The 57,305-nt window shown below is 69.1% G+C and carries 48 protein-coding genes (2 of these 48 only partly in view); 34 read left to right on the plus strand and 14 right to left on the minus strand.

The genetic code is table 11. The annotated features are described in order from the left end of the window. A protein-coding gene (locus tag AC07PR_RS11560) for a prolyl oligopeptidase family serine peptidase (RefSeq protein WP_495135384.1) crosses the window boundary here: on the minus strand, positions 1-443 show its 5' end (the start). Its footprint begins 1,759 nt before the window's first position; only the first 443 of its 2,202 coding nucleotides appear in the window; it begins with the start codon at positions 441-443; the stop codon falls past the left edge of the window. Positions 444-766: 323 nt separating this feature from the next. Between AC07PR_RS11560 and AC07PR_RS11565 the strand changes: the two genes are divergently transcribed. Together AC07PR_RS11565 and AC07PR_RS11570 are read left to right on the plus strand one after the other, a co-directional pair. Continuing rightward, complete coding sequence (locus AC07PR_RS11565) at positions 767-1,075, plus strand: hypothetical protein (protein ID WP_377161057.1); 309 nt, start codon at positions 767-769, stop codon at positions 1,073-1,075. 11 nt (positions 1,076-1,086) lie between these two features. Beyond that, the gene (locus AC07PR_RS11570) at positions 1,087-1,359 is read left to right on the plus strand and encodes a type II toxin-antitoxin system RelE/ParE family toxin (RefSeq protein WP_495135649.1); all 273 of its coding nucleotides are present in this window, start codon (positions 1,087-1,089) and stop codon (positions 1,357-1,359) included. Here the strand turns inward: AC07PR_RS11570 and AC07PR_RS11575 are convergent. From AC07PR_RS11575 to AC07PR_RS11600, 6 genes are all read right to left on the minus strand, one after another. After that, positions 1,356-3,680 (minus strand): TonB-dependent receptor, encoded by a 2,325-nt coding sequence (locus AC07PR_RS11575; protein WP_495135385.1) that lies wholly within the window; start codon positions 3,678-3,680, stop codon positions 1,356-1,358. The two genes, AC07PR_RS11570 and AC07PR_RS11575, sit on opposite strands and share 4 nt — an antisense overlap. A gap of 55 nt (positions 3,681-3,735) precedes the next feature. Continuing rightward, complete coding sequence (locus tag AC07PR_RS11580) at positions 3,736-4,134, minus strand: DUF2946 domain-containing protein (RefSeq protein ID WP_495135386.1); 399 nt, start codon at positions 4,132-4,134, stop codon at positions 3,736-3,738. A 197-nt stretch (positions 4,135-4,331) separates the two neighbouring features. Beyond that, entirely contained in the window at positions 4,332-5,606 is a 1,275-nt protein-coding gene (locus AC07PR_RS11585) for a M20 family metallopeptidase (protein WP_495135387.1), read from the minus strand. A 31-nt stretch (positions 5,607-5,637) separates the two neighbouring features. After that, positions 5,638-7,458 (minus strand): 2-oxo-4-hydroxy-4-carboxy-5-ureidoimidazoline decarboxylase, encoded by a 1,821-nt coding sequence (gene uraD / locus AC07PR_RS11590; protein ID WP_495135388.1) that lies wholly within the window; start codon positions 7,456-7,458, stop codon positions 5,638-5,640. A 15-nt stretch (positions 7,459-7,473) separates the two neighbouring features. Then, positions 7,474-8,430 (minus strand): allantoinase PuuE, encoded by a 957-nt coding sequence (gene puuE, locus AC07PR_RS11595; protein WP_377161067.1) that lies wholly within the window; start codon positions 8,428-8,430, stop codon positions 7,474-7,476. Positions 8,431-8,493: 63 nt separating this feature from the next. Beyond that, entirely contained in the window at positions 8,494-9,177 is a 684-nt protein-coding gene (locus tag AC07PR_RS11600; RefSeq protein ID WP_067276517.1) for a GntR family transcriptional regulator, read from the minus strand. A gap of 57 nt (positions 9,178-9,234) precedes the next feature. Between AC07PR_RS11600 and uraH the strand changes: the two genes are divergently transcribed. From uraH to AC07PR_RS11645, 9 genes are all read left to right on the plus strand, one after another. Continuing rightward, positions 9,235-9,588, plus strand: a complete 354-nt coding sequence (gene uraH / locus AC07PR_RS11605) for a hydroxyisourate hydrolase (protein WP_377161070.1) — start codon at positions 9,235-9,237, stop codon at positions 9,586-9,588. 9 nt (positions 9,589-9,597) lie between these two features. Then, positions 9,598-10,416 (plus strand): xanthine dehydrogenase accessory protein XdhC, encoded by an 819-nt coding sequence (gene xdhC / locus AC07PR_RS11610; RefSeq protein WP_495135389.1) that lies wholly within the window; start codon positions 9,598-9,600, stop codon positions 10,414-10,416. Between the two features lie 249 nt (positions 10,417-10,665). Further along, positions 10,666-11,910 carry a urate hydroxylase PuuD gene (locus AC07PR_RS11615; RefSeq protein ID WP_495135390.1) on the plus strand — a complete coding sequence of 415 codons (1,245 nt, stop codon included), beginning with the start codon at positions 10,666-10,668 and terminating at the stop codon, positions 11,908-11,910. Positions 11,911-12,043: 133 nt separating this feature from the next. Beyond that, the gene (locus AC07PR_RS11620; protein ID WP_495135391.1) at positions 12,044-12,394 is read left to right on the plus strand and encodes a hypothetical protein; all 351 of its coding nucleotides are present in this window, start codon (positions 12,044-12,046) and stop codon (positions 12,392-12,394) included. 329 nt (positions 12,395-12,723) lie between these two features. Further along, positions 12,724-13,869, plus strand: coding sequence for an AAA family ATPase (locus AC07PR_RS11625; RefSeq protein ID WP_495135392.1), 1,146 nt, complete (start codon positions 12,724-12,726; stop codon positions 13,867-13,869). Next, positions 13,866-14,363, plus strand: a complete 498-nt coding sequence (locus tag AC07PR_RS11630; RefSeq protein WP_495135393.1) for a bpX5 domain-containing protein — start codon at positions 13,866-13,868, stop codon at positions 14,361-14,363. Before AC07PR_RS11625 ends, AC07PR_RS11630 begins: the two co-directional genes overlap by 4 nt. Further along, a complete protein-coding gene (locus AC07PR_RS11635; RefSeq protein WP_495135394.1) occupies positions 14,360-16,318 on the plus strand; it encodes a hypothetical protein in 1,959 nt (652 codons plus the stop codon). Before AC07PR_RS11630 ends, AC07PR_RS11635 begins: the two co-directional genes overlap by 4 nt. Further along, positions 16,315-19,311 carry a bpX6 domain-containing protein gene (locus tag AC07PR_RS11640; protein ID WP_495135395.1) on the plus strand — a complete coding sequence of 999 codons (2,997 nt, stop codon included), beginning with the start codon at positions 16,315-16,317 and terminating at the stop codon, positions 19,309-19,311. Before AC07PR_RS11635 ends, AC07PR_RS11640 begins: the two co-directional genes overlap by 4 nt. A gap of 149 nt (positions 19,312-19,460) precedes the next feature. Continuing rightward, complete coding sequence (locus tag AC07PR_RS11645; protein ID WP_495135396.1) at positions 19,461-20,465, plus strand: sugar kinase; 1,005 nt, start codon at positions 19,461-19,463, stop codon at positions 20,463-20,465. Between the two features lie 73 nt (positions 20,466-20,538). Here AC07PR_RS11645 and AC07PR_RS11650 read toward each other — a convergent pair whose 3' ends face one another. From AC07PR_RS11650 to AC07PR_RS11660, 3 genes are all read right to left on the minus strand, one after another. Then, entirely contained in the window at positions 20,539-21,303 is a 765-nt protein-coding gene (locus tag AC07PR_RS11650; protein ID WP_495135397.1) for a rhamnogalacturonan acetylesterase, read from the minus strand. A 174-nt stretch (positions 21,304-21,477) separates the two neighbouring features. Then, on the minus strand, positions 21,478-24,564 hold the full coding sequence (locus tag AC07PR_RS11655) for a TonB-dependent receptor (protein ID WP_377161086.1): 3,087 nt from the start codon (positions 24,562-24,564) through the stop codon (positions 21,478-21,480). Between the two features lie 197 nt (positions 24,565-24,761). Then, on the minus strand, positions 24,762-25,097 hold the full coding sequence (locus AC07PR_RS11660) for a cupin domain-containing protein (protein WP_431099798.1): 336 nt from the start codon (positions 25,095-25,097) through the stop codon (positions 24,762-24,764). A 192-nt stretch (positions 25,098-25,289) separates the two neighbouring features. On the opposite strand from AC07PR_RS11660, the gene kduI reads away from it, so the two are divergent. The 10 genes from kduI (at position 25,290) to AC07PR_RS11710 (ending at position 36,927) form a co-directional block, all read left to right on the plus strand. Further along, on the plus strand, positions 25,290-26,126 hold the full coding sequence (kduI, locus tag AC07PR_RS11665) for a 5-dehydro-4-deoxy-D-glucuronate isomerase (RefSeq protein WP_495135398.1): 837 nt from the start codon (positions 25,290-25,292) through the stop codon (positions 26,124-26,126). A 41-nt stretch (positions 26,127-26,167) separates the two neighbouring features. Beyond that, positions 26,168-26,929 carry a 2-dehydro-3-deoxy-D-gluconate 5-dehydrogenase KduD gene (gene kduD, locus AC07PR_RS11670; protein ID WP_377161092.1) on the plus strand — a complete coding sequence of 254 codons (762 nt, stop codon included), beginning with the start codon at positions 26,168-26,170 and terminating at the stop codon, positions 26,927-26,929. A gap of 140 nt (positions 26,930-27,069) precedes the next feature. Beyond that, positions 27,070-27,957: a carbohydrate ABC transporter permease gene (locus tag AC07PR_RS11675; RefSeq protein WP_377161094.1), complete on the plus strand. Its 888-nt coding sequence runs from the start codon at positions 27,070-27,072 to the stop codon at positions 27,955-27,957. Next, positions 27,954-28,901 (plus strand): carbohydrate ABC transporter permease, encoded by a 948-nt coding sequence (locus AC07PR_RS11680; protein ID WP_495135399.1) that lies wholly within the window; start codon positions 27,954-27,956, stop codon positions 28,899-28,901. Before AC07PR_RS11675 ends, AC07PR_RS11680 begins: the two co-directional genes overlap by 4 nt. Before the next feature lie 157 nt (positions 28,902-29,058). Then, complete coding sequence (locus AC07PR_RS11685; protein WP_495135400.1) at positions 29,059-30,237, plus strand: ABC transporter ATP-binding protein; 1,179 nt, start codon at positions 29,059-29,061, stop codon at positions 30,235-30,237. Continuing rightward, the gene (locus AC07PR_RS11690) at positions 30,234-31,571 is read left to right on the plus strand and encodes an ABC transporter substrate-binding protein (protein WP_495135401.1); all 1,338 of its coding nucleotides are present in this window, start codon (positions 30,234-30,236) and stop codon (positions 31,569-31,571) included. The genes AC07PR_RS11685 and AC07PR_RS11690 overlap by 4 nt, the downstream gene beginning before the upstream one ends. 9 nt (positions 31,572-31,580) lie before the next feature. Continuing rightward, the gene (locus tag AC07PR_RS11695) at positions 31,581-32,732 is read left to right on the plus strand and encodes an oligogalacturonate lyase family protein (RefSeq protein WP_495135402.1); all 1,152 of its coding nucleotides are present in this window, start codon (positions 31,581-31,583) and stop codon (positions 32,730-32,732) included. After that, entirely contained in the window at positions 32,732-35,179 is a 2,448-nt protein-coding gene (locus AC07PR_RS11700) for a pectinesterase family protein (protein WP_495135403.1), read from the plus strand. Before AC07PR_RS11695 ends, AC07PR_RS11700 begins: the two co-directional genes overlap by 1 nt. 29 nt (positions 35,180-35,208) lie before the next feature. Next, positions 35,209-36,015 carry a DNA-binding transcriptional regulator KdgR gene (kdgR, locus tag AC07PR_RS11705; protein ID WP_377161106.1) on the plus strand — a complete coding sequence of 269 codons (807 nt, stop codon included), beginning with the start codon at positions 35,209-35,211 and terminating at the stop codon, positions 36,013-36,015. 165 nt (positions 36,016-36,180) lie between these two features. Next, complete coding sequence (locus AC07PR_RS11710) at positions 36,181-36,927, plus strand: FadR/GntR family transcriptional regulator (RefSeq protein ID WP_377161108.1); 747 nt, start codon at positions 36,181-36,183, stop codon at positions 36,925-36,927. A 23-nt stretch (positions 36,928-36,950) separates the two neighbouring features. Here AC07PR_RS11710 and AC07PR_RS11715 read toward each other — a convergent pair whose 3' ends face one another. Together AC07PR_RS11715 and AC07PR_RS11720 are read right to left on the minus strand one after the other, a co-directional pair. Next, on the minus strand, positions 36,951-37,337 hold the full coding sequence (locus AC07PR_RS11715) for a helix-turn-helix domain-containing protein (RefSeq protein ID WP_377161110.1): 387 nt from the start codon (positions 37,335-37,337) through the stop codon (positions 36,951-36,953). Between the two features lie 102 nt (positions 37,338-37,439). Next, complete coding sequence (locus AC07PR_RS11720) at positions 37,440-37,742, minus strand: DUF4258 domain-containing protein (protein ID WP_377161112.1); 303 nt, start codon at positions 37,740-37,742, stop codon at positions 37,440-37,442. A gap of 301 nt (positions 37,743-38,043) precedes the next feature. Here AC07PR_RS11720 and AC07PR_RS11725 point away from each other — a divergent pair, with 301 nt between their 5' ends. The 9 genes from AC07PR_RS11725 (at position 38,044) to AC07PR_RS11765 (ending at position 46,909) form a co-directional block, all read left to right on the plus strand. Further along, on the plus strand, positions 38,044-39,039 hold the full coding sequence (locus AC07PR_RS11725; RefSeq protein WP_495135404.1) for a Bug family tripartite tricarboxylate transporter substrate binding protein: 996 nt from the start codon (positions 38,044-38,046) through the stop codon (positions 39,037-39,039). 116 nt (positions 39,040-39,155) lie between these two features. After that, positions 39,156-40,442: an enolase C-terminal domain-like protein gene (locus tag AC07PR_RS11730; protein ID WP_483109284.1), complete on the plus strand. Its 1,287-nt coding sequence runs from the start codon at positions 39,156-39,158 to the stop codon at positions 40,440-40,442. Positions 40,443-40,474: 32 nt separating this feature from the next. Then, a complete protein-coding gene (locus AC07PR_RS11735; protein WP_495135405.1) occupies positions 40,475-41,470 on the plus strand; it encodes a Bug family tripartite tricarboxylate transporter substrate binding protein in 996 nt (331 codons plus the stop codon). A gap of 99 nt (positions 41,471-41,569) precedes the next feature. Further along, a complete protein-coding gene (gene garL / locus AC07PR_RS11740; protein ID WP_377161116.1) occupies positions 41,570-42,355 on the plus strand; it encodes a 2-dehydro-3-deoxyglucarate aldolase in 786 nt (261 codons plus the stop codon). A gap of 10 nt (positions 42,356-42,365) precedes the next feature. Continuing rightward, positions 42,366-43,286 carry a 2-hydroxy-3-oxopropionate reductase gene (gene glxR / locus AC07PR_RS11745; protein ID WP_495135406.1) on the plus strand — a complete coding sequence of 307 codons (921 nt, stop codon included), beginning with the start codon at positions 42,366-42,368 and terminating at the stop codon, positions 43,284-43,286. A gap of 27 nt (positions 43,287-43,313) precedes the next feature. Beyond that, entirely contained in the window at positions 43,314-44,726 is a 1,413-nt protein-coding gene (locus tag AC07PR_RS11750) for a glycerate kinase type-2 family protein (RefSeq protein WP_495135407.1), read from the plus strand. 240 nt (positions 44,727-44,966) lie between these two features. After that, positions 44,967-45,578 carry a Crp/Fnr family transcriptional regulator gene (locus AC07PR_RS11755; protein ID WP_495135408.1) on the plus strand — a complete coding sequence of 204 codons (612 nt, stop codon included), beginning with the start codon at positions 44,967-44,969 and terminating at the stop codon, positions 45,576-45,578. Positions 45,579-45,643: 65 nt separating this feature from the next. Further along, a complete protein-coding gene (locus tag AC07PR_RS11760) occupies positions 45,644-46,501 on the plus strand; it encodes an HDOD domain-containing protein (protein ID WP_483107513.1) in 858 nt (285 codons plus the stop codon). 57 nt (positions 46,502-46,558) lie between these two features. Further along, the gene (locus tag AC07PR_RS11765; RefSeq protein WP_495135409.1) at positions 46,559-46,909 is read left to right on the plus strand and encodes a GFA family protein; all 351 of its coding nucleotides are present in this window, start codon (positions 46,559-46,561) and stop codon (positions 46,907-46,909) included. 107 nt (positions 46,910-47,016) lie between these two features. Here AC07PR_RS11765 and AC07PR_RS11770 read toward each other — a convergent pair whose 3' ends face one another. Continuing rightward, complete coding sequence (locus tag AC07PR_RS11770; protein ID WP_495135410.1) at positions 47,017-48,423, minus strand: carbohydrate-binding protein; 1,407 nt, start codon at positions 48,421-48,423, stop codon at positions 47,017-47,019. A 311-nt stretch (positions 48,424-48,734) separates the two neighbouring features. Here AC07PR_RS11770 and AC07PR_RS11775 point away from each other — a divergent pair, with 311 nt between their 5' ends. Continuing rightward, positions 48,735-50,750 carry a peptidase inhibitor family I36 protein gene (locus AC07PR_RS11775; protein WP_495135411.1) on the plus strand — a complete coding sequence of 672 codons (2,016 nt, stop codon included), beginning with the start codon at positions 48,735-48,737 and terminating at the stop codon, positions 50,748-50,750. A gap of 211 nt (positions 50,751-50,961) precedes the next feature. Then, entirely contained in the window at positions 50,962-53,670 is a 2,709-nt protein-coding gene (locus AC07PR_RS11780) for a DUF2339 domain-containing protein (protein ID WP_495135412.1), read from the plus strand. Positions 53,671-53,693: 23 nt separating this feature from the next. On the opposite strand, the gene AC07PR_RS11785 is transcribed toward AC07PR_RS11780, so the two are convergent. Next, on the minus strand, positions 53,694-54,644 hold the full coding sequence (locus tag AC07PR_RS11785) for a GlxA family transcriptional regulator (protein WP_495135413.1): 951 nt from the start codon (positions 54,642-54,644) through the stop codon (positions 53,694-53,696). Positions 54,645-54,754: 110 nt separating this feature from the next. Between AC07PR_RS11785 and AC07PR_RS11790 the strand changes: the two genes are divergently transcribed. Both AC07PR_RS11790 and AC07PR_RS11795 read left to right on the plus strand, forming a co-directional pair. Further along, positions 54,755-55,780, plus strand: a complete 1,026-nt coding sequence (locus AC07PR_RS11790) for an SLAC1 anion channel family protein (protein WP_495135414.1) — start codon at positions 54,755-54,757, stop codon at positions 55,778-55,780. 163 nt (positions 55,781-55,943) lie between these two features. Further along, a protein-coding gene (locus AC07PR_RS11795) for an RHS repeat-associated core domain-containing protein (RefSeq protein ID WP_495135415.1) crosses the window boundary here: on the plus strand, positions 55,944-57,305 show its 5' end (the start). 2,808 nt of this gene lie beyond the right edge of the window; only the first 1,362 of its 4,170 coding nucleotides appear in the window; it begins with the start codon at positions 55,944-55,946; the stop codon falls past the right edge of the window.

The following is a 57,305-nucleotide window of genomic DNA, read 5'->3' on the forward strand; positions in this document are numbered from 1 at the left end:
GGCGTGTCCTTCAGGCTGCGTGCGGTGTAGAGCACCGCCTGCTGCTGCAGGCCGTTGTTGCGGGTCCAGAAGTAGCGGCCGCCTTCCTTGTAGGGGACGCCGAACTTCTCGAAGTTGTAGAGGTCGGTGTAGAGCTTGCGCGCGGGCAGGCGCTGCGGCATCGCGGCGAGGAACTTGTCGGTGACCGCGTTCTCGGCCTGGACCCAGGCCTTGGTGTCGGCGCTGTTGTCGTCCTCGAGCCAGCGGTAGGGATCGGCGACGGTGGTGCCGTGGTAGTTGTCGGTCTGGTCGACCTTGCGGGTGACCGGGTAGGTCAGGCCCTGCGAGGCGGCCGACGCATTGGCGGAGGTCGTGGCGGGGGCCGAGGCGGTTTGCGCGGTGGCGGCCGTCGCGGCGCCGAGCCCGACCACCAGCGCGGCGGTCAACGAAAGACGGGAATGCATGCGATGTGCTCCTGGAGTCGGGAAGCCGCCCCGCGCGGCTCGTGGCCGTTCGGGGCGGTGGGCGGGAATTGTGCCCCGCTGTCCGTGGGGTGCCTTTGGTCAGGGCGGGGAAGTACGGGGTGGACGAACTTCATCGAATCCATCGCGGCGACGGTGGCTCAAAGTGATCGTCTTTCGCGGACGACTGACTTGTCCTGGTTGTTTTGGCCTTTGGCTCGAATGCCGCGGTGCCGGATCGTTCTCAGAATCCCGCATCCCCCTTCATTGGAAAGTGCAGGTGCAGAATGAACGCTGTCCTAAAGCGCATCGACTTCAGTCCGCCTATGACCGACACCAACCCCAATACCTTGACCGTCCGTATCGATCCGGAGCTCAAGCAGCAGTTGGAAGCGTTCGCCGCGGAGGTCCACTTCAAGTTGGACGATCTGGTCGACCAGATGATCCGCGAGATGCTGTTCCGGAACTCTCCGGAGTTTGCGGACCCCACCAATCCGCGTACCGTCGCGTATCGAGCCGTGGAGGCGAGCCTGCTCCAAGGCATTCGTGGCGAACTGATCTCCGAGGAGGAACTCGACAAGTTCCTGGACGACAACTATGGGACGGTGGACAAGGGTTCACCGCAAGAGCCTTGAGCTTCAAGCTTTTGCCCCCAGCGATCCAAGACCTGGCTGTCATCCTCAATCGAATCCGTGCGGACAACCCGCCAGCCGCAGAGCGGTACGGCAGGTTGTTCCGAAAGACGTTCGGCACTCTCGCGGCGAAGCCTGGCATCGGGACGCGATCGGATGCGACGGGGATGTTGGAGTTCACGTTCCAGCGCAACTACCGCATCTACTACCGACGCGTCGGGGCGGTCATCTGGATCGTGCACGTGGTGCACGTGGCTCGGCTGTGGCCGCCCCCGCGATCAGGTTAGTAGTCCCACCTCGCCTCCACCTGGAAGGTCCGCCCCGGATACGGATGGAAGTTCCAGTACTGGTAGTTGTTGAGGTTGTCGACGCCGGCCGCGAGCGTCCACTGCCTGTCGATCCGCCACTGGGCCCGCACGTCGACGGTGAAGTACTTGCTCGCCGCCATGTAGGCGAAGCCGTTCACATCGCTGTTGTCGAGCGTGCTGAACTGCTTGCCGCTGTAGCGCGCGCCGAGGCTCAGGCTCAGGTCGTCGCGTGCCTGCCACTGCGCGAGCATCGTGGCGCGCCAGCGCGGCACGCGCGGCTGCCACTTGCCGATCGTGTCGCCGGGCACCGTCGCATAGCCGGCGTTGGCCAGGATGATTGAATCGGCGAAGGTCACGCTGCCCGTCAGGCTCACGCGCCGAGGCAGTCCCGCCGTTCCGCTGAGCTCGACGCCCCGCGTCCGGATGCGGTCGATGTTCTGCACCGTGTTCGCATTGGTCGCGACGTTCAGCTGCGAATACAGCGCATCGCGGCTGTCCTCGTGGAAGAGCGTGACCCGCAGCGCGTCGCGATCCTTGCCGGTCCATTCGGCGCTGAGCTCGCTGGTCCAGCTGCGCTCGGCCTTCAGGTTGGGATCGTTGTTGATGAACTGTCCCGCGGCGTTGAAGCCGCCCTGGAACAGCTCGCTGACCGTCGGGAAGCGCACCGCGCGGCCGGTGCTGGCCTTGATCACCCACTGATCGCTCAGTCCGTACGACAGCGCCGCCTTCGGCGACCACGCGGTCTGCGCGCGTGACGGGTGGTTTTGCAGGTTCGTCGTCGACTGCGTGACGCCTTCGAACGACTGCCAGTGCTCGCCGCGCAGGCCCAGCACCGCGGTCCAGTCGGGCGCGAAGGCCCAGGCGTCCTGGGCGAAGACGGCCCGCACGCGCGTGTCACCCTCGAAGCGCGAGGTCAGCGCGCCGGCATCGCCATCTCGCCAATCCGCCAACGCGGAGACCCGCGTGCGCAGCCGATAGCGCTCCTGCGACACGCCCGCATCGATCGTGTGATCGCTGCCGTCGGGCGTCCAGGTGAGCTTCCCCGACAGCGTGTTCCACCCGGTGCCCGCCTGGTCGGTGAGCCGCCCGGCGTCGGGGGCTGCGCTCGTCGGCGCGTAGGCGCGCGAGCGGTCGGCGAGGTAGTCGTACAGGCTGCCCGAGACCTCCCAGCCGAGCCCGTCGCGCACGCGGCGCTTCAGCGAGATCGCATGCATGCGGTGCTCAAGCTCGTCGCGCGTCTGCGGGAAGTCGCTCGCGCTCAGCGAATAGCCCTTGCCGTCGATGCTGACCGGCTGGGTGATGCCGCCGCCGGAACGGTGATCGATCGTCCGCCCGTTCGCGTCCGTCAGGAAGCTCTGCGAGCGGCCGTCGGAGTTGTTGCTCCACAGCCCGAAGACATACATCGCCCGCAGGCTGGGATCGATGTCGTAGGCGAGCTTCAGCTTTGCCTGGTCCTGCACCGTGTCGTATTGCGTGCCGCTGCCCAGCAGCAGCCACGGCTGGTTGGCGCGGTTGAGCCCTGCCACCGCGCCCGAGACCGGCACCGCGCCGGACGCTGGCGCGGCCGAGCTCAGGGTCCTGTTCGCGAAGGTCTGCGGCTGGCCCTCGCTGTCGGTGCGGCCGGCGTGCAGCCACCACGAGAACGCGCCGTCCGCACTGCCGATCGAGGCGCTCGCCTGCTTCGCGTCGTAGTCGCGCTTGTGGCCGTAGAGATCATTCGGCTGATGGCTGTAGCCCACCCGCGCGTGCGCCTCGAAACGCGTCGGCATGCGCGTCTGGTAGTCGACGACGGCACCGACCGCATTGCCCGAATACGCCGCCGAGAACGGCCCGTACATCACGTCGACGCGGGCGATCTCCTCCGGCGACACGAGGCCCCACCGCGGGGCGAAGGTCGCGCCGTTGCCCAGCAGGTTGGACAGCAGGATGCCGTCCGCATAAACCAGCGAGCGCGCGCTGTTGCCGGTGCCCGACGCGCGCGTCGACAGCACGGCATGGTTGTAGTCGCCGATGTAGCGCTTGCGCACCAGCAGGCTGGGCAGATACTTGAGCGCGTCCTCGGCATCGGTGGCATTGATGTCGCGGGCGATGGCCTCGCCGGTGACGCCCTCCATCGTCGTGGGAATGCGGCTCGGGAGCGAGGTCGGCGCGGCACCGTCGACACGGACGATGCCCAGGGAAAGAGCGCGGACGTCGGCGTCCTCCGCGGCGTACACGATCGTGGACGCGGCAGCGGAAGCGGACGCCAGCACCGTCAGCGCACCGGCTCTCAGCCGGCGCGCACGGGAAATGCTGTGCATGGAAAGAAACTCCAACGGAATGAAGGAGCACCGGCGCAAGCCGGCGCGGCAAACTTCAGACCGTCAGAGGAGGCGCACGGGCCGGCGCGCTGCGCCAGGCGTGCGCGGTGACCGCGGCGCTGTAGAAGCGCTCCGGCAGGCCGTGGCGCAGCTCGGTGCGCAGCGGCAGCACCCCCGGCACCGGCGGCAGCGGCAGCACGTCCTGGTGCAGGTGGCAGAACGCGCAGTGCTGGAACAACGCATGGTCCTGGTCGTCGACGCCGCTGTCCGCCAACCCCGCGCGCAACTCGGCAGCGCGAGGGCCGACGACGCTGGAGCGGCAGATCTGCGTCCAAGGCGCCAAATCCCCGTTCAACGCCTGCGCACCCATCGACGCCGCAGGCAGCAGCGCCGCCAGCCAGAAGACCAGGACGGTCATCCAGCGGGCGAAGACAGGGGGGGATTGCGGGTGCATCACGCAGGGCATTCTAGGGGGAGCGCGCGAAGCAGGCATGGCCGGGGCCGGCGGCTCACGCCTCGCTTGGCGCGCCAACTCGTTCCGTTCACCTGCGGCTCACTGCACTCAAACAGACGGCGCTCAAGTCAGTCTTGAACGCTCGGCTTCGCCGCCGGCCCCGGCCATGCCCGCTTCGCGTTCGACGAGTCGCGGACTCAGGTCGGACTCAAGAGATCGAAGAGGGTGCGCGCGACAACCTTCGTCGCGCGGCGCAGGTCGTCCAAGTCGACTCGCTCGTCCGAACGCTTGGCATGCGACTCCAGCACGGTGCGAGGACCCGCACCATAAATCGCCGCAGGAATGCCGTGCTCGCCGTAGAGACGCACATCGGTGTACAGCGGCGTGCCCGAGGTCGGGATCGGCTCGTCGAAGACCGCCTCGCCATGACGCTGCAATGCGTCGACCAGCGGTTGATTGCCCGGTAGCGGCTTGAGCGCGCGCGCCAGCAGCAGGCGCTTCACGTCGAGCGTGATGCCAGGGAACGAGGCCGCAGCCGTCGCGATGGTGTCCCGGATCTCCGCCTCGACGACGATCGGATCCTCTTCCGGAATCATCCGGCGATCCAGCTTCAACGTGACCTTGCCCGGCACGACATTGGTGTTCGTGCCGCCCTCGATGCGGCCCACGTTCAGGTAAGGATGCTGGATGCCCTCGACCTTCGACGTGACCTCGCGGTACGCGACGTTGCGCGCGTAGAGCGCGTTCAGGATCACGACCGCGCCCTGCAGCGCATCGATGCCGGTGTCCGGGATCGCGGCATGCGCCATCTTGCCGTGAACCGTGACCTCCATCTGCAGGCAGCCGTTGTGCGCAGTGACCACCTGGTAGCTGAAGCCGGCAGCAAGCAGCAGATCGGGCTTCGTCAGCCCCTGTTGCAGCAGCCAGCCGGGGCCGAGCTCGCCGCCGAATTCCTCGTCGTAGGTGAAGTGCAGTTCGACGCCGCCCTTGAGTGCTGCGCCTTGCGCGGCCAATGCTTCCACTGCGCGCAGCGCGAAGGTGTAGGTCGAGAAGTCACTCTTGCTGACGGCCGACGCGCGCCCGAAGAGCTGGCCGTCGACCACTTCGCCGCCGTACGGGTCGTGCGTCCAGCCATCCCCGGGCGGCACCACGTCGCCGTGCGCGTTCAGGGCGATCACCGGGCCGCTGCCTTCAGCGCCGAAGCGGCGGCGGACGATCAGGTTGGTCAGCGATTCCAGCCCGTACTCGCGCACCTGCGCCTGGGGCACCGGGTGCTTCTCGGCGACGTAGCCCATCTCGGCGAGCAGCTCGGCCGTGCGCTCGGCATGCGGCGCGTTGTTGCCGGGCGGCGTGTCGGTGGGCACGCGCACCAGCGCCTGCAGGTAGCGGACTTGTTCGTCGAAGTGGGCGTCGATCCACGCGTCGAGCGTGTCGTAGGCGATCTGGGAGGAGGTGGGTGCGGAAGCGGTCATGGGAGGTCTGTTCCAGGAGATCGGGCGGCGTTCACAGCCGGTCGAGCAGCGCGAGGAAGGCCTGCACGCAGAGTTCGGTGTCGTCGTTGCTGATCGCTTCGAGCGGGTTGTGGCTGATGCCGAGGTTCAGTCCGCGCTGGAACAGCATGGCCTGCGGCATCGCTTGATGGAGCTTCATCGCGTCGTGGCCGGCGCCCGAGGGCATGCGGTGCACCGGCAGACCGAGCGTGTCGACGGCTGCCTCCCAACGCGCCTGCCACGCCGCATCGCTCGGCGCGGCGGCGGCGGCCTCGGTGCGTTCCAGCGTGAAGCTGACGCCGCGGCGCTCGCAGATCTCGGCGAGACGGGCGCGCACGTCGGCGTCGAGCGCGTCGCGCGCCGCATCGGTCGTCGCGCGCAGGTCGAGGCTGAATCGGCAGCGGCCCGGGATCACGTTGATGGACCCGTTGGGCACCTGCAGCTGCCCGACGGTGCCGACGACCTCGGGCACCGCGCCCGCGCGTTCCTCGACGTGGAGGATCAACTCCGCGACCGCGGCGGCGGCATCGCGGCGGCGGTCCATCGGCGTCGTGCCGGCGTGCGAGGCGAGCCCGCGCACTTCGCCGACGTAGCGGATGCTGCCGTTGATCGAGGTGACGATGCCCAGCGGCAGGTCGAGCTCGTTGAGCACGGGCCCCTGTTCGATGTGCACCTCGATGAAACCGAGGTAGCGCGCCGGATCCCGCTTCAAGGCCTGGATCGCCGCCATCGTGCCGGGCAGGCCGGCGTCGCGCATCAGGTCGCGCAGCACGACGCCGTCGGCATCGGCCTGATCCAGCCACGCAGGATCGAAGCGGCCGACCAGCGCGCTGGAGCCGAGGAAGGTCGCCTTGTAGCGCTGGCCTTCCTCTTCGGAGAATCCGATCACCTCGAGGCCGTGCTTGAGCCGGCGCCCTTGGCGCTTGAGCTCGCGCACGCAGGCCATCGGCACGAGGATGCCGAGCCGACCGTCGTACTTGCCGCCGTTGCGCACGGTGTCGTAGTGGCTGCCGGTGAGCAGCCGAGGAGGCTCGTCGGCCTGGCCGTGGTGTTCGCCGTGATAGACGCCGACGACGTTGCCGACCGCGTCGATGCCGACCTCGTCGAAACCGCACTCGCGCATCCAGTCGGCGAGTTGCGCCGCCGCGGCGCGATGGGCGTCGGTCAGGTACAGGACGGTGAGCTGGCCGTTCTCCGCGAAGCCGAGATCGGAGAACCGCGCCAGCGACTCCGCCCAGTCCCAGACCTGGTTGCCCAGGGTCGGCGCCACGCCGAACTTGTCGTTGAGCCGGATCTCCGCGATGCGATGGATGTTGCGCAGGCACTCGGCGCGCTCGATGTCCGGGTGCGCGTTCAGGCGCCGCGCGAAGGTCTCGATGATCTGCTGTCGCGTCAGGCCATCGCCGCGCGGGCCGCGCACGGCGAGGATGAAGGGCCAGCCGAAGCGCGCGTTGTAGTCCGCGTTCAGTTGCTGCAGGCGCGCGAACTCCTCCGGCGAGCAGTTCGTGAGGCCGGCACGGCTCTGCTCGTTCGTGGACTCGGCGGTCAAGGCCTGCGCCACCATCGCCTTGCCGGCGAGTTCCGGATGCGCTCGGATCAGGCCGAGCTGCTCGTCGAGCGCGGCCTCGCGCACGACGGTCGCCATCGCATGCTTCAGCGTCGCGAGGCTCGGGAAGCCGCCTGCGGGACGCCGGGCGAAGGCGCGTCGCGCGATCCACGGCGAGTGCTCGTAGACGCCGTCCAGCAGCGCGACGAAGGCGTCCTCACCGGCCGCGTCCAGCGCGGCGAGGGACAGGGACGGCGAGGGCGGAAGTGTTGGCGAAGAGGTGCTCATCGGATGCTCAGCGATTCAGCCCCACACGAAGGCCTGGTCCGCATCGAACGGATGCGTGGCGCGCCAGTGGCGGGCGATGTCGACGCGGCGGGCGACCCAGACACGGTCGTGCTTCTCGACGTGATCGAGGAAACGCTGCAGCGCGCGCATCCGGCCCGGTCGGCCGAGCAGCCGGCAATGCATGCCGATGCTCATCATCTTGGGCGACTCGGCGCCCTCGGCGTAGAGCACGTCGAAGGTGTCGCGCAGGTACTCGAAGAACTCATCGCCATGGCTGAAGCCCTGCGGCAGCGCGAAGCGCATGTCGTTGCAGTCCAGCGTGTAGGGCACGACCAGATGCGGTGTCAGCGCGCCGTCGGTCTTGCGGACGTTGAGCCAGAACGGCAGGTCGTCGCCGTAGTAGTCGCTGTCGTACTCGAAGCCGCCGAAATCGGCCACCAGCCGGCGCGTGTGGGGGCTGTCGCGGCCGGTGTACCAGCCCGACGGCCGCTCGCCGGTCAGCTGCTGGATGATGTCCATGCCGATGTCCATGTGCTGGCGCTCGATGGATTCATCGACGCCCTGGTAATGGATCCATCGCCAGCCGTGGCACGCGATCTCGTGATTCAGCTCGACGAAGGCCTTCGTCAGCTCCGGATGCCGCTCCAACGCCATCGACACGCCGAAGACCGTCAGCGGCAGCGCGCGTTTCTCGAACTCGCGCAGCAGCCGCCACACGCCGGCACGCGAGCCGTATTCGTAGATGCCTTCCATGCTCAGGTGGCGCGCGGGGAAGGCCGGCGGGTTGAACATCTCGGACAGGAACTGCTCGCTGCCGGCGTCGCCGTGCAGCACGGAGTTCTCGCCGCCTTCCTCGTAGTTGAGGACGAACTGCACGGCGATGCGCGCCTGGCCCGGCCACTGCGCGTGCGGCGGATGCTCGCCGTAGCCGATGAGGTCGCGGGGATAACCGGGAGAGACAACGGGCTTCATGCGACGGGTGTCATGCGACGGGTTGGGTGGAGGTGTCGGAGGAGTCGGAGGAGGGCGGCGCGATCAGCGTTGAAGGACCGACTTCAGGTCCTGCACACGCGGATCGAGCCGCAGGTTGGCCTCGACGTTGCCGAGGTGGGCATCGAGCAGCTTCAGCGCCGCGCGCTTGTCGCGGGCCTCCAGCGCATCGACGATGGCATCGTGCTCGGCCTGCGACTCGGCGGCGGAATGGGAGCTCTGGTACATCAGCGCGATCAGCGAGCTGCGTGAGAGCAGGTCGGTGAGCAGCTGCGCCAGCACCTCGTTGCCCTGCATGCGGGCGAGCACGACGTGGAAGTCCGCCAGCAGCCGCGTGCGGCCGGGGACGTCGGTGCGTGCGACGGCCTCGCGTTCCTGCTTCAGATGGGCGCGCAGCTGCTTGATCTGCGCGGGGGTGATGCGCTGGCAGAGGTCGGCCAGCATCGCGGCCTCGAGCATCTTGCGCACCTCGAAGACCTGGCGCGCTTCCTCGACGCTGGGTTGCGCGACGAAGGCGCCGCGCGCCGGTTCCAGCCGCACGAGCCGATCGCGACTGAGCTGGTTCAGCGCCTGCCGAACCAGCGTGCGCGAGCAGTCGAAGATGTCCGCCAGCTGCTGCTCCACCAGCTTGGTGCCCGGCATCAGCCGCCGCTCGACGATCGCCTGCGTGATGGCGGCGGTGATGCGTCCGGTGACGGAAGCGCTGGCATCGATGTCCCGGGCGTTCATGGTGTTCGCAAGTGTATACACTTTGTACTTTCATTCCCCTTTTCAACGAAGGCGCCGATGGGCAAGCTCACGACTCACGTCCTCGACACGATGCACGGCAGCCCGGCCGCGGGCATGGCCGTCCGGCTGTACCGGATCGAGTCCGGCGAGCCGCGCCTGCTGCAGGCGCTGACGCTGAACGCCGACGGCCGCGCGGACGGGCCGCTGCTCGACGGCGCGGCGCTGCAGGTCGGGCGCTACCGGCTGGTCTTCGCGGTGGCCGAGTACTTCCGCAGCCGCCTCGTGACGCTGCCGGAGCCGGCTTTCCTGGACGAGGTGCCGCTGGACTTCGGCATTGCCGACCCCGGCGCGCACTACCACGTGCCGCTGCTGGCGAGCCCCTGGTCGTACTCGACCTACCGGGGCAGCTGAGGTCCTCGCATGCGGTCCTGGCAGACATTGGCCCTGAGACTCGCGCGCGAGCCGGCGGTGTTGGTGCGCGTCGACGAGCTGCAGGGCAGCGGGCCGCGGGAGGTGGGCGCATGGATGGCCGTGACCGCCTCCGACGTCCTGAACACGATCGGCGGCGGACAGCTCGAATTCGACGCGATCGCCAAGGCGCGGGCTGCGCTGGCGTCGGGACGGGTGATGGAGCTGCGCCAGCGCTTCGCGCTCGGACCCTCGCTGGGGCAATGCTGCGGCGGTGTCGTCTGGCTGGCCTTCGAATGGCTGGATGCGCAGTCGATCGCCGGACTGGCCGATCGCCTGGGCGATCAGCGCGAATGGCGGCGTATCGCGCTGTTCGGCGGCGGTCACGTGGGCCGGGCGATCGTCGACCTGCTGGCGAAGCTGCCGGCGACGGTGCACTGGATCGACAGTCGCGAGGGGGTGTTCCCGGACCCGCTGCCGGACAACGTCCGCGCCGAGCACTCCGAGCCCGTGCAGGGCGCGGTGCCGATGCTGGCCCCAGGCTCGCACGTGCTGATCATGAGCTTCAGCCATGCCGAGGACCTCGACATCCTCGCCAGTTGCCTGAAGCGCCAGCGCGAGTCGCGCGATCTCCCGTACATCGGCCTGATCGGCAGCAAGAGCAAGTGGGCGACCTTCCGCCACCGGCTGGAGGCGCGCGGATTCACGCCCGCCGAGCTGGCGCACGTGACCTGCCCCATCGGCATTCCCGGCATCCCCGGCAAGCAGCCGGAGATGGTGGCCCTGTCGGTCGTGGCGCAGGCGATGCAGGAGCCGACCGAGCCGCTGTAAGGCTCCTCTCCCGCTTGCGGAAGAGGGGGCAATGCAGCCATCTGGCACAAGCGATGGACGAGCTCTTCTGGCTCCCTCTCCCGCTTGCGGGAGAGGGCAGGGGTGAGGCCGGCGGCCGTCGCAGTCCGCGTCCAAGACTGTATACACTTCGCCCCTAGACGTCGCCGCGGCGCCCCGACTTTCTCAGCGCGACGCTTGCCGGTTCACAGCGCCCGCAGTGGTGGTCCGGATCTTGCTCGACGTTCGTTGATGGACAGCTACCTGCTTGACTGGGCCAATCTGCTGCTGCGCTGGCTGCACGTGATCGTGGCCATCGCCTGGATCGGCGCCTCGTTCTATTTCGTCTGGTTGGACAACCACCTGCTCAAGCCGCAGGCCGAGGACCTCAAGTCCAAGGGCGTGGACGGCGAGTTGTGGGCGGTGCACGGCGGCGGCTTCTACAACCCGCAGAAGTACATGGTCGCGCCGGCCAACCTGCCGCAGCACCTGCACTGGTTCTACTGGGAGAGCTACTGGACGTGGATGAGCGGCTTCGCGCTCTTCGCGCTGCTGTACCTCTTCAACGCGGACACCTACCTGATCGACAAGCGCGTCTTCGACTGGAGCGCGCCCGCGGCCGTGGCCGGTGCGCTCGGTTTCCTCGCGGGCGGCTGGCTGGTCTACGACCAGATCTGCCGGCGCTTCGGCCGCAAGGCCGACGGCTCGATCGGCAACGACGGCGTGGTGCTCGGCCTGATCGCGGTGGCGGTCGTCGGCGCGGCCTGGGGCGCGTGCCAGCTCTTCGCGGGTCGTGCGGCCTTCCTGATCACGGGCGCGATGATCGCCACGATGATGAGCGCGAACGTCTTCTTCTGGATCATCCCGGGCCAGAAGCAGGTGATCGCGGACATGCGGGCGGGGCGGCCGGTGGACCCGGTCCACGGCCAGCGCGGCAAGCAGCGCAGCGTGCACAACACCTACTTCACGCTGCCGGTGCTGATCGCGATGCTGTCCAACCACTACGGCATGCTGTACAGCCACGCGCACAGCTGGCTGGTGCTGGTGATGCTGATGCTGACGGGCGCGCTGGTGCGGACCTGGTTCGTGAAGCGCCACAAGGGCATCGACGCGTGGCCGCTGCTGGTGGCGGTGGTCATGCTGCTCGCCGTGCTGATCGCGTGGCTGGCGCCGCAGCCGGCGACGGTGCCGGTCACGGCCGCACCGACGGTGTCTTCTTCGGCAACACCTGACCCCGGCGCGGCGGGCGTGGGTGGTGATCCGTCGAAGGTCACCTTCGAGCAGGTCAGGACGATCGTCAATGCGCGCTGCCTGGCGTGCCACAACGCGGCACTGGCGCCCAAGCGGATCCAGTTCCACGAGCCGCAGATGATCGAGCAGCACGCGGCCGAGATCTACCAGCAGGTCGTGGTGCAGAAGACCATGCCGCTGAACAACGCGACCGGCATCACCGATGAGGAACGGGCGGCGTTGGGGCGGTGGTTCAAGGCGCGTTGAAGGCACGCGGGCAGAAGCAGGCACGCGGGCAGAAGCAGGCGCGCGACATCGGCAACGACTAACATCCGGCTCCGCCGAAACAGGCACGACCGGAAAGTCGTTCACAACGTTGCTCAAAGAGGGAGATCACACCATGGCATCCGCACTGCTCCGATCCGCCGCCGTCGCGGCATTCGCATTTCTTCTGCCCGTCGCATCCTGGGCGGGGACCGTCTACGGACGGATCACCGCGACGGAGAGTCAGGCGCATGGGCTCTTCCTCTACATGGACACAGCGCCGAGCGGCGCGCCCGCTTGCGGCACTGAAACCAACGGCTCGCGCCGCTTCGTGATCCGGATCACCACGCCTGAGGGCAAGGCCATGGCGGCCAATGCACTAATGGCCTTTGCGGCCAACAAGCCCGTGCTCATCACCGGCACCAATGGCTGCGTCGACTGGGGTGACACCGAATCGGTGCAGTGGATGCGCGTCCAGCAGCAGTGAGCGGCGAGGGATTCCCCTCGCTTGAAGCGCCGCGGCGCGTCTCGATGTGGGCGCCATGTTCTTCTTCCGCCACCCCAAGCCTGTCGTCGACCGACGCCCTGTTGCGGAGCATTCGGTGCAGGTCGAGGCGCGGGATCTGCCCGTGTTGCGCGAACTGAGGGAACAGCCTCAGCGGCCGAAACTGCGGGAGCCATCGTGGCGATCGTCCGCTGACGAGGCACGTCACACGGAGGCGGGCGACGAGTCGCCATAATCCAGGACAGCCCCGGAGGGAGGACGTGCGCGTCGAGCCGGGAATGCACCGAACCCGGCCGCAGAGCCGCCTTGTCATGACCGCCATCTCCGATGCCGCGCGCGAGCTGCGCGCCGCCCTGCATGCCGCCACGGTCGGCCTCGTCGGCCGTGAGCCGCTGGCCGAGTTGATCGTCCTCGCCGCCGTGGCGCAGGAACATCTGCTGGTCGTCGGACCGCCAGGCACCGGCAAGAGTGCCGTCGTGCGACGCGTCGCGCAGGCCTTGGGCGGTCGCTACTTCGAATACCTGCTGGGCCGTTTCACCGAGCCCACCGAACTCTTCGGCCCCGTCGACCTGCGCAAGCTGCGCGAAGGCACGGTCGAGACCGACGTCACCGGCATGCTGCCCGAGGCGGATGTCGCCTTCCTCGACGAGGTGTTTCTCGGCTCGACGGCGATCCTCAACACGCTGCTGGGCGTGCTCAACGAACGCCGCTTCCGGCGCGGCCACACCCAGCTCGCCTGCCCGCTGCGTGTCTGCGTCGGCGCCGCCAACGCTTTGCCCGAGGACGAGGCGCTCGCCGCCTTCGCCGACCGCTTCCTGCTCCACGCCTTCGTCGAGCCGGTGCCTGACGAGCAGCTCGAGGCGCTGCTGCAAGGCGGCTGGCGCAGCGACTTTCAGACCGTTGACGGCGTCGGCGCCATGGCCCATCTGGACCTTCTGAGCCGTCAACTGCGAGAGGTCCGCATGGACACGGTGCGTCCCGCGCTCGCCGATGCGATCCGCCAGCTGCGGGCCGCCGGCTTGCGGCTGTCGGACCGCCGCATCGTCAAGGCGCAGCGCTTGATCGCAGCGGCGGCCGTGCTGGCGGGCCGGCTGGAAGCCGCGCCGGCTGACCTCTGGCCGCTGCGCTATGTGCTGCCCACGCAGCAGGCGCAGCTGCAGGCGCGCGACGTGTTGAAGGACCTGTTCGCGCAGGCGGAGCACCCGCACCTGCGATTCGCCGTCGAGGAAGCCGCGATGCAGCCGCTGTCGCGGGTCGGGCGTCTGCTCGCACAGGCCCAGGCCTGCCTGGAGGTGACGGCCAACCCCGAGCGCGCGGCGATCGAGGGCGTGCTGCGCGAGATCGACGCCAATTTCGCGGTGGAGCAACTGCCTGCGGAACTCGGGGCTGTCCGCGGGCAATTGCTGGCGCGCGTGCGCGACGACAGCGCGCCCGCGGGCGGCGCGACGCTGCAATGACCGAGGCGGACCGGGCCGTGGCACCGCGCCGCTGGGCGTGGCGGCCGCCGGCAGAGGACGCGGCGGTGCGCCCGCAGGCCGCCGTCGCGCAGGGCGCGGCGAGCCGGGCCTTGCTGACCCGGCTGGCCGGCTTGACGCCGACACGGCGCGAGGGCCTGCGGTTGACCGCCGCCGAGGACTGGCTCGTCGTGCTGGGCAACACCGCCGTCGTGCCCTGGGTCGACGGCGTGCGTTACGCCGCGCCGAGCGCGCGCGCGACGATGCTCTGGCTGCCCACGCACGCGACGCTGGATCTCGATCCCGAGCTGGTGTTGCGCGCGCTGCGGCGGCGCCATCCGCGCTCGCCGCTGTTGCTGTGGCCGTCACCGGAAATCGCGTTGCCGCTGGATCGCGCGCAGCCGGCCGACGACGCCACGCTGCGCCTGCTCGCGGCGCGCTGGGAGATCGAGGTGGCGATTGCCGCGGAACTGGCGGTGGAGGTGCCCTCGACATGAGCGCGCCCATGGCGCTGCCGTCGCCGCTGCACCGCTGGCGCAACTGGCTGGGCTGGTTCGACCCGGCGCTGGCGGAAACGCTTGGCGATCTCGTGCGCCGCCTGCAGGACCTGGCTGGCCCGGTGCAGGCGCGATCAGGACGCGCCGACATGGAGCCCGAGGGCCTCGGCGATCTGCGATCGCGCGGTCCCTACGACCGGCTGCTGACGACCGAGTGGCTGCTGGCCGACGAGTTGCCGGAGGAGTTCCTGCGCCGTGCGGCCGCGTCGGAGCACCTGTTCCTGGCGCCTGCGTTGAAGGCGATGCCGACGGATCGCGCAGTGGTCGCGTTGTTCGATGCCGGGCCCTTGCAGTTGGGAGCGCCGCGGCTGGCGCATCTGGCCGCATGGGTGCTGCTCGCGCGCCGTGCCGCGGAGCTCGGTGGGACCCTGCATTGGGGCATCGTGCAGCAACCGGGCGCGCTGCATGGCGCGGCGCGCAGCGCCGACCTCGTCCGGCTGATGAGCTCGCGCACGCTGGCGCCCGCCTCCGAAGTGGATCGAGACGCGTGGCGCGGCGTGTTGTCCATGATGGGCGAGTCGCGCGACGAGAACGGTGCGCCGGGCCCGCACCTCTCCGAGGCCGAACTCTGGTGGATCGGCGCGCCGACGCCGGACCTGGCCGCGCCCGCCGGCAGCGAGCGGGTGCTGAACTTCCGATTGCAGTGGACGTCGACGCAACTGGACGTGGTCTTCGCCGCGTCCGGCGTGACGCGGCGGACCACGTTGCCGCTACCCGAAGAACGTCTCGCCGCACGGTTGATGCGGGCGGACTTCAAGACGCCGGTGCCGGTCGCGCCACTGAACGGGCCGCGTCCCCAGGGCTCGGGCAAACGCGCGCCGCCGCGCGCCAAGGCGCCCGCCATGGCCCTGACACACCCGCCGGTGTTCTCGCGCGGCGGCGGCTCGGTCCTCGTGCCGGGCGTGGCGGGATCGCACACGGCGCTGATCTTCACCGTTCCACCGCCGGGATCGAGCCGGCCCGTGCAGCGCCGCGCGCCGCAATGGGCCGTGAACGCGCATCCCGTGGCCTTCGGCCTCAGCGGCCTGAACGCGCACGCGCTGATCCAGTATGGGGAGCAGCGCCGCTTCCACGGCTGGCAGGTGAAACGCTTCGTCCATCGCCAGCTGGACCCGACCGACGTGTTCGTCCATGTCCCCGGCACGGCCCGGTGGCTGCCGATGGCGCAGCTGACGGACGCCAGCGAGTCGGCACTGCTGCTGGTCGACAGCACCCGGCGCCTGTCGTTCTGGCCGGCGGCGCCGGGACCGAAGGACGCGCCGCTGCGCGCCATCGGTTACGACGTGATCGCACTGACGAGCGTGACGTCCACCTCGGCGCTGGTGGCCTACCTGGCGGAGGGGCAGGTGTGGCTGGGATGGGTGGGACTGCGGACCCGACAACTGGTCGGCACGTCGATGCTGCAGGCGGCGGGGACGGCCGATCGCGCGCTGCTGGCAGTGCGCCCGGATCGAGGCAGCGGCCAGTCGTCGATGCCGGCGGCCCTGGCGGTCCGGGTGCACCGCAAGCCGGAGGAGACCTGGCACCTGTGCTGGGCCTTGCCCGGGATGCACCTGTTCCGTCCGGGCCAGCGCCCGGATTTGCCCACCGCGACCTTGGCGCTGCGCGACGGCGCTACGGCGATCGGGCTGGCCCCGCCGTGCGACGAAGCGTCTGCGGCACTGATCGTGCTGGGCAGTGGCCGGCGCACCGTGGCGCGCCTGTCATCGAGCGGCCTGCGGCCGCTGTTCAGCGCCAACGCCGACATCGTGCAGGCTGAGGTGTGCGCGGAGACGGGCCGCGTCGCCGTGCTGACGCGGGACCGCGAACTGCTCGTGCTGGACGGAACAGACGGCCAGTTGCTGATGGTGTCCCGCGACGACGTGGCCGGTGAGCAGAAGGAGCCGACGCCATGAGCGCGGGTGCGGACATTCGCCAACCGGTGCTGGCGGGACGCCAGCCGGTCGATGCGCTGTGGTGGCCGGCCGGTTGGCTGGATGAAGCGGCGCGGCGCCGCGCGGTGCTGGAACACTGGCGCGACGGCGCGTCGCTGTACCGCTTCGACGACGGCGATCTGCTGTGCTGGCCGTCGGCCCGCTGGATGGACTGCGGCGCGCTCGGCGCCTGGCCGCTGCGGCGCCAGCACGGCGTGCTGTGCAGCGCGGCGGTGACGGATGAGGAATGGATGCAGATCGGCGATGGCGTCGGCCCGGGCCGTGCCGCTGCCTGGCTGGCCGAGGGCGGACGCCTGCGCGTGCTGCGTTTCGCCGAGTCGCGGCGCGCTGATCCGTCCGAATGGATCGACGTGGACGTGCCATTGATCAGGACCTTCGACCTGACGCTCCCTGCGCCGGAGGCGCGACTGGTCGTGGCGCCGCGCGACCTGCGCGAGGTGCTGGGTCCGGACGTGCCGGGGGAGATCGCGCCGGCCACGCTCGATATGCTCGAGGCCATGCGGCGCGTGGGAGAACGTCGCGTGGCCAAGGACGCGCCGATACACGGTGCGGAAGGCCCTGCGCCGTCAAGCGCCGGCGGGGAGGGCTCGGGCGGGTGGTCGACCGGGCGCAACGTGCTGATGATGTTCGGCGTGATCGCCGTGCTGCGAATCGCGTCGGATATGCGACCTCGACCCGGGTCTGACGACGGCGCGAGCTTCTGGTTCGTGCTCCTGTTCATCGCCATCGTCGTGATGGTGCTGCTGGCGGTGCTGTCGTCCGGGGCCGATCGACAGTACCGGCCGGCCGCACGCGCTCGCGCCGGCAAGACCGGAGGCACCGGGGGCGCGAAGACCGCGGCGGGCGGCAAGGGCGGCACGCAGGCGGGCGGCCTGCGGGAGCGTCTGCGCCGCGCCGACTTCCGTCCGCAGGCCTGGCGCCGGTGGGCGGCGCGCCTGTCGGCCACGACCGGCCTGATGTCGCTGATTGGTGTACGCAACGCGGCCTACATGCGTCGCGTGATGCGCATGTTCGACGACGACCAGCTCAAGGAGGCGTTGCGGCATGCGCCGCCGCTGGGTGGCGACGCGCTGCGGGATCTCTCACGCGGACCGGGCTTCCTGTTGGGGCCGCGACAGGACCTGTCGCTGAACACGACGCCCCATGGCGGCACCGCGTTCTTCGGCGGGGACGCGCTGCTCGCGCACCTGCGCCAGCTCTATCGCAAGACGGCTGAACGCCTGGAGGCGCAAGGCCGCTTCGACGAGGCGGCCTACGTGCTCGCGGTCCTGCTCAACGAGAAGCAGAGCGCGCTCGACCTACTGGAACGTCAGAAGCAGTTCGCCAAGGCGGCGGAGCTGGCGCTGAGCTGGGACCTGTCGCCATCGGTGATCGTGCGCTACTACGCGTTGGCCGGGGATTGGCGTCAGGCCGTGCGCGTGGCGCGGCGCGACCGCGCGTTCGGGGTGGCCGTCGTCGAACTGGAAAGGAACTGGCCCGACATCGGGCGCCGGTTGCGCATCGAATGGGCGGAATCGCTGGCGCAGCGCGGCGAGTTCCGCGCGGCGGTCCGCACGATCTGGCCGGCGGCCGACGAGCGCGAAAGGGCGGCGGCCTGGCTCGCGACCATGGAGGCCGCCGGCGGAGCCGAGACGGCGTATGCCTTGATCTGGCGCGTGCAGGGATGGCCGCAGACCTTGGCGCTTCAGCAGGACGCAGTGGACCGCTGGATCTTCACGCCCGGGTGCTCGGTCGAGCGCGCCGCGATGGCCCATGAGTTGCTGACGTTCACCGGCCTCGTGCCGGAGTCGAGGCGCATCGCGCTGCGCCTGATCGGCCCCTTGCTCGAAGACCAGTCGCGCCTGGCGCATCCGCTGCTGAGCGTTGATGACGTCACGCGCTTCTCGCGCCTGGTCGGCGATGCCGCGTTCACTGCGGATCTGCCCGCGATCAAGGGCTCGTCGATCGACCGGACGCCGCAGCCGCTGCATCAGCGCAACGAGCCCCTGGCCGGCGAGACGCCCGAGGCCTGCGGGCTGGCCGTGTTCGACGCGCTGCCGTTGCCGGACGGCGAATGGCTGCTGGCGCTCGGTGAATCGGGTGTGGTGCGCCTGGACGCGCAAGGCCGGCGTCGCGCGCATCTGCCGGTGCCGGCGGATCGTCTGGTAGGCGCCTTCGATGGCGGCTCCGCGCTGCTGCTGGCCCGACGCCGCGTCGACGAGTGGCGCGTGACCCGCTTGATCGTGCCGCAGGATCGCGTCATCGACCTGGGTACGCACACCTTCCATGCCTACTCGCCCCAGTTCGACGGCGAGACCTGGACGACCTCGACGGACACGCGCGTCCGCGTGCTGGACGTGTCGTCGCCGATGCTCGGCGACGTGCTGTGGCAGGTCGCGGACCTGCCGGGACGGGTCATGGCCGTGGACACGCGCGAGGATCTCGAGCAATGGTGGGTCGCGGGCGATGGGGCCCGGTTGGCCGATGAGCTCTGGGTCTACAGCCTGCCGACACGTCGCCTGGCTCGCCGCGACACCCTGCAGCCGCTGATGCCGGCGAAGCGCGGCATCCCGACGCAGCGCGTGGCGATCAACGACGGCAGGCTGATCGACCTGTACGCATTCACCGATGGCGACGACCTGTCGTGTCTGCAGCCGCAGGACCCGACGGATGCCAAGCGGCAGTTCCCCGTCCTGCTGGATGAGGCGCGTTGGACCATCGGCTTCGGCGGCCCATGGATAGCCACCTGTCTGGATGGGAGGGGGGTCGAAGAGCTCCCGGGTCCGGCCCGCGTCGAACTGGTCTGCTACGAGACCGGGCGCCTGCACGCCCACTGGCCGTGGCGATCCGACAAGCCGCCGCGGGCACGCCACTTCCGAGGCACCTGGATGTTCTTCGACGACGAGGGTCGCGTGGTCGCGCTCGACACCGCGACGTGTCGTCAATGGCGGCTGTCGCCGGCCGGGCGGCGCTAAGTACTGACGGGAGCAGTTCGGAGCGCTCGATGCATCGACCTTCGGGTCACCCCGGTGGTGGTTCCCGCGCTCTGAAACCAAAATCCGGAACGTCGTTTCAAAAGTGGAATGACGCATGGGCCGGAGACGGTGGAAGAGGGGACGACTCGATGACAACGCGCGTGGCCGTGATCGGCGAATGCATGCTGGAGCTCAAGGGCGAGGCCTTCGGCGCGATGACGCTGGGCTACGGCGGGGACACGTTCAACACCGCCGTCTATCTGCGCCGCTGCGGGGCCGCGGCTGGCCTGGAGGTGGCGTATGCGACGGCCCTCGGCGACGACGGTCTCAGCGCCGGCCTGCTCGATCGCTGGCGCGAGCAGGGCATCGACACGCGCCTGGTACGGCGCCTTGCGGGCCGCATGCCGGGGCTCTACATGATCGAGGTCGACGGTCGCGGCGAGCGCAGCTTCCACTACTGGCGCGACACCGCCGCGGCGAAGGCGTACTTCGAGGTCGAACGCACGCCGCTGGAGGCGCACGCGGAAGACTTCGACGCGCTCTACCTCAGCGGCATCACGCTCGCGATCCTGCCGCCGGCGGGGCGGGAACGGCTCTATGCATTGATGGCCGCGATGCGCGAGCGCGGCGCTCATGTCGTCTTCGACAACAACTACCGGCCTCGCCTGTGGGCGGACCGGCATGCGGCGCGTGTCGAGTTCGAGCGGGCCTTCTCGCTCGCCACGATCGCGCTCGTGACGGCGGACGATCATCAGGCGCTGATGGACCTGCCGGACCTCGACGCGGCCATTGCTCATGCGAAGGCCTTGTCGACACCCGAAGTGCTGATCAAGCGCGGCGCTTCATCGACGCTCGTTCGTGCTGCCGACGCGCAAGGGCGGCCTGCGCAGGTCGCTGGCCCTCACCCCAGCCCTCTCCCGCAAGCGGGAGAGGGGGAGGGACGGGGCGTGTGGCTCGAAGCGCCGACGCAATGGGTGGAGCGCGTCGTCGACACGACGGCGGCCGGTGACTCCTTCGCGGGCGGCTATCTGGCGCGTCGGCTGTCGGGGCAGGATGCCGTGAGCGCGGCGGCGCATGGGAACCGGGTGGCGGCGCGCGTGATCGGTCACCCCGGCGCGATCATTCCCGCCGAGGCGATGGCAGATCTGCTCTGAATCCGCGCCGGGTCCGGGCCGACTCCGCGCCGAGTCGCGCTGAAGTCTGCGTTGGAGGTCTCGAACGTCGCGCTCAGCGCATCCAGCGCTTGAGCTCCGGCATCACGACGACCAATTGCTCGGCGACCATCGCCGAGAACACCTGCGCGCCCTTGGCGCCCAGGTGCGTGCGGTCGAAGACGGGATTCGCGGCGCCCGCGCGCTCGGGCGAGGAGGCGGCCTGCGCAGGCGCATCGATCGGCTTCGGCGCCATCGCGAGTGTGTCGGCCTCGGTCTCGCCCATCGTCTGCACCGCCGCGTGGCTGATCGCGTTCAAGTCGATCAACGGGACCTGATGCTCGGTGCTGACGCGGATCGTCGCGTCGGCCCAGGGGCGCAGGGTGTTCTCGAGCCTGCCCTGCGCATCGAAGCTCCGGCGCGTGAGCGGCGTGAGCATCACCAGACGCGCACCGGTCGGCGCGACGTCGGCGATGTAGCCGGCCAGGTTCACGGGGAATTCGGTCTGCAGGTCCGTGGAGCGGCCCGGCTTGCCGGGCTGGTCGTTGTGGCCGAACTGCATCAGCACCACGTCGGCCTGACCCGGCGGTCGATCACGCAGCAGCGTCAAGACCTGACCCCAGAGGCCTTCGGCGCGGAAGCTCTTCGTGCTGCGCCCGCCCTTGGCGACATTGAGGCAGGTGACCTCGGGTTTGAAGCGTGCGCAGAGCGCGTCGCCGTAGCCGCTCTTCGTGGCCATCGTCGAATCGCCGACGAGGATCACGCGCAACGAGGACGCCGTGTTCTGCGCATGCGCGGCGCCGGCCACAAGGACGAGCGCCGCGAGCCATGACTTCTTCATGAGTTCTCCGAGGTGATGCGACCGGAATGAGGCTTGGGGGTCCAGGAGGGATCCCCCATGCCTCGTGGAGAGGCGGCGCTCGTCCTCCGCAGTCGTTCGCGAATCCTCCACGGTGCTGCGAGAGGAACGGAGCGAAGCGTCGGCGCTCCGCCTCACGCAGTCAAGCAGGCAAGCTCAGAACTTGTAGCTCGCCCCCAGCAGGAACTCCCGCCCTGTCACGTGATAGACCACGGGACTGTTGCGCGCCCGGGAGATGAACTGGTCGTTCGCCTCGTTGGTCAGGTTGACGCCCTCGAGCGTGATCGTGAGGTTGTCGTTGACCTTGTACGAGATCGACGCATCCACGTTGAGCGAGGCGTTCTTCCCTTCGACGTCGTTGTTGTTCTGCCCCGGCACCCGGGTCAGGAACGACGAGCGCTTGGACGCCGACACCCGTGCGCTGAAGATGTTGTCGTCGTAGTACAGCGTCGCGTTCCACGACTTGGGCGACATGTTGAGCAGGTCGTCCGTGATGGTCGTGTTGCTGGTCGGCGAGATCAGGTAGGTGATCTTGGACTTCACGTAGGTGTAGTTGAGCACCGTGCCGAAGTTCTTCCCCCAGCTCGGCAGGAAGGTGAACGGCTGCTGGTAGTTCAGCTCGATGCCGCGCAGCTTGCCTCCGGGGGTGTTGATCGGCGTCGTGAGCTGGAACACTTCCTCGCCGGTGAAGTTGGACGGCAGCAGCGACAGCGGCAGTCCCGTCTGGTTGTACGGCGCGTTGGTGCGCAGGCTCTGGATGTAGGTGTCGATGTTCTTCTGGAACAGGCCCACGCCGATGAAGGCGTTGCGGCCGAAGTACCACTCCAGGCTGCCGTCGAAGGTCTTCGCGCGGAAGGGCTTCAGGTACGGGTTGCCGGTGGTGATCGACAGCGTGCCGGTCGTGCTGATCGTGCCGCCCGGATTCAGGTTGCCGAGCTGCGGACGCGCCATCACCTTGGCCGCGGCGAAGCGCGCGATCAGGTCCTTGGTCAGGTTGGCCGAGACGTTGAGCGCCGGCAGCCAGTCCTTGTACTTCTGTCCGATCACGACCTCGGTGCCGCCGCCGGTGGCCAGGTAGCCGGTGGCGTCCTGCTCGGTCACGACGTAGCGCACGCCGACGTTGCCCTGCAGGCGCAGGCCGAGCAGGCGACCTTCGAAGTCCGCCTGCACGAAGCCGCCGGTGTCCTTCTCGACCACCGCGCGGTTGTTGCCGCGCGCGTTGCCGTTGGTGGTCGAGGACAACGTGTAGTCGCCCGGGCCGCCCGCGGGACCGCTCTTGATGCAGTTGCAGTAGATGTCGTAGGCCGCCGCGATCGCGTTGAGGTCGGGAATGACCCACGAGGTGGGCGTTCCCGCCGGCAGGCTCAGGCCGCGGCCGAAGCCGGTCAGCATCTTCGTCAGCACGCCCGATCCCGCCGCCGGCGAGAAGATCGTGTCGTTCTGGTTGACGCGCCGGAATTCGAAGGTGTCGAAGCTGTACTTCTTGTAGTCGAAACCAGCCTTCAGCGTCAGCGTGTCCGGCATCACTTCCCAGGCCAGGTCCAGGTGGGCGATGTCGTTGACGTTGTTGGCGCCCTGCGGCCGGATGCGGATCTCGCTGGTGGTCGTGTTGGTGACCGTCGTCGGCTGCGTGCCCGTCGTGACCTGCGGCACGCCGACGATCTGCAGCGCGCCGTTCTGCGCGGTCGGATCGAAGGGGTACTTGATGACCGGCAGCCGGTCGTTGTCGCGGAAGTCCAGCGTGTAGCCGTTGACGTTCAGCGCGTCCAGCGTCACCGTCGTCTGCACCGGGTTGCGGAACTTGGAATCCGCCCGGCCCACCTTGGCATTGAGCTTGAGGTGGTCGGTGATGTCCTGCTCCAGCGTCAGGCTCGGCTGGCGGAAGGTGGTCGTCAGCTCGTCGTAGCGCGACTCGGCGCGGATGTCGACGCCGTTGAACACGCCGTACTGCAGCGCGCCGTTGGGCGCGTACTGCGCCTCGACCACGCTGGTCTGCGGCTTGCCGCCCTGGCTGGCCGTGCGGCTGAACGAGATCGCCTCGAGGAAGTCCTCCCGCCGCGTCGCGTCGAGCTTCGAATACAGCATGTCGAAGGTCAGCAGCGTGCGGTCCGTCGGACGGAACTGGATCGAGCCGGTCAGGCCGAGCCGGTCCTGGTCATGCGACAAGCGGCCGTAGCGCGGCAGGCGAGGGTGGAAGTTGTCGGCGCTGCTGGCCGCGTTGTAGGCCGCGGTCGCGCCCGCCGACGCGGGCAGGCGCGGCACGCCCTGCGCGGCGGGGCCGCAGTTCGTGGCGGTGGTCGTCGGATTCGCCGGGGTCACGCCTTGCGGCGAGCACCAGCCGCCGGAAGACGCGCCGTTGTCCCAGCGCACCGTCGAGAAACCTTCCTCGAAGAGCCGGCGCTTGGAGTACGCGCCCGACACCAGCACGCCGAGCTTCTTGTCCAGGAACACGTCGCTGAGCAGGAAGGCCGCGCGCGGGTCGGTCTCGCGCGCCAGGTCGTTGTAGCGGGCCTTCACCGAGGCGGCGACGACGCGCTTGTTGAAGTCGAAGGGCCGCGCGGCCTGGAGGTCCACGGTCGCGCCGAGCGAGCCCTCGTCCACTTCGGCCGAGCTGCTCTTGCGCACGGTGATCGTGTTGAAGAGCTCGGCGGCGAAGACGTTGAAGTCGAAACCGCGCGAGCGGTTCGCGCCGCCGGAGCTGTCGGTGCCGCCGGTCGTGGCCAGCGCCTCGATGCCGTTGATGCGCACGCGCGTGAAGTCCGCGCCCAGGCCGCGCACGGTGATGTTGCGGCCTTCGCCGGCGTCGCGGTCGATCACGACGCCCGGGATGCGCTGCAGCGATTCGGCCAGGTTGGTGTCGGGGAACTTGGCGATGTCCTCGGCCTTGATCACGTCGACGATGCCGCGGTCCTGGCGCTTGGCGTTCAGCGCGCTCTCCAGCGAGGCGCGGATGCCGGTGATGACCACCGTGTCCAGCGCCTTGTCGGGCGCGGGAGAGGCGGCCGCGGGGGGCGTCGCGGGCGCCGGCGCGGGGGCAGCGGCAGAAGCGGCGGCGGCCGGCGCGGGCGCGGCCTGGTCCTGGCTCCACGCGGGCAGCGACAGGGTGGCCGTGCCCAGCAGGCAGGCGGCGAGGCGGGTCAGGCGAGGCGTCGGCGACGTCGCGGACGCGGGCTGGATGCGCTGTGCTCGACGCGGGCGGTCGGACGTGGACGTCCCGAGGCGAGTCCCAATACGGTGGGGCATGACGTTGTCTCCAAGGTTCTTCTGGCCGCGGGCACGGGATCGTGGCCCGTCGCTCTCGCGGCATCGGTCGGTCGCGGGCGCACGCAGGGCGCCGGCAGGGCGGGAGCGGCCATCGCTGCAGTGCGATCGCCACCTCGGTACTGCGGATGCGATCCGCGCCGCGCGCGGACCCTGGGGAACTGCGGGGACGGCGAGGGCTAGAGGTAGTCCTCGCGCCGCGGCGAGAACTGGTCCAGCAGCGTGCTGCCGGCCTCCAGCGCGACGACGCCGTGCGTCGTCAGCCGCGGCGCGACGAAGGCGTCGCCCGGCTTGAGCACGCGCTTCACGCCGCCGACGTCGCATTCGAACGAGCCGCTGATCACGAACGCGATCTGGTCATGCGCGTCGTGCGCATGCGGCGTGCCGATGGCGCCCTGGTCGAACTGCACCAGCACCGACATCAGCTCCGGCGTGTGGCCGACGATCTTGCGGCGGATGCCGTCGCCGAGTTCGGTCCACGGCTCGGCGTCGTTCAGGAAATACGGGCTGGTCATCGGGGCGTCTCCTGGATTCAGGACGGTTCTCGGCCGTCGTTGCGAGCAACTATAACGACGTCACGAAAAATTGAAACAGCGGTTCACTACATAGAAACCATAGTTCCGGGAAAGTCCGCAGACCCGTACGCTGCGATCCCATCAGAGCCAACGAAGCCCTGCACACAGCCCCGGACAGTCAGGAGACGAGACATGGAAATCCGCCAACCCATCCACAGTGAACACGCCCGCACGCTGGACACCGAAGGCCTGCGCCGCCAGTTCCTGGTGGAGGACCTGTTCAAGCCCGACGAGGCGACGCTGACCTACAGCCAGATCGACCGGATCATCGTCGGCGGGATCATGCCGGTGAGCAAGCCGGTGACCTTCTCGGCGGAGCTGGGAAAGCACACCGGCACCGACTACTTCCTGCAGCGGCGCGAGCTGGGCCTGATCAACATCGGCGGGGCGGCGCGCGTCTTCGTCGACGACACGCAATACGACGTCGGCCCGCGCGAGGCGCTCTACATCGGACAGGGCGCGAAGATCGTCGAGTTCAAGAGCGTCGACGCGACGAACCCGGCCAAGCTCTACTTCAACTGCGCGCCGGCGCACACCGCGTATCCGACGCGCAAGGTCACGCTGGCCGAGGCGTCGCCGGAGACGCTGGGCTCGCCCGAGACCAGCAACCGCCGCACCATCCACAAGTTCCTGGTGCCCGACGTGCTGCCGACCTGCCAGCTGCTGATGGGCATGACGCAGCTGGAGCCGGGCAGCCTCTGGAACACGATGCCCTGCCACCAGCACGACCGCCGCATGGAGGTGTACTTCTACTTCGACATGAAGTCCGACGCGGTGGTGTTCCACATGCTGGGCGAGCCGACGCAGACCCGCCACCTGGTCGTGCGCAACGAGCAGGCGGTCATCAGCCCGAGCTGGTCCATCCACTCCGGCGTCGGCACGCAGGCCTACACCTTCATCTGGGGCATGGTCGGCGAGAACCAGGTGTTCAAGGACATGGACCACGTGCCGATGACGACGCTGCGCTGAGCGCGGATCGTGGTGTCACGGCAATCAACGGAACGAATCACATGATCCTGGACAACTTCCAACTGGACGGCCGCGTGGCCATCGTCTCGGGCTGCAACACCGGCCTGGGGCAGGGGATGGCGGTCGCGCTGGCGCAGGCCGGCGCGCACATCGTCGGCGTCAACGTGTCCGACCCGGCGGAGACGCGTACCGAGGTCGAGCGCCTGGGGCGCCGCTTCCTCGACCTGCGCGCCAACCTGGGCGACATCAGCTGCATCGAGGGCCTCGTGGCCGAGGCCAAGTCGCTCACCGGCCGCGTCGACATCCTGGTCAACAACGCCGGCATCATCCGGCGCGAGGACGCGATCCGCTTCAGCGAGAAGGACTGGGACGACGTCGTCGACCTCAACCTGAAGACGGTGTTCTTCTTCTCGCAGGCGGTCGCGAAGCAATACCTGGCACAGGGCGGCGGCGGCAAGATCATCAACGTCGCGTCGATGCTGTCCTTCCAGGGCGGCGTGCGGGTGCCGTCGTACACGGCCAGCAAGAGCGGCGTGATGGGCATCACCCGGCTGATGGCCAACGAGTGGGCCTCGCACGGCATCAACGTCAACGCGATCGCGCCCGGCTACATGGCGACCAACAACACCGCCGCGCTGCGCCAGGACGAGACGCGCAACGCCGCGATCCTCGACCGCATCCCGGCCGGTCGCTGGGGCAGCCCGGACGATCTCGCCGGACCGGTCGTGTTCCTCGCCTCCAAGGCCTCGGACTATGTCAACGGCTACACCGTCGCCGTGGACGGCGGCTGGTTGGCTCGATAACCCTGTAGGACGGCCGTCCCGACGGCTACACCATCACCTACGCGCCCGGTCCAACCAAGCGGAGCTCATGGACCGGCTCTGCCGGGTCATCGAGCTCGCCCCCTCGAGGGGGCGCGCGCAGCGCGTAGGGGGGGAGACATATGTACGAGAACAAGAAGCTGGGCTTTCTGTTCGTCCTGCCATTCGTGCTGGGCGTGCTGCTGTTCAAGCTTTTCCCTTTCGTGATGAGCTTCGCGCTCAGCTTCACGCAGTACGACCTGATCGATCCGCCGACCTTCGTCGGGCTGCGGAACTATGAGGAGCTCGCCACCGCGGATCCGCTGTTCCGCAAGTCGCTGGGCGTGACGCTGCTCTTCGCGCTGCTGGCGGTGCCGCTGCGCGTGGGCTTCGCGCTCTTCATCGCGCACGTGCTGAACTTCAAGCTGCGCGGCATCAACTTCTTCCGCGCCGCGTTCTACATCCCGTCCATCCTCGGCGGCTCGATCGCGGTGGCGGTGCTGTGGCGCTTCGTCTTCGCGCGCAACGGGCTCGTCAACCTGGTGCTGATCAAGCTCGGCATCGAGCCGATCGCGTGGCTCGCCGACGAGCACTACTCGATGTGGACCATCGTGCTGCTGTTCACGTGGCAGTTCGGCTCGGCGATGGTGATCTTCCTGGCGGCGCTGCAGAACGTGTCGATCTCGCTCTACGAGGCCGCCGAGTGCGACGGCGCCAGCAAGATGCAGCAGTTCTGGAAGATCACCGTGCCGCTGATCACGCCGGTGATCTTCTTCAACGTGATCATGCAGATGGTGCACGCGTTCCAGGAGTTCAACGGCCCGTACATGATCACCGAGGGCGGCCCGCTGCACTCGACCTACGTGCTGGCGCTGTACATCTACGACCAGAGCTTCCGCTTCTTCAACCTCGGCTACGGCGCGGCCCTGTCCTGGGTGCTGTTCGCCCTGGTCGGCGGCCTGGCGGCGCTGTCGTTCTGGAGCTCGAAGTACTGGGTCTTCTACTCCGGCGAGAAGGAGACCAAGCGATGAGCCGCCATCCCGTGACCGCCCGCGGTGGACCGTCACTCCCTCTCCCGCTGGCGGGAGAGGGCGGGGGTGAGGGCCGCGGTAGTGGCAATGCGCCCACCCTGATCCTGGGCCGCGACCGCGGCAACCGCACGCTGCGCTACCTCGCGCTGGCCGCGGTCGCCATCGTGATGCTCTACCCGCTGCTGTGGCTGATCGGCGCCTCCTTCAAGAGCAACGCGGAGATCTTCAGCTCCGCCGGCTTCTGGCCCGAGCGCTTCGACTTCGACGCCTACGCCAAAGGCTGGAAGACCAGCACCGAGTACACCTTCGCGACCTACTTCCTGAACAGCTTCCTGATCACCATCCCGCGCATCATCGTGACGGTGATCTCCTGCGTGCTGGTGGCCTACGCCTTCGCGCGCTTCGAGTTCTGGGGCCGCAAGACGCTGTTCAGCATCATGATCGCCACGATGATGCTGCCGCTGATCGTGCTGCGGCTGCCGCAATACCTGGTGTTCCGCGAGATCGGCTGGCTCGACTCCTACCTGCCGCTGATCGTGCCCTCGGCCTTCGCGACGGACACCTTCTTCGTGTTCATGCTGGTGCAGTTCCTGCGCGGCATCCCGCGCGACATGGAAGAGGCCGCGCAGATCGACGGCTGCAACGCGCTGCAGCTGCTGTGGCACATCATCGTGCCGCTGCTCAAGCCGGCCATCATCTCCGTGGTCGTCTTCCAGTTCATCTGGACGATGAACGACTTCATGGGCCCGCTGATCTACCTCGCCTCGGTCGAGAAGTACCCCGTCTCCCTCGCGCTGAAGATGAGCATCGGCGCGACCGAGGAGGTCGAGTGGGCCAACGTCATCGCGATCTCGGTGGTGGCGCTGATCCCGTCGGTGGCGGTGTTCTTCGCGGCGCAGAAGCACTTCATCGAAGGCGCCACCTCCTCCGGGGTGAAAGGATGAGTGCTCGGTACTGCGCGTCGGGACGCCCTCTGGGCCCCTCCCACGGAAGTATTAGGAGGAGCCCGCGGAGCGGGCGGGGGACATGGAGTGGGAGGGGCCCAGAGGGCGGCCCGACACCGCTCGATGCAACGAAGTACGAGAGCTGGAGACAAGCATCGTGGCAAGACTGAGCCTCAACAAGATCGAGAAGGTGTACCCGAACGGCTTCAAGGCCGTGCACGGGGTGGACCTGGAAGTGCGGGACGGCGAGTTCATGGTCTTCGTCGGCCCGTCGGGCTGCGCGAAGTCGACGCTGCTGCGGATGATCGCGGGGCTGGAGAGCATCACCGGCGGCGAGCTGCGCATCGGCGACCGCGCCGTCAACGCGCTGCCGCCCAAGCAGCGCGGCATCGCGATGGTGTTCCAGAACTACGCGCTGTACCCGCACATGAAGGTCTACGACAACCTGGCCTTCGGCCTGAAGCTGGCCGGCACGCCGAAGGCGGAGCTGGACCAGCGCGTGCGCCACGCCGCGGGCCTGCTGGAGATGGAGCATCTGCTGGACCGTTATCCGAAGCAGCTGTCCGGCGGCCAGGCGCAGCGCGTCGCGGTGGGGCGCGCGATCGTGAAGAAGCCGGACGTGTTCCTCTTCGACGAGCCGCTGTCCAACCTCGACGCCAAGCTGCGCGCCGCGATGCGCGTGCGGCTGACCGAACTGCATCGCACCTTGCGCGAGAGCCGCCAGCCGGCCACGACCGTCTACGTCACCCACGACCAGGTCGAGGCGATGACGATGGGTGAGCGCATCTGCGTGCTCAAGGACGGCGTGATCCAGCAGGTCGACACGCCGACGGCGCTCTACGATCGGCCGGCGAATGCCTTCGTGGCGAGCTTCATCGGCTCGCCGGAAATGAACCTGCTGGACGCCCGGCTGGTCGCGACCGACGTCGGCCTGGCCGTCGAGGTCGGCGGCGCGCGGCTGCCGTTGCCGGCGGAGAAGTCGGCGGGCGTCGCCGCGCTGCCGCGCCTGGCGGACGGCGCGGTGACCTTCGGTCTGCGGCCCGAGCACATCGGCCTCGCGCCGCGCGCGCAGGGCGACAGCGTCGCCGTCGGCGCGCGTCTGCGCTTCACCGAGCACATGGGGTCGGAGGTCTACCTGCACGCCGAGCTCGGTCCGCTGCCGATCACCGCGCGCGTGCCCGCGGAGCAGGCCGTGGCGCTGAACGGCCTCGCCCGCGGCGACGCCTTGACGCTGCACCTGCAGATCTCGGCCTGCCACCTGTTCGACGCGACGAGCGGCCTGAATCTGCTGTCGACCTCCGCGACCTCGTCGTCGTCCTCTGGAAGCGACGCATGAGCCTGCCACGACGACAGCTGCTCGGCATCGCCGCGGGGTCGGCCGCGATCGCGGCGACCGCGGGCGTGACCGCGGCGCTGACCGCGCCGGTGCGCGCACAGGACAAGCCCACCGTGCTGCGCTTTGCCTGGTGGGGCGGCGCGGGCCGGCACGAGGCGACGCTGAAGGCGCTCGCGCTCTTCGAGCGCCGCCATGGCGTGCGCGTGAAGGCGGAGTACATGGGCTTCAACGGCTACCTGGAGCGGCTGACGACGCAGATCGCCGGCGGCTCCGAGCCCGAGGTCATGCAGATCAACTGGGCCTGGATGGCGATGTTCAGCAAGCGGGGCAACGGCTTCGCGGATCTGAACCGGCATGCGGGGCTGATGGACCTCGCGCAGTTCGACCGCGAGGACCTCGCCTACGGCGACGTCGCCGGCAAGCTGAACGCGCTGCCGGTGTCCTTCAGCGCGCGCGTGATGCTGTGGAACCAGGCGGCGTTCGATCGCGCCGGCCTCGCGCTGCCGAAGACCTGGGATGAACTCTTCGCGACGGGGCCGGCATTCCGTCGGATCCTCGGCGAGGACGCCTACCCGCTCGACGGCGAGCTCTACGACATGATGCTGTTGTCCCAGGCCTGGGTGCAGCAGCGGCACGGCACGGCCTACGTCGATCCGGCGCAGCCGCGCGTGGCGATGAGCGAAGGCGCGGCGCTCGACTGGGTGCGCACCTACAAGCGGCTGGTCACGGACCATGTCGCGACGCCGCTGCCGCTGCGCGCGAGCCTGGGCGGCGCCGAGAAGCCGACCGAGCAGCAGCCCGACTGGGTCGTCGGCCGCTGGGCCGGCAACTACACCTGGGACTCGGTCATCGCGCTGCGGGCGTCGACGCTGGACAAGCAGCAGAAGCTGGTGCTCGGCGAGTTCCCGACGCTGCCGGGCGCGCGCGACAGCGGCATGTTCGGACGTCCCACCGTGATGTACGCGGTCAGCCGCCATGCCGAGAAGAACGGCCGCGCGGAGATGGCCGCCAGGCTCGTCAACTTCCTGCTGACGGACCCCGAGGCCGCGGCGCTGCTCGGTCGCACGCGCGGCCTGCCGTCGGCGCGCGGCCCCTACGAGCAGTTGAAGGCCGCCGGCAAGCTGCCGCCGCTCGAGGTCGCGGCGCACGAGCAGATCAAGCTGCAGCGCGAGTCGGGCCGGCTCAAGCGTCCGGCGCCCTTGTTCGAGCACGCACGGCTGCACAAGTTCATGCGCGAGGTCTTCGAGACCGTCGCCTACAACAAGACCAGCGACGTCGACGCCGCGCGCCGTCTGGTCACCGAGGGTCAGGCCTTGCTGCAACGGATCAAGTGAAAAGCCATCATGAAAGCCAACGAACGACAGCTCCACTTCGTCACCCGCGAGGATCCGGACACCGGCGCGCGCGTCACCCGGCTGACGCCCACCGACGTGACCTGCCATCGCAACTACTTCTATCAGAAGTGCTTCACCAACGACGGGGCCCAGCTGATCTTCGGCGCCGAGTTCGGGCCGGGCACCAGCTGGAACTACCACCTGCTCGACCTGAAGACGCAGGTGGCGACGCAGCTCACCGACCAGCCGGGTGAGAACACCTTCGGCGGTTTCCTCAGCCCGGACGACCGGCATCTCTACTTCGTCCGCGCGGAGCGGCAGTTGATCCGCCTGTCCATGCGGGATCTGGGCGAGGAGGTCGTCTACACCGTGCCGGAGGGCTGGGTCGGCTACGGCACCTGGGTCGCGAACACGGCCTGCACGAAGATGGTCGGCATCGAGATCGCCGCGAGCGACTGGTTCCCGCTCAGCGACTGGCAGAAGTTCCATCAGATGTTCCATGCGAAGCCGCGCTGCCGCCTGATCCGCATCGACCTGGCGACCGGCGCGCGCGAGGTGATCCTCGAGCAGCAGGGCTGGCTGGGCCATCCGCAGTACCGGCCCGGCGACGACCACACCGTCGCGTATTGCCACGAGGGGCCGCACGACCTCGTCGATGCGCGCATGTGGTTCATCGACGAGGACGGCCGCAACGTCCGCTGCGGCCGCCGCCACGATCCGGGCGAAAGCTGCACCCACGAGTTCTGGGTGCCGGACGGCTCCGCGATGATCTATGTCTCTTACCTGAAGGGACAGCGCGACCGCTGGATCTGCTCGCTCGATCCGGTGACGCTCGCATCGAAGCGCCTGACGCGGATGCCGCCGTGCTCGCACCTGATGAGCAACCAGGACGGCACGCTGCTGATCGGCGACGGCTGCGATTCGCCGGCCGACGTCGCCGACACCGGCAGCCACCAGATCGCGACGGATCCATTCCTGCATCTCTTCGACCTGAAGGCGGGCACCGAGCGCCGCGTCGCGCGGCACGACAGCTCGTGGCGCGTCTACAAGGGCAACCGGCAGGTCACGCATCCGCATCCGTCGTTCACGCCGGATGAGAAGCAGGTGCTCTTCAGCGCGGACGCCGAGGGCGAACCCGCGCTGTACTTGGCGGACCTCTGATGCGAGTCCGGTCGGTGGTCGTGGCGGCGGGTGTGAGCCTGGCGGCGCTGTCCGGCGGCGCCGGTGCGGCACAGCCGATGGCCGGCCCGGAAGCGATCCACGCAGCGGCACCGGGTGTGCCCGTCCAGGAACGTCCCCAGCTCACCGATGCGCAGGCGGCCACGGCCACGGTGGCCGCCTACCTCGGCGACTGGCAGCCTGTGCCGCTCGATCCTTCGCGCTGGACGCCGACCTTCGTCGTCGCCGCCGACGGCAGCGGCACGCACCGCACGGTGCAGGCCGCGATCGACGCGCTGCCCGCGAGGGCGTCAGGCGCGGCATCGGCGCCACGCGCCTACGTGCTCGTGAAGCCCGGCACGTATCGCGAGCCGCTCTGCATCCAGGACAAGGCGCCGTTCACGCTCTACGGCGCGGGCGACCCGTCGCAGGTCGTGATCGTCGAGGGGCGCTACAACGCGCTGTCCAAGCCGCGTGGCACGGCGGCGCATCGCTGCATGCCGCTGCGCGACGCGGACACGCACGGCACCCCCGGAAGCGCGAGCGTGATGCTGTTCAGCGATGACGTGCAGCTCGCGCAACTGACGATCGCCAACGATGCGATGGACCGCGTGCGCGATGGGCAGGGCTATCCCGCCGGCGTCGGCGAGAGCGGCGGCGCGCAGGCCGTCGCGCTGATGACGCGCGGCGATCGCCTCCAGCTGGAACGGGTCCGCCTCATCGGGCATCAGGACACGTTCTATGCGGAACGCGGCGCCGTCGGCACGGAGACCGCCGCAGGCGCCGCCCTTCCGGCCCGCGTGTTCGTGCATGCCAGCGAGATCCGCGGCGATGTCGACTTCATCTTCGGCGGCGCGACGCTGGTCATCGACGACAGCCTGATCGTCAGCCGCGCCGGTCGTCGCGTGCCGGGCCACGGCGGACACGTGATCGCGCCCAGCACGCCCAACGCGCAGTCGCGCGGGTTCCTGATTCAGCGTTCGCGTTGGGTCGCTGAGCCGGGCGTCACGGCGGGCAGCATCAGCCTGGGTCGCGCCTGGGATCGCGGCATCGCGCGAGGTGAATGGCGCGCGTCGCTGACCGTGCCGAACGGTCAGGCGGTGATCCGGGACAGCCTGCTGGGGCCGCACCTCGCGCCGTGGTCGGCATCCACATCGCGCCGCCCGTTCAGCGCCACCGGCGAGGCCGCCAACCGCATGGCCGAATACCGCAACGTCGCGCTGCCGGTCGCGCCGCCCGCCGCGGCGTTCGACACGATCGCGCCGGGAGACGGCTGGGCGTCGATGAACGGCGGCACCCTTGGCGGCGCGCAGGCGAAGATCGACGCGATCCGAGTCGTGCGCACGCGCGCGGAGCTCGATGCGGCGCTCGCGCTCGGCGACACGCCCAAGCTGATCGCGCTCGCCGCGCGCATCGACCTCGCGGCGGATGCCACGGGCCGGCGCCTGGGCTTCGAGGACTTCCGCGATCCCGCCTTCGACTTCGACGCCTTCGTGCGCCAGTACGATCCCGCGACCTGGGGCCGTCGCGCGCCCGAGGGTCCGCTGGAGGAGGCCCGCAGGCGCTCCGTGAAGAAGCAGGCCGCGCAGGTCGTGATCAAGGTGCCGTCGAACACGACGATCGTCGGTGTCACGCCTGACGCCGGCTTCGACGGCGGCTCGCTGATGCTGGACAAGGTGTCGCAGGTGATCCTGCGCAACCTGCGTTTCTCCGATGCCTACGATTTCTTCCCTGCCTGGGACCCGAACGACAACGGCCACGGCGAGTGGAACTCCGAGTACGACACCGTCTCGCTGCGCGAGGCCACGCAGGTGTGGATCGACCACTGCGCCTTCGACGACGGCGAACGACCCGATCCGCGCGAGCCAGTGGCGCTGGGCCAGCGCCTGCAGCGGCACGACGGGCTGCTCGACATCACGCGCCGCTCGGACTTCGTGACCGTGTCCTGGAACGTGTTCCGCCGCCACGACAAGACGATGCTGATCGGCGGCGGCGACGGCCATCGCGACGATCGCGGCCACCTGCGCGTGACGCTGCACCACAACCTCTGGGATCAGGTGAAGGAGCGCACGCCGCGCGTGCGCTACGGGCAGGTGCACGTCGCCAACAACCTCTATGTCGCCGCCGCCGGCGGGGACTATCCCTATGCTTACTCGATCGGGGTCGGCATCGAATCGCAGGTGCTGAGCGAGGCCAACGCCTGGGAGGCCGCGGCCGGCATCGGCCCGGAGCGCGTCGTGCGTCTGCTCAAGGGCGAGCGCTTCGAGGATCGAGGTTCGAACTTCAACGGCGCGCCGATCGATCCGGTGCGCTGGCTGCGTGCCGCGAACCCTGACAAGGCTGTCGTCGGCGAGGCCGGCTGGACGCCGCCGTACCGGCTGCCCATCGAGCTTGCGGGCGAGGTGGCGGCACGGGTTCGCGCGGGCGCGGGGACGGGCCGGCTGTGGTGAAATCTTCCCTTTCCAAGAACACCTTGCGCATGGATGACGAACTGAACGATGGCAAGCAGCAGCCCGAGTCCGTGGCCGCGGTGCTCAAGGTCTTTGCCATCCTGCAGGCCTTGTCGGAACGCAGCGACACCGGCATCTCGGAGCTGTCCGTGCGGCTGGCGATGCCCAAGGCGACGGTCTACCGCTTCCTGCAGACGATGAAGACGCTGGGCTACGTGCGCCAGGAGACCGACAGCGAGCGCTACGGCCTGGCGATGAAGGTCTTCGAGATCGGCGCGAGGGCGCTGCAGTATCCGGACCTGGTCGACCTGTCCAAGCACCACATGCAGATGCTGGCCGACGCCACCGGCGAGACGGTGCACCTGGGCACGCTGATCGACAGCGAGATCATCTACGTCCACAAGGTCGATTCGAAGCACATGCTGGGCATGTACTCGCGCATCGGGCGGCGCGCGCCCTTGCACTGCACGGCGATCGGCAAGGTGCTGATGGCCTGGGAGCATCCGGAGCGCCGGGCGCGCGTGCTGGCGGGGGCCGAGTTCCAGCGCTTCCGCGACAAGACCATCACCGAGCCGGCGGCCTTCCAGGCCGAACTCGAGCGGGTGAAGCGCCAGGGCTTCGGCGAGGACCGCGAGGAATTCGACGATCACATCCGCTGCCTGGGCGTGCCGATCTTCGACCGGCTGGGCCAGCCGATCGCCGGCATGAGCGTCAGCTTCCCGACCTTCCGCTACGACGACGCCAAGGCGCCCGAGGTCGTGGCGATGCTGCAGGCGGCCAGCCGGGACATTTCGGCCCGCCTGGGTTGCACGGCGTTCCCGCTGGACGCCGCCTGACGCACTCAGCGCGGCCGGGTCCGGGACAATCCCAACCCGCTTCTCGCTTCCCCGCTCCCGGGGGCGAGTCCTGTCGCCTCCTTTCGAAAGACACGCTGCATCGGCGCGACACCGCGATAACGCGGTTGTCGTTGAGGCCTATGTTGTCGTACAACTGACCCTGTGATGAATGCTTCGTTGACCCGTTCCCGCCCGAAATCGCTGGCACTCGGACTTGTCCGTGCGCTGGAGGACCGGATCCGTGCGGGTGCGCTCGCCAACGGCGACAAGCTGCCGACCGAGGCGGCGATCATGGCCGAGTTCGAGGTCAGCCGGACGGTGGTCCGGGAGGCGATCTCGAAGATGCAGGCGGCGGGGCTGGTCGAGACCCGGCACGGCATCGGGACCTTCGTCCTGGGGCTGGGGGAGGGCGGGCCGTTCCGGATCGGCGCGGAGCAGATGGCGACATTGCACGATGTCGTCGCGGTGCTGGAGCTGCGGATCGGCATCGAGACCGAGGCGGCGGCGCTGGCCGCGCAGCGGCGCACCGACGCGCACCTGCTGAACATGCGGGCCGCGCTGTCGGCCTTCGCGGAGGCGGCGCTGGCGGGCCGCGACGCGGTGGCCTCGGACTTCCAGTTCCACCTCGAGATTGCCCGCGCGACCGGCAACCCGCACTTCGAGCAGCTGATGGCGACGCTGGGCGCGCCGAGCATCCCGCGCGCGCGCCTGGCGAGCCTGGCGGCCGCTGGCGACGAGGACCCCGTGGCGCAGCGCGACTACCTGCTGCGCGTGAACGCGGAGCACGAGAGCATCCTCGACGCGATCGCCGCGCGCGACACCGAGGCCGCCCGCGCCGCCATGCGGACGCACCTGGCCAACAGCCGCGAACGTCGCCGGCGCGCGGCGTTGGCGTTGCAGGACAAGCGCTGAGCGGGTCCCAGCAAGCCCTGGGGTCAGGCTTCGACAGCCGCCTCGCTCGTTCCCTGTTCCGTTTCCTCGACCTTGAACCGCCAGCCCGCCCGGCCGGCGGTGGCGACGATCTTCTGATGGACGAGGCGCTCGACGGTCATGATGCGGTCGAGCGCCGACTTCACGAGGTCGTCGCCTGCCGCATGCGCGACGTAGCACATGCGCAGCACGGTGTCGTTCGCCTTGGGCACCTTGCCCCGACGTTCCCAGAGGCTGATGTTCTGCTCGCTGACGCCCTGCACCTTGGCGAGGGCGGCTTGGGAGAGGCCGAGCTCCACGCGCAGGAAGCGGAACTCCTTGCCCGTCAGGCGCGACGGCTTGCGCACGAGGTGAACGGCGATCTGGTCAAGAAGCTTGTCGGCGGCCTTCACGGACACGCCTTTTCCGTACGGGGTGTCCACCACCTCGTAGCCGTTCTCGAGCCAGACATTGTCGAGTCCGCATTCCCGGTATTGATACATGGTCGGATTCCTCTAAACGATCACCGTGATGACCAGCAGCTTGGGGTCGTCGTCGTCCAGACCGACGCAAACCGCCAGGTTTCGCGCGGTCCCATACCGTTGCATGCGGCAGATCAACCGACCGGTCTTCATGTCCTCTTCCGGCGGCAGGTCGATGCGACCCGTCTGAAGACATGCGAACACCTCGCGCGCCAACACGCCGCGCTGACGCATCCTTGAAAACGCATGTCCAGTGATGACGATGTTGTGGACATCTCCTGCGGTCTGACGGATATGTCGCTCCAGCTGGTCCCGAGTCTGCTTCTTGAACGTCACGTCAGTCGTGCCTTCGCGCCTGATTGCTCCCCATAATTTTTATGGGTTGAATCCTAGACGCGTCCGAGGTGGCGGCGCGAAAGCGGTGTTGCGTTCTTCCCATAGTTTTTATGGGTTGTTCGTTGACCGCAATCGGTAGTTCTGCGTGTTTTCCCTCATCGATGAGCGATTGATGCCGCCTTGTCATCCGCTCGACTCAACTTGTATGATGACTGACAACAAGACCGCCAAATCGTCGACGGGTTGAGTCCCGGCGTCGCACCAAGAGCGGTTTCCACGGTTCCTTCCCCGGAGACAAACCATGACCGTTCTGACCCGCCGCCTGGCCGTCAAAGCCGGTGCCGCCCTCGGCGCCGCCGTTCTCTCCACCTTCGCGGCCGGCCTGGCCCACGCCAGCGGCTTCCCCGATCGACCGGTGACCATCGTCGTCCCGTTCCCCGCCGGCGGTTCCACCGACATGCTGGCCCGCGCCATGGGCGCCGAGCTGCAGAAGAAGTGGGGCCAGACCGTCATCGTCGACAACCGCCCCGGCGCCACGGGCACGCTCGGCACCTCGCAGGTCAGGCGCGCCGCGCCCGACGGCTACACGCTGCTCGTGTCCTCGCTCGGGCCGTTCGTGATCGCGCCGCATCTGCTCAAGGCCGTCCAGTACGACGCCCTCAAGGACATCGACCTGCTGACCGTCGCCATCCAGGCGCCCAACGTGCTGGTCGTGCCCGCCGCCTCGCCGCTGAAGAGCGTCAAGGACGTCGTCGACACGCTCAAGAAGGACCCGGGCAAGATGAGCTTCGCCTCGTCGGGCAACGGCTCCTCCGACCATCTGACCGCCGAGCTGTTCTGGCTGCAGACCGGCACCAACGGCCTCCACGTCCCCTACAAGGGCGGCGCGCCGGCGATCAGCGATCTGCTGGGCGCCCAGGTCGACGCGTCCTTCCAGAACATCAACGCGGTGCTGCCGCACATCCTCGGCGGCAAGCTGCGCGCGCTGGCCGTGACCGGCGACAAGCGCTCCGCCGTGCTGCCCAACGTGCCCACGCTGTCCGAGTCCGGCATCAAGGGCGCGGACGTCTACTCCTGGCAAGGCGTGGCCGCGCCCCGGGGCCTGCCGCCCGCCGTGCGCGCGCAGCTGCAGAAGGACATCGTCGCCGCGCTGCACGACCCGTCGGTGAAGCAGAAGTTCTCCGACATCGGCATCGAGACCGTCGCCAACACGCCCGACCAGGCGCAGGCCTTCCAGAAGACCGAGTTCGCGCGCTGGAAGCAGGTCATCGAGACCCGCAAGATCACCGCCGATTGATCCCATTGTCGGATCGTGTCGTCCGATCCCCGCAGACCGACCAGGAGTTCCGCGTGAGCGCAAGCAGTCCCATCGTCACCTCCGCCCGCGCGATCCCGGTCGCCGGCCGCGACGGCATGCTCATGAACCTGAGCGGCGCCCACGCGCCGTTCTTCACCCGCAACCTGCTGATCCTCGAGGACGACGCCGGCCACGTCGGCATCGCCGAGATCCCCGGCGGCGAGCCCATCCGCAAGACGCTCGAACAGGCCGGCGAGCTGCTCGTCGGCCAGCCGGTCGCGAAGTGGAACGCGCTGCTGGCGCAGGTCCGCGAGAAGTTCAAGGGCCTCGACAGCGGCGGTCGCGGCCTGCAGACCTTCGACCTGCGGACCACGATCCACGTGCTCACCGCCGTCGAATGCGCGCTGCTGGACCTGTTGGGCCAGCACCTCGGCGTGCCGGTCTGCGAGCTGCTCGGCGAAGGCAAGCAGCGCGACAGCGTCGCGATGCTGGGCTACCTGTTCTTCGTCGGCGACCGCACGAAGACCGGCCTGGCCTACAAGACCCCCGAGGACGAGGCCGGCAGCGATGCCGCCGCCGACGCCTGGCTGAAGGTCCGCCACCACGTCGCGATGACGCCGGAGACCATCGTCGAGCAGGCCGCCGCGGCGCAGGCGCGTTACGGCTTCAAGGACTTCAAGCTCAAGGGCGGCGTGCTGCGCGGCGAGGAAGAGGTCGAGGCCATCCAGGCGCTGAAGGCGCGCTTCCCCGAGGCGCGCGTCACGCTCGATCCCAACGGCGGCTGGCTGTTGAAGGACGCGATCCGCCTGCTGCGCGACCTGGGCGGCGTGCTCGCCTATGCCGAGGATCCCTGCGGCGCCGAGGAAGGTTTCTCCGGCCGCGAGGTGATGGCCGAGTTCCGTCGCGCCACCGGCCTGCCGACGGCCACCAACATGGTCGCCACCGACTGGCGCCAGTTCACCCACGCGCTGAGCCTGCAGTCGGTCGACATCCCGCTGGCCGATCCGCACTTCTGGACCATGTCGGGCGCGGTCCGCGTCGCGCAGACCTGCCGCGACTTCGGCCTGACCTGGGGCTCGCATTCCAACAACCACTTCGACGTGTCGCTGGCGATGTTCACGCATGCCGCCGCCGCCGCGCCGGGTCGCCTCACCGCGATCGACACGCACTGGATCTGGCAGGACGGCCAGTTCCTGACCGAGAAGCCGCTGCAGATCGTGGACGGCGAAGTCGCCGTGCCGACCGCGCCCGGCCTGGGCGTCACGCTCGACATGAAGGCCGTCGACGCCGCCCACCAGCTTTACCTGCAGCACGGCCTGGGCGCGCGCGACGACGCCATCGCCATGCAGCACCTGATCCCCAACTGGAAGTTCGATCCCAAGCGACCCTGCATGGTCCGCTGAACGATCCCCCCGAACGACACCCGGAGAGAGACATGCACGAACACAAGAAGACGTCCCCCATCACCCGCCGCGCGCTGATCGCCGCGGCCGCCGTCGCCGCGGTGGCAGGTGTGGCCCCGAGCGCCTTCGCGCAGGCCGCCTGGCCCAGCAAGCCGCTGAAGATCATCGTCCCGTACACGCCGGGCGGTTCCTCGGACATCATCGCCCGCATCATTTCGCCGATGCTCGGCGAAGCGCTCAAGCAGACCGTCATCGTCGAGAACAAGCCCGGCGCCAGCGGCAACATGGGCGCCGACCAGACCGCCAAGGCCAACGACGGCTACACCATCATGCTGTGCGACGTCAGCGCGCTGGCCATCAGCCCGTCGCTGTACACCAAGCTCGCCTTCGACCCGTCCAAGGACCTGAAGGGCGTGGCGATGCTGGCCTACTCGCCGCACATGCTGGTCGTCCATCCGTCGGTGCCGGCCAACAACCTGAAGGAACTGGTCGAGCTGTCCAAGAAGTCCAAGATCGACTTCGCCGTCACCGCGATGGGCAGCGCGCCGCACCTGGCCGGCTTCCAGGTCGCCAACCTGACCGGCGCCAAGTGGGAATACATCCCGTACAAGGGCGGCTCGCAGGCCGTCACCGACACCATCGCCGGCCAGACGCAGGTGCTGATGAACGGCATGCTCGCGACGCTGCCCTTCGTGCAGCAGAACAAGCTCAAGGTCATCGGCGTCAGCAAGGCGACCCGCGTGCCGCTGCTGCCCAACGTGCCGACGCTGGCCGAGCAGGGCGCCACCGGCTTCGAGTCCGGCACCTGGCAAGGCATCCTGGCCCCGGCCAACATGCCCAAGGCCAACATCGACAAGCTGTCGGCCGCGCTGATCAGCATCATCCGCTCGCCGGAAGTCCGCGCGCGTCTGGCCGCGCAGGGCGCCGAGGTCAGCACGATGAACCCCGCCGAGATGGACACCTTCTTCAACGCCGAGCGCAAGAAGTGGGCGGGTGTCGTGAGCAAGAGCGGGCTCAAGCTCGATTGACCCGCGATTGACCCGCGATCGAGCCGCGACTGATGCATCGATTTCTGCTCGATTGCCGCTCGATTGATCCCGTTTGATCTCGACCCGAGGATCCCTGCCATGCCGACGCCGACCACGCCTTACTCTGCCTTCCCCAACACGCTGCGGCAACGCCTGATCGCGGGCGAACGCCTGATCGGCTGCTGGTGCTCGCTCGCCAGTCCGATCAGCACCGAGGTGCTGGGCGTGGCCGGTTTCGACTGGCTGCTGCTCGACGGCGAGCATTCGCCCAACGAGGTCAGCAGCTTCGTGCCGCAGCTGATGGCATTGAAGGACAGCGTCAGCGCGCCGGTCGTGCGGCCGAGCAGCAACAACGCCGTCGAGATCAAGCGCCTGCTCGACGCGGGCTTCTCCAACCTGCTGATCCCCTTCGTCGAGACCGCCGAGGAGGCGGCGCGCGCCGTCGCCGCGACGCGTTATCCGCCGCAGGGCATCCGCGGCGTGTCGGTCTCGCAGCGCAACAACCGCTATGGCACGGTGCCGGGCTACTTCCAGGGCATCAACGAGCAGATCGCCGTGATCGTCCAGATCGAGAGCCCGGCGGGCGTGGCCGCGGTCGCGGACATCGCGGCGGTGGCGGGCGTGGACGCCGTGTTCATCGGCCCGTCCGACCTGGCGGCCGGCTACGGCCACCTGGGCAACCCGCAGCACCCCGACGTGCAGGCGGCGATGGCGACGATCTACGCCGCGTGCAAGGCGGCCGGCAAGCCCGTCGGCATCCTCGCGCCGGTCGAGGCCGACGCGCGCCGCTATATCGAGCAGGGCGCGACCTTCGTCGCCGTCGGCAGCGACCTCGGGGTCTTCCGCGCCGCGACGCAGGGCCTGCGTGACAAGTTCAAGGATTGATTCAGGAGCAATGGCAATGAGCATCAAGATCGGTTTCATCGGCCTGGGCATCATGGGCGCGCCCATGGCGGTGCGTCTCGCGCAAGGCGGACATCAGCTGTTCGTCCACACCCGTTCCCAGGTCCGCGAGGACGTCGCCGCCGTCGGTGTCACCGTCTGCGACAGCGCCACGGAAGTCGCGCAGCAGGCCGAGGTGATCTTCACGATGGTCCCGGACACGCCGGACGTCGAACGCGTGCTGTTCGGCGAAGGCGGCATCGCCGCCGCGTTCGCCGGCGGCAAGGGCGCGGGCAAGACGGTCGTGGACATGAGCTCGATCTCGCCGATCGCGACCAAGGACTTCGCGGCGCGCATCGAGGCGCTCGGCGCCGAGTGGCTCGACGCGCCGGTCTCCGGCGGCGAGGTCGGCGCCAAGGCCGGCACGCTGTCCATCATGGTCGGCGGCAAGGAAGCGACCTTCGCGCGCATCAAGCCGCTGTTCGAGCTGATGGGCAAGAACATCACGCTGGTCGGCGGCGCGGGTGCGGGCCAGACCACCAAGGTGGCCAACCAGATCATCGTGGCGCTGAACATCGCCGCCGTGAGCGAGGCGCTGGTCTTCGCGTCCAGGGCCGGCGCCGATCCGGCCAAGGTGCGCGAGGCGCTGATGGGCGGCTTCGCCTCCAGCCGCATCCTCGAGGTGCACGGCGAGCGCATGATCAAGCGCACCTTCAACCCGGGCTTCCGGATCGCGCTGCACCAGAAGGACCTGAACCTCGCGCTGCAGAGCGCCAAGGCGATGAGCGTGGCGTTGCCCAACACGGCCAACACCGCCCAGCTGATGCAGGCCGCCGCAGCGCAGGGCTGGGACCAGCTCGACCACTCGGCGCTGGTGCGGGCGCTGGAAGTGCTGGCCAACCACGAGGTCGGTAGCACTACGGACGCCGGCTGAGGGGACAGGTCTCCACAATCGCCGGTCATGAGCCAGCCCCACGACGATTCCGCTTCCCCGGCCGCTTCCCCGGCCGCCTCGGCCTCCCCGACGTCGGGCCCCGGTTCGCCCGGTCCGGACTCGCCGGTCGCCGGATCGCCGGCGGCTGAGGCCCTGCTCGCGGATCCCCGCGCGCTGCTCAAGCATCTCTACCGCGTGGCGGTGGATCGGGCGCTGCCGGGCAAGATCCTCGCCAGCCACCTGCCGCCGCCGCCGAAGGGCCGGACGCTGGTGATCGGCGCGGGCAAGGGCGGCGGATCGATGGCGCAGGCGTTCGAGGCCGCCTGGCCGGTGAGCGCGCCCATGACCGGGCTGGTGATCACGCGTTACGGCCACATTCCGCCGGACTACCGGCCGCGCCGCATCGAGATGGTCGAGGCCGCGCACCCGGTGCCCGACGCCGCCGGCGAGCGCGCCGCGGCCCGGATGATGCAGAAGGTGCGCGACTTCAACCCCACCGTCGACGATCAGGTGATCTGCCTGATCTCGGGTGGCGGCTCGGCGCTGATGCCGCTGCCGGCGCCGGGGCTGACGCTGGCCGACAAGCAGGCGGTCAACCGCGCGCTGCTGGCCAGCGGCGCCAACATCGTCGAGATGAACTGCGTGCGCAAGCACCTCAGCGGCATCAAGGGCGGGCGGCTGGCCGCCGCCTGCGCGCCGGCCAAGGTGCTGACGCTGATGATCTCCGACGTGCCGGGCGACGATCCGCAGGTGATCGCCTCCGGCCCGACCGTGCCCGACGCGAGCACCTGCGCGGAGGCGCTGGCGATCTGCCGCCGCTACCGCATCGCGCTGCCGCAGCTCGCCGTCGACGCACTGGAACGCGGCGAGTGGGAGACGCCCAAGCCCGGCGATCCCTGCTTCGACGGTCATGAGCAGCGCATCATCGCCGCGCCGCGCCAGAGCCTGCTGGCGGCCGCCGAAGCGGCCCGCGCGCTCGGCATCACCGCGCATGTGCTCTCCGACGAGATCGAAGGCGAGTCGCGCGAGGTCGGCCGCGTGCATGCGGCGCTGGCGCGCTCGGTCGCGCGGCACGGCGAGCCCTTCGCCAAGCCCTGCCTGATCCTGTCCGGGGGCGAGACGACGGTGACGCTGGTGCCGCAGCCGGGACGCGGCGGGCGCGCCGGCGAGTTCGTGCTCGGCTGCGCGATCGCGCTGGACGGGCAGCCGGAGGTCTGGGGCCTGGCCGCGGACACCGACGGCATCGACGGCGTCGAGGACAACGCGGGGGCCTTCCTCAGCCCCAGCACCCTGGAGCGCGCCCGCGCGCTCGGCCTGAAGCCGGCGGACCTGCTGGCGGCCAACAACGGCTACGCGCTGTTCGAGGCCCTGGGCGACCTGCTGATCACCGGGCCGACACAGACCAACGTCAACGACTTCCGCGCGCTGCTGATCCGCTGAGGCGTTTCACAGATATCCCCCCATCGAGCGAATCGACGGGGGAAATTGAACGGATGTTGACGCGCCTCAAGGCAATTTCCGTTCAGGGCGAGGACAGTCCGGCATTTCCGGTTTCCGAGAGTGCCCGTGATCGCCCATCTGACGTCTGATCCCGACGGATCCGCTGACCCCAGCGATGTTGCTTTTCCCCCTGCCGGCGCCGGACTCGTTCCCGGGCCCGGCCATCCGATCCCCTGGCGCGTGCTGCTGGGCGACGTGCTGCTGGACGGCGAGAGCTGGTCCGCGCTGGCCGCCATGACGCAGTTGCGCCGCTGCAAGGCCGGCGAGCTGGCGATCCGCCGCGGCGATGCCGCGGTGGCCATGCTGGCGCTGTGCGAGGGCAAGGTCGCCGCGCGCGCGCCGCTGACCGGCCCGCTGTGGCTGGACCTGCACACCGCCTGGCTCGAGGGCCGCTACGAGGAGGACGTCAGCGTCGTCTCCGCGTCGGCGGTGGTGATGGTCTGGCCGATGTCCGTCGCGGCGATGTGGCTGCGCTCGCAGCCGCTGGTGCTGGAGGCGCTGGTGCGGGCGGTCGCCACGCAGCTGCGGGACGCGCAGGACGCGATCCGCGGCCTGACGATGAAGGACGCCACCGGTCGCGTGGCCGCCTGGCTGCTGGCGCAGGCCGGCGCCGCCGGGGAAGTGCAGTTCAGCGAGCGCAAGCGCGACGTGGCGGCGCAGCTGTCGATCTCGCCGGAGACGCTGTCGCGCACGCTGCGGCAGCTCGCCGATCGCGGCGTGCTGGCGGTCCAGGGCTACCGCATCGGGCTGCTGGACCGGGTCGAGTTGCTGGCGCTGGCGCGCGGTCGCTGAGCGGCTTAGACTCGCTGCCACACTTGTCGTTACGTCCTGAGGAGGCCAATGTGACGATCGCCAGCGTGACCCCCCTGACTGCCGTGACCACTGCCGGTTCCAGCGCGGAACGTTTCCTCGGGGGGCACGCCAGCCTCCCCGTGATGCCCGAGGTCGGACGCAAGCTGCTGCGCAGCCTGGACGACGACGGCGTCTCGCTCGGGCAGATCGCCGAGCTGATCGGCAAGGATTCGACGCTCGCGGCCAAGGTGCTGCGCCTGGCCAACTCGGCGCGCTACAGCCCGTCGCACACGATCAGCACGCTGCAGGACGCGGCGATGGCGCTGGGGCTGGAGACGCTGCGCAACCTCGCGATGGCGGCCAGCCTGTCCGGCACCTTCCCCGACGTGAAGGGCCTCGACCGCCAACGCTTCTGGCGGCACAGCGTGCGCACGGCCGGGCATGCGCGGCTGCTGGCCAAGCTGCTGCAGGGCGACGCGGACGCCGCCTACCTCGCGGGCCTGATGCTGCGCACGGGCCAGCTGATGATGGCGATGAGCGAGCCCGACCAGGTCGCCGACGTCGAAGCCCACGCGGGCGAGCCCGGCAGCCGCTTCTCGCTGGAGTCGCACCGCTTCGGCTGCACCCATGCCGACGTGACGGCGGCGCTCGCGGCGCACTGGCACTTCCCGGCGGATCTGGTCGAGGCCTTCAAGGACACGAACGCGCCGCTGGACGTGCGGCCGTTCTCGATGCTCGCCGCGATCCTGCACCTGGCCGAGGTGGTCGCCGACGCCTGCGACCAGGACGTCGACCGCATCGACGCACTCACGACCGCGGTGCCCGAGCTGGTCGAGCATCTCCACCTGGACCTCGACTTCCTGCGCCTGCGCCTGGACGGCTGCGGGGATCCGGGACAGGACGTCGAGCTGATGCTCAAGTGACGCGGCGCTGAGGTAAGGTCGGCCGCTTCAAGATCCAGGAAAAGATTTGGAGACGGCATGACGACCTACCAGGGAAGCTGCCACTGCAGCCGCGTGGCTTACGAGGTGGACGGCGAGATCGACGGCGCGATGTCGTGCAACTGCTCGATGTGCCAGCGCAAGGGCTCGCTGCTGTGGTTCGTGCCGCGCGCGCAGTTCCGCTTGAAGACCGACGAGTCGGCGGCCGCCACCTACCTCTTCAACAAGCACGCGATCAAGCACCGCTTCTGCACGGTCTGCGGGATCCACCCGTATGCCGAGGGCACGGACCCGAAGGGCAACGCGATGGCGGCGATCAACGTCCGCTGCCTCGAAGGCATCGAGCTGGAAAGCATCCCGGTCACGCACTACAACGGCCGGGATTCCTGATGCGGCGCTGATGCGGCGCTGATGCGCGCGCGACGCGGCACGCTTACTCCCTCTCCCTCTCCCGCAAGCGGGAGAGGGAGTCATCCCGGCGGTCTGTCAGCGCGCGCTCACAGCTTCGTGATCCGCACCCAGTTCAGGTTCCACCCGCTGGCCGGCGCGTAGACGCCGAGCGCATAGGTGCCGGCGTTGACGTTCACGGTGTGCGACACCGTGGTCCAGTTCTGCCAGCCGCCGGTGGCCGGGATCGCGACCTGGCCGAGCTGGATGCTGCCGGCGTTCAGATCCAGCGAGAGCCGTGCGCCGCTCGGGCTGGCGACGCGGTACTCGACGCGATAGCTGCCGCTGGTCGGGAAGTTGACGTTGGCGTAGGCCATCCAGTCGCCGGTGTCGATCCAGCCGACGTTGCTGCCGCCTTCGCTGCAGGCTTCGGTCTGCACGCCGCTCTGGCTGGTGAAGCTCTCGGCCTCGATCAGGCGGCTCGTCGTCGGCGGCGTGGTGCCGCCGATCTCGGCGCGGATCGCGCTCAGCAGGCTGTTGGCGCCGGTGCCGTCCTGCGACAGCTCCCAGATCATCACGCCCGAGCCCTGCTGCAGCGCCAGCCGTGTCTTGGCCTTGATCGTCGGGATGCCGTTGTAGGTGATGTAGCCGCAGCTGGCGCACAGCGTGCCGACCAGGTCTTTCTGCGCCGCCGCCGCGCCGAACTGGTTGACGATGTCGTTGAAGCCGTAGTCCGACGCGTAGCCGTTGAAGCCGTAGCCGTAGAACGGCACGCCCAGCACCAGCTTCTCCTTGGGCAGGCCGCGCGACTGCCAGGTCGCGACGTCCTTCTGCGCGAGCGAATACGACGAGTGCTCCGTGCCGACCTGACCCCAGCTCGGTCCCACGTTGTCGTAGGACATGATGGTCACGAAGTCGAAGTGCGGGATCGAGGAGACCGGGATCATCCCGCCTTCGTAGCTGGCCGTGGCCGCGGTGATCAGCTTGCCGGGCAGCGCGGCGCGCAAGGCCTGGATGAAGGGCGTGTAGTTGCCGGCGCGGTCGATGGCGGTCAGCACGCCGCCTTCGATGTCGATGTCCGCGCCGTCCAGCCCGAAGGTGTTCACGAACTGCGCCAGGCCGTTGACCGTGGCCGCGCGGTTGCCCGGCTGCAGCAGCGTCTGCCAGTTGCCGGAGCAGCCGGGGATCGCGCCGCCGGCCACCGAGATCAGCACCTTCGCGCCGGCCGCATGGGCCTTCTGCACGACGTACTGGATGTCGGCGGCGGAGGCGTCCATGCAGGTCGGATTGCCGTTGCTGAGGAAGGCGCCGCTGCCCGACGGATTCGCGAAGGCAAGGTTCACGTGGGTGAGCTTGGTCAGGTCGGTGCGGTCGGCCACGGCGCGCAGGCCCTTCCAGCCCGGGATGTAGCCGACCACCTTGGTCTGGGCGAGGGCGCTGGACGCGACGCCGCACAAGGCGAGCGCGGCCAGCAGGCCGGTGAGGACAGGACGGCGGAACGATTCGGACAGTGTCATCGCAAGCTCCCTTGGGGTTGAAGGACCGGCCGGGCTTGCGCGACCTCCGCGCGGCCTCGGTCGATCGCCCGCGATTCTGTGGCGTTTCGTGAAATCGCTTTCATGGTTGTCCCTGAATCGGCGACGCGCGTTCCGTATCGAGTGCAACGAGGCGTTGCGCCGTTCCACGTTCGTGCGGGCCCGTGTCCGCCTTGTAAAGCGCGAAACGCTGGAAACCTGCTTGCGCCCGCTTACCAATCGGCGCGACCCGTTGCACGGCGTGCGCAGGGCGCTCCGAATAATCCGCCGCCTACCTCCAAAGGACGGATTCCATGACGATCACCACCGCGCGCCAGGACGGCGCTCTCCGCCTGCATCCGCTGGCCCTGTCGCTCGCCCTGGCCGGCGTGCTCGTCGGTTGCGGGGGCGGCAGCGATGGCGCCGGCGCCCTGGTGTCCGCGGCTCAGCAGAATGGCGGCGGCACCGCGTCCGCGGGCGCCGTCACGGCGGCGGCCGATCCGCAGGTCTGCTTCTACGAGAACGCCAACTACGCCGGCGCCGGCCTGTGCCGCAGCACCACGACGAGCTGGATCGGCCCGACCTGGAACGACCGCATCTCGTCCATCCGCGTGCCCGCGGGCTTCAAGGTCGAGCTCTTCGCCGACATCAACTTCGGCGGCCGCTCGGTGACGCTGACGGCGGACAACGCCAACCTGACCGCGGTCAGCCTCAATGACGCGGTCTCGTCGATGCGCGTCACGAAGGTGGTGGCGTCGAACGTGACGCTGGCCTCCGTGCAATTCGCGCAGTCCATGCTCTACGGCAGCACGGACAACCAGCTGGTGCTGGTCGCCAACAAGCCGGCGCTGCTGAAGGTCAACGTGACCGCGCCGGCCGGCACCGCCGCGCCGACAGGCCTCGTGCGTGTCGACAACACCGTCGACGGCAGCAGCCGCGACCTGGTGCTGGCGGCACCGCGCCGCGGCCTGCCCACGACGGTGTCGGACACGCAGTCCTTCGACGACGCCTACACCGTCACCGTGCCGGCCGAGCTGGTGAAGAACGGCCTGAAGGTGACGGTGACCGTCGCCGGCGCCGCGGCGCAGAGCTTCACGCCGCGCGTGGGCGGCGGCACGCCGATGCGTTTCGTGCCGATCCCGGTGCGCATCGCCGGCACGACGGGCCAGTTGCCGACGGACCAGAGCGCACATCTGCGCGCGCTGTTCCCGGTGTCGACGGTCACGCTGCAATCGCACCCGGCCTTCGTGTCGAGCAAGGTCACCACGCTGCCGAGCACCGACGCGCAGTGGAGCGACGCCTTCGGCAAGATCCTGGGCGAGCTCGCCGACCTGCACCGCATCGAGGGCGCGGCCCGTCACGACTACTACTTCGGCTTCATCCCGAAGCGCACCTGGGGCCTGGCGGGTCTGGGCTACGTGCCGGGCAACTCGGCGGTCGGCTTCGACATGCCGAGCAATCCGGACACGGTGCGCGACGTCGTCGCGCACGAGCTGGGCCACAACTTCTCGCTGCCGCACGCGGCCTGCGGCGGCGCCGGATCGCCGGATCCGAAGTACCCGTACCCGGACGCCAACCTGGGCAAGCCGGGCCGCTACATCTGGAGCTACCTGTCGGACACGAACACGTTCTACGACCCGCGCCCGACGGACCGCCACGACATCATGAGCTACTGCGGCGGCACGGTGTTCTCGGACTACAACTACCGCATCATGCAGACCTTCCTGACGCCGGCCGACACGGCCAAGGCGCAGGCGGCCGAGGCCAAGGCGGTGGCGCAGGACGTGCTGCTGGTGAGCGGCAGCATCAACGGCCGTCAGGTCGAGATCAACCCGGTGAAGGCGCTGTTCGCCAAGCCTGACGCGGCCTCCGGCCCGTACGTGCTGCGCGTGCAGACGACGGGCGGCCAGATCCAGGACCAGGCCTTCACGGCGATGGCGCTGGACCATGACGGCGACAACCAGCACTTCAGCGTGCTGGTGCCCAAGGTCGACAACATCGCCAGCATCAGCGTGATCAAGGACGGCGTGACGCTGGCGCAGGCCCAGGCGAAGGTGAGCAACGCCCGTGCGAAGTCGCTGGCGGCCGGCGGCAGCCGCGCGCAGGTGACGGTGAAGGAAGCCGGCGGCAAGGCCACGCTGCGCTGGGATGCGGAGTCCGCGCCGTTCCTGAGCGTGACCTGGACGGACGGCACCCGCCGCCTGAACCTGGCGCAGGACCTGCAGGGCGGTGAAGCGACGCTGGACACGCATGAACTGCCGGCCGGCGGCCGCTTCGAGTTCATCGTGTCGGATGGCTTGAACGCGCAGCGGATCGAGTCGGCGCGTTGAAGCGCCACTCGATCGGCCCACGACGGGCCTGAGCGCTGCGCCTGATCGGGGCGCACGCTCCCTCGACGCCCCGCATCCGCGGGGCGTTCTCGTTCCGGTGACCGAGCCTGCCGGTATCGCCTCAAGATACCCAGGACTTTCGTCCATTGACGCGGCGTGCCCCTGAAAGACACTGCGGTCCTTCTCCCGACCTGCTCCGGCCGCGCGCGACATGGACTCCTTCGAAGCTTTCTGCCTGCTCGCCGCCCTGGGCTATCTGTGGTGGCAGCTCACCAATGTGAAGCGGCGCGTCCGGGTCCTGGAGGAGCGCCTCGCGGGACAGGACGCTGCGCGTCCGCTGTCCGCATCCGCCGACGCGGCACCATCGTCACAGGGGGCGGCCCCGGTGCCGAAGCAGCCGGCCGCGCTCCCTGCGGCGACATCGCCGATCGCCGCCGCGACGGCAACTGCAGCCGTGCCGATGTCGCATCAGGGCGTGCCGCCAACGCCTCACCCCGTCGACGCGCCGCAGGCGCCGGCGGCGCACGCGCCCGATGAGCCGGTGTCCGTGCCCGTCGGGCCTGCATCCGTGCCCGCGGCGGCGGTGACATCGACGACGGCCCCGGCACGCCCGCCAGCAGCAGCGCGAGCCGCGCTGGCATCGCCGGCTCCGTCCGCCACGCCGTCATGGCAGGTCGCCTTCTTCGACCTGCTGCGCAAGAACCTCTTCGCCGTCGCCGGGATCGTCCTGCTGCTGCTGGGCTTCGTCGTGCTCTTCCGCTCCATCGAGTGGGGCCATCTGCTGTCGCCGCTGGCCAAGGTGTCGCTGGGCTGGGCCGCGGCGGCGGCGCTCGGTTTCGCCGGCATCAAGCTGAGCGCGCGCAACGGGCTCTGGGGTCAGGTCGTGCAGGGCGGGGCGGCGGCCATCGGCTTCCTGGCGACCTATGTCGGCGCGTCGGGCTACGAAGTCATCTCACCGACCATCGCGCTGGTGCTCTTCACCGCGATCTCCGGCGTGCTGGTGTACCGCGCGCTGAAGGAGGATGCGAAGGTGCTGGCCGGCGTCGGCTTCCTGGGCGCCTACGCGGCGCCGCTGCTGGCGATGTACGGCCACGCCGGGCTGCTCTTCAACCTCGGCTATGGCCTCATCGTCACGGCCTTCGCACTGTGGGTGAGCCTGTCGCGCCGCTGGCAGGAAATCGGCATCCACGCGCATGTTTGCGCGACGGGCCTGGCCTCGCTGGCCTATGCAGGCGCGAACCACGAGCCCGCGCTGCCCGCATGGCAGCAGCAGGCGCTGCTGCTGGCCTACGTCGCGCAGTTCGCCGGCTGGGCCCTGGCCTGGGCGCAACGACACAGTCCCGTCGCGTTGGCGAGCGGCGATGTGTCCTCGCCACCGGCGCGCGAGATCCCGATCCTGAGCGCCTGCTTCTCGACGACCACCGTCGTGTTCATCGCGCTGGAGAGCTGGCTGCTGGCGCCGACCCCCTTCATGGTCGTCGCTGTCGTCACGGCGGCGGTTCTCGCCTTCATCGGGCTCAGGGTGTTCCGGCAGCAGGCGCTGCGCGAGACCGCCTGGGTGCTGAGCGCGCTGAGCGTCGCCGCCGGACTGGTGCAGGGCGACCTCGCGCGTTCGGTCGCGAGCTTCGGCCTCTTCGCCGAAGGCGCCATCCTGATGCTGACGACGCGCGCGCAGTCCGTCATCCGGCGCGTGCTGGCGCGCGTGCTCTTCGCCGTGGGCGCCGTCGCCGTGATGGACGTGCCGGCGCTGTGGCCGGCCGCGCTGCTGCTGGTGGCAGGTCTTGCCATGTCCCTGCGCATGCAGCGCGAGGGCAGGGCGGTGGACGCGGCGCTCGCGGCGGCCGTGACGGTCTCGGCCGCCGCGGCGTTCTCGTATCGGTATGCCGGGCTCGATTTCCGCCTCCTGCCCGTGTTCACGCTGATCATGCTCGGAGCGACCGCGCTGGCGCATGTGCTGGGCCGATCGTCGGTCGCGTCGCTCGCGTCGGACGACGCCGGTGATGCGATGCACGTGTCCTCCGCGAAGCATGCGGAGGATTCGAAGAACGCTGGCGTCGGATTCGTGCCGACGATCTACGCGGCCGTCCTGGCGCTGGGATGGCTGCTCACGCTGACGGTGGCGCGGGAAGCGCCGCGAAGTCTGACGCTCGGCGCACTGGTGACGCCGGTGGTCTTCGGCGCGGTGGTGGCGTTGAGGTCGTTGCGCAGGACGCTCAGCCCCGGCGCGGCCGAGCGCGCGAAGGCGCTGCTCTGGCTGGCGCATCTGCTGCCGGCGCTCGTGGCCTTCATCTTCAACAGCAGTTGGGCGCTGATCGCCTTGCTCGCGGTCGCGGGTACCGCCGCCTTCGCGCATGTGCTGCTTGGACTGAGGGTCGATGCGCCGGCGGCCAAGGCGTTCTACGTCACGCCCTACAGCGTGGCGCACGCGGCGCTGCTGGGATCGCCGGTCCCGCTGGTGCTGGCGGCTTGGCCCCATGTCGGCACGAACAGTCTGGAATGGGTGATGGCGGCAGCGTCGTTCTATGCCGCGCTGGTCACCTGGTGGAAGCTCGGCGAGGGCGTGCCCGCGCAGGTCCGCAGCGTCGCCGCTTCGGCGGCGGGCGTGGCGATGGGCTACGTCGTCGTCCGTGGCCTCACGGATCCGCCGCAACTCGCGTTCGAGCTCGCGTGGAACAGCTACCTGCTGCCGGTGGCGTTGGCCGCCGTTGGCGTGGGCTTCCTGTTCCTGAGCACGCGCAGCGGTCGCCGCCTGGCCTGGCAGGTCTCGGCCGTCGTCCTGGCGGGCTCGGCGGTGAAGCTGCTGCTGTCGCTGGGCAGCCTGGCCCTCTCGCCGATGGGCATCGTCGGCAGCCTGCTCGGCATGGGGGCGCTGTTCCTGCTGGCGGGATATCTGGCGCCGCAGCCACCGGCCAGGGAGTAGACGCGCCAACGCGCCCAGCGGGCCTAGGTGAAGCGCTTGCGGTACTCGACCAGGCTCAACCCCAGCCTTCGGCTGAACGCCCGCCGGAAGCCGTCCACGTTCGCGTAGCCGACCGCGTTGGCCAGGCGCTTCGCCGGCAGGTCGGAGTCCTCCGCCATGCGGCGCGCGGCATCGATGCGGGCGTTCTCGACGAACTCCGCGGGTGTCGTGCCCGTCTCGCTGCGGAACACGCGCGCGAAGGTGCGCTCGCTCATGCCCGCGCGGCGCGCGAGCGCCGGGATGGACAGGTCCGCGCGCAGATGGGCGAGCACGTAGTCCTGGATCGTGCTCACGTCGGAGCGCTCCGCCGTCTGCGCGGCCAGATGGGCGCTGAACTGGCTCTGTCCACCGGGGCGCTTCAGGAACATCACCAGCTGGCGCGCGACGCGCAGTGCGAGCTCTCGTCCGTGGTCGTCCTCGACCATCGCGAGCGCCAGGTCCATGCCCGCGGTCACGCCCGCCGAGGTGAAGAGATTCCCGTCCTTCACGTAGATCGCGTCGGGCTCGACGCAGGCGTCCGGATGCTCGGCCGCGAGACGGTCGGACGAGTTCCAGTGCGTTGCCACGCGTTTGCCGTCCAGGAGGCCTGCGGAGGCCAGCGCAAAGGCGCCTGTGCACACCGAGCCGTAGCGACGCGCCGTGCGCGCCTGGCGTTGCAGCCAACGCCGCAGGTCCTCGTCGATCGCCATGTCGTCGCGCCGGGGGCTGCCCGCGACGAGCAGCGTATCGATGCGCCCGCGATGCGTCGCCACCGTCGCGTCGACCGCCATGCGCAGTCCGCTGCTGCTGCGGAGCAGGCCCGCGTCCGTGCTGATGACGCTCACCTGATACGCCTTGGCATCGCCGAGCTGCTGGGACGCTTCCGCGAAGACATCGGCAGGTCCGGCGACGTCGAGCAGCTGGAAGCGGGGGAAGGCGAGGATGGCGATGCGCATGGCGGTGAATGCCCGGTGATTGGCAGGAAACGCCGTGCCGTGGATGGGCACGTCCCAGGGAGCTTGGCAGAAAATAACAGCACACGCAAATTCAGCCAAGGACGCCCGCCATGCACGCCTCGCCTCCCATGCCCCCGCCCATGTCCGTGACGCCGAGCCTGCCGGGCCCGTCGGCGTCTTCCGCTCACGCCGGCGCCTCGATCCGTCACCTGCCGGTGAACCTCTTCGCGTCCGTGATGGGCTTGTCCGGCCTGGCGCTGGCCTGGCGCCTCGCGCACCGCAACCTCGACGTGCCCGCGTTCATCGGCGAGGCGGTCGGCGCGCTCGCGGTCGCCGTGTTCGTGCTGATGGCAGCGGGTTATCTGGCGAAGCTGGCGAAGCATCCGGACGCCGTGCGCGCGGAGTTCCACCACCCGGTGGGCGGCAACTTCTTCGGCACGATCGCGATCTCGCTGCTGCTGCTGTCGTCGCTGATCGAGCCCTACAGCCCGACGACGGCCCATGCGCTGTGGACGCTCGGCGGGCTGGGTGCGTTCACGCTCGCGTTCATCGCGGTCTCGCGGCTGCTGAAGGGCCAGCTGGAGTCCGCGCTCGTCATGCCCGCGTGGCTGCTTTCCGGCGTGGCGACGCTCGACATCGCGGTCACGGGCCGCGACATGCCCATGGCGTGGGCGCCGGAGATGAACCTGATCGCCGGCGCGCTCGGCGCCATGCTGGCGCCGGTGCTGTTCGTGATGATCGTGAGCCGCCTCGTCCACCGCGATCCGCTGGCGCCGGGGGTGACGCCGTCGTTGATGATGCTGGTCGCGCCGTTCGAGGTGGGCTTCCTCGCGTACACCAACATCGTCGGTGGCGTCGATCGGTTCGCGGCGGTGCTTTTCTACTTCGGGCTGTTCCTGTTCCTCGTGATCGCGCCGAAGGTGTTCCGTCGGAGCATCGCGTTCTCACCGGCGTGGTGGGGGATCAGCTTCCCGATCGCGGCGCTGGCGAGCGCGGGGCTGAAGTACGCGCATCACGCAGGCGGACTGCCGCTCCAGGGGCTGGCGATCGCGCTGCTCGGCGCGTTGAGCGTGGCGTTGGCGGTGCTGTTCGTGAGGACAGCGCGGATCGTGTTGAACGGACAGTTGTTCCGCTGAACGGCCGCGACGGATCGGGCGCACGCCAGCGCGAATGAAGTTCCCGTTACGACGCGAGCGATTGTTGAATGCGCCGTATCAGGTCTTGCGGGTATCCCAGGAGGAGTGCCCGAAGACCCGCTGATAGCGTCTCCCACACAAAAACGCGCATCAGGGAGAGAGCGTGAAATCAGCGATTGGACTGCTCGTCCTGTTGGCGGCAGGTCTGCATGGCGTTGCCTACGCAGCCAATGACGACGGCGATCCACACCCCAAACTGGACGATGGCCAGAACAAGGTCACGTTGTCGCCGAGCATCAACAACTGGAAGACGATCGGCTACATCAAGTACATCTCGGTCGATCAGGGGCTGATTCAGAACGTCCCGCCGCTCGGCGGTGATGCCGGCTCTCCGCTCAAGGGCAACAAGGAAAAGCCGGCGGGATCGAACGGCGGCACCGACAGCCCTTGCGACACCCCGACGACCGACAAGCCGGTGATGATCGCCACCGGCGAGAAGTTCAAGGTCGAGCAGGACATCGTCGCCAACGGTTCCTATGGACTGGGCTTGAGCCGCACCTATCGCAGCTTCTCCAGCACGCCGGGCATGTTCGGTCCGAAGTGGACGTCGAGTTACGACTACGCGCCGCTGACACCGCTGGGCGCCTGCAACAAGAATGCCGACTACCCGGGCAAGTGCGTCCCGAGCTCGATCCGCTTCACGCGGCCCGACGGCGCGAGCTACACGTTCACGCCGGATCCGACCAACAACATGGTCTATTACGTGAGCGGCTCGTCGGCGATGGGCAAGCTCACGATCGTTCCGCGCGACTGGTCCTTCGTCATCAACATGGATGGCGTCAGCTACTTCTACAACAACACCTACACGATCCGCAGCATCACCACCCGCGGCAGCTCGCCGCTGGTGACCTACACCTACCCGTTCTCGGGCTCGACCTCGCCGTCGCGCATTGCCAATGCCGCCGGGCATTACATCGACTTCACCTATAACGCTGCCAGCGCGGTGACGCAGGCCAAGGACCAGGACGGCAACATCTGGACCTACGGCTACGACGCGCAAGGCATGTTGTCGACGGTCACCGCGCCCAGCGGCGCGCCCGACGTCCGGACCTACTTCTACGAAGCGGGTGCGATCGATGCCAAGCTGCTGACCGGCATCGCGATCAACGGCGTGCGCTACAGCACCTACGGCTATTACGCGGACAAGCGTGTGCAGTTCAGCGGGCTGACCGGTGACGAGGAGCGCGACAGCTTCAGCTACGGCACCAACACCACGACGGTCACCGACGCGCGGGGGCAGAGCACGGTCTACACCTTCGCCTCGCTGCAGGGCGGGAAGAAGCTGACATCGGTCTCGCGCCAGCCGACCTCGTCCTGCCCGGCCGCCGCGGCGACGACGGCCTACGACGCCAACGGCTGGACGGACTACACGCTCGACTGGAACGGCAACAAGGACGACTACAGCTACGACGCGGCTGGCAAGCTGCTGCAGCTCACGACGGCGGTGGGCACGACTTCGGCGAGC

The organism is Roseateles sp. GW821-FHT09H11, assembly GCF_059415845.1.

What these genes read in the sequence shown, in the direction of transcription:
- AC07PR_RS11770 (WP_495135410.1), bottom strand. Translation starts at nt 48,423, where the DNA reads ATGACACTGTCCGAATCGTTCCGCCGTCCTGTCCTCACCGGCCTGCTG.
- kduD (WP_377161092.1), top strand. Translation starts at nt 26,168, where the DNA reads ATGATCCTGGACAACTTCCAACTGGACGGCCGCGTGGCCATCGTCTCG.
- glxR (WP_495135406.1), top strand. Translation starts at nt 42,366, where the DNA reads ATGGCAATGAGCATCAAGATCGGTTTCATCGGCCTGGGCATCATGGGC.
- AC07PR_RS11580 (WP_495135386.1), bottom strand. Translation starts at nt 4,134, where the DNA reads ATGCACCCGCAATCCCCCCCTGTCTTCGCCCGCTGGATGACCGTCCTG.
- AC07PR_RS11600 (WP_067276517.1), bottom strand. Translation starts at nt 9,177, where the DNA reads ATGAACGCCCGGGACATCGATGCCAGCGCTTCCGTCACCGGACGCATC.
- uraD (WP_495135388.1), bottom strand. Translation starts at nt 7,458, where the DNA reads ATGAGCACCTCTTCGCCAACACTTCCGCCCTCGCCGTCCCTGTCCCTC.
- AC07PR_RS11785 (WP_495135413.1), bottom strand. Translation starts at nt 54,644, where the DNA reads ATGCGCATCGCCATCCTCGCCTTCCCCCGCTTCCAGCTGCTCGACGTC.
- AC07PR_RS11700 (WP_495135403.1), top strand. Translation starts at nt 32,732, where the DNA reads ATGCGAGTCCGGTCGGTGGTCGTGGCGGCGGGTGTGAGCCTGGCGGCG.
- kdgR (WP_377161106.1), top strand. Translation starts at nt 35,209, where the DNA reads ATGGATGACGAACTGAACGATGGCAAGCAGCAGCCCGAGTCCGTGGCC.
- AC07PR_RS11615 (WP_495135390.1), top strand. Translation starts at nt 10,666, where the DNA reads ATGGACAGCTACCTGCTTGACTGGGCCAATCTGCTGCTGCGCTGGCTG.
- AC07PR_RS11725 (WP_495135404.1), top strand. Translation starts at nt 38,044, where the DNA reads ATGACCGTTCTGACCCGCCGCCTGGCCGTCAAAGCCGGTGCCGCCCTC.
- AC07PR_RS11635 (WP_495135394.1), top strand. Translation starts at nt 14,360, where the DNA reads ATGAGCGCGCCCATGGCGCTGCCGTCGCCGCTGCACCGCTGGCGCAAC.
- AC07PR_RS11780 (WP_495135412.1), top strand. Translation starts at nt 50,962, where the DNA reads ATGGACTCCTTCGAAGCTTTCTGCCTGCTCGCCGCCCTGGGCTATCTG.
- AC07PR_RS11765 (WP_495135409.1), top strand. Translation starts at nt 46,559, where the DNA reads ATGACGACCTACCAGGGAAGCTGCCACTGCAGCCGCGTGGCTTACGAG.
- AC07PR_RS11730 (WP_483109284.1), top strand. Translation starts at nt 39,156, where the DNA reads ATGCTCATGAACCTGAGCGGCGCCCACGCGCCGTTCTTCACCCGCAAC.
- AC07PR_RS11585 (WP_495135387.1), bottom strand. Translation starts at nt 5,606, where the DNA reads ATGACCGCTTCCGCACCCACCTCCTCCCAGATCGCCTACGACACGCTC.
- uraH (WP_377161070.1), top strand. Translation starts at nt 9,235, where the DNA reads ATGGGCAAGCTCACGACTCACGTCCTCGACACGATGCACGGCAGCCCG.
- AC07PR_RS11790 (WP_495135414.1), top strand. Translation starts at nt 54,755, where the DNA reads ATGCACGCCTCGCCTCCCATGCCCCCGCCCATGTCCGTGACGCCGAGC.
- AC07PR_RS11735 (WP_495135405.1), top strand. Translation starts at nt 40,475, where the DNA reads ATGCACGAACACAAGAAGACGTCCCCCATCACCCGCCGCGCGCTGATC.
- garL (WP_377161116.1), top strand. Translation starts at nt 41,570, where the DNA reads ATGCCGACGCCGACCACGCCTTACTCTGCCTTCCCCAACACGCTGCGG.
- puuE (WP_377161067.1), bottom strand. Translation starts at nt 8,430, where the DNA reads ATGAAGCCCGTTGTCTCTCCCGGTTATCCCCGCGACCTCATCGGCTAC.
- kduI (WP_495135398.1), top strand. Translation starts at nt 25,290, where the DNA reads ATGGAAATCCGCCAACCCATCCACAGTGAACACGCCCGCACGCTGGAC.
- AC07PR_RS11675 (WP_377161094.1), top strand. Translation starts at nt 27,070, where the DNA reads ATGTACGAGAACAAGAAGCTGGGCTTTCTGTTCGTCCTGCCATTCGTG.
- AC07PR_RS11650 (WP_495135397.1), bottom strand. Translation starts at nt 21,303, where the DNA reads ATGAAGAAGTCATGGCTCGCGGCGCTCGTCCTTGTGGCCGGCGCCGCG.
- AC07PR_RS11640 (WP_495135395.1), top strand. Translation starts at nt 16,315, where the DNA reads ATGAGCGCGGGTGCGGACATTCGCCAACCGGTGCTGGCGGGACGCCAG.
- AC07PR_RS11645 (WP_495135396.1), top strand. Translation starts at nt 19,461, where the DNA reads ATGACAACGCGCGTGGCCGTGATCGGCGAATGCATGCTGGAGCTCAAG.
- AC07PR_RS11680 (WP_495135399.1), top strand. Translation starts at nt 27,954, where the DNA reads ATGAGCCGCCATCCCGTGACCGCCCGCGGTGGACCGTCACTCCCTCTC.
- AC07PR_RS11565 (WP_377161057.1), top strand. Translation starts at nt 767, where the DNA reads ATGACCGACACCAACCCCAATACCTTGACCGTCCGTATCGATCCGGAG.
- AC07PR_RS11620 (WP_495135391.1), top strand. Translation starts at nt 12,044, where the DNA reads ATGGCATCCGCACTGCTCCGATCCGCCGCCGTCGCGGCATTCGCATTT.
- AC07PR_RS11690 (WP_495135401.1), top strand. Translation starts at nt 30,234, where the DNA reads ATGAGCCTGCCACGACGACAGCTGCTCGGCATCGCCGCGGGGTCGGCC.
- AC07PR_RS11630 (WP_495135393.1), top strand. Translation starts at nt 13,866, where the DNA reads ATGACCGAGGCGGACCGGGCCGTGGCACCGCGCCGCTGGGCGTGGCGG.
- AC07PR_RS11655 (WP_377161086.1), bottom strand. Translation starts at nt 24,564, where the DNA reads ATGCCCCACCGTATTGGGACTCGCCTCGGGACGTCCACGTCCGACCGC.
- AC07PR_RS11625 (WP_495135392.1), top strand. Translation starts at nt 12,724, where the DNA reads ATGACCGCCATCTCCGATGCCGCGCGCGAGCTGCGCGCCGCCCTGCAT.
- AC07PR_RS11695 (WP_495135402.1), top strand. Translation starts at nt 31,581, where the DNA reads ATGAAAGCCAACGAACGACAGCTCCACTTCGTCACCCGCGAGGATCCG.
- AC07PR_RS11575 (WP_495135385.1), bottom strand. Translation starts at nt 3,680, where the DNA reads ATGCACAGCATTTCCCGTGCGCGCCGGCTGAGAGCCGGTGCGCTGACG.
- AC07PR_RS11775 (WP_495135411.1), top strand. Translation starts at nt 48,735, where the DNA reads ATGACGATCACCACCGCGCGCCAGGACGGCGCTCTCCGCCTGCATCCG.
- xdhC (WP_495135389.1), top strand. Translation starts at nt 9,598, where the DNA reads ATGCGGTCCTGGCAGACATTGGCCCTGAGACTCGCGCGCGAGCCGGCG.
- AC07PR_RS11660 (WP_431099798.1), bottom strand. Translation starts at nt 25,097, where the DNA reads ATGACCAGCCCGTATTTCCTGAACGACGCCGAGCCGTGGACCGAACTC.
- AC07PR_RS11750 (WP_495135407.1), top strand. Translation starts at nt 43,314, where the DNA reads ATGAGCCAGCCCCACGACGATTCCGCTTCCCCGGCCGCTTCCCCGGCC.
- AC07PR_RS11710 (WP_377161108.1), top strand. Translation starts at nt 36,181, where the DNA reads ATGAATGCTTCGTTGACCCGTTCCCGCCCGAAATCGCTGGCACTCGGA.